The sequence below is a fragment of the Micromonospora cremea genome (genome assembly GCF_900143515.1).
GTDB lineage: Bacteria > Actinomycetota > Actinomycetes > Mycobacteriales > Micromonosporaceae > Micromonospora > Micromonospora cremea.
Window position 1 is genome coordinate 3356389 of sequence record NZ_FSQT01000002.1, and the last position, 57051, is coordinate 3413439.

Genomic DNA, 57051 nt, shown 5'->3' on the forward strand with positions numbered 1-57051 from the left:
ACCGACTACACCGGCTCGCCGGCGAACTCGGCGCAGACCCGGGCGGCCCTGGAAATGGCCGCCGCGCACGACCTGCCCGCCCTCGTGCACACCTGGGACACGACGCCGCTCGATCTGGCCCAGGCGGTCGCGGACATCCCCGGGGTGCGCGCCATCGCCGGCCACATGGGTGCGAACGGCTGGCGGCACGCCATCGAGGCTGCCAACGGGGTGGATCGGCTCTGGCTGGAGCCCTGCTTCTCGCACACCGAGGCAGGTCGCTTCGCCGCAGTGGCGGCGGCGGTGAACCCGCGCCGGCTACTCTTCGGCACCGACGCCACCCTGATCGATCCGGCCGCCGCGTACGGGGCGGTGCTCGCCGCCGACCTGCCGCCCGAACTGGCCGAGCGGGTCGCCTGGCGCAACGCCGCCGAACTGTTCCGGCTCGACCTGTCCTCCGACACGGTTCCACGAGTCGGCGGATGAGACAGCGGACCGCCGCCGGGGAGCGTCCGCGAGGCGCAGTCGAGCGTCCGCCCTGCAACGCCTCGCGGGCCGCCGGGGACTCACGGCAACGGCTGTGGCGGGCGTGGGCCCACGTACCGCGAGTCCGGCCGGATGATCTTCGAGTCCTCGGCCTGTTCCAGTACGTTCGCGCACCACCCGATGACCCGGCTGGTGGCGAAGGTCGGCGTGAACATCTCCCGGGGCAGCCCGCACAGGTGCATGACGACGCCCGCGTAGTACTCCACGTTGGTGTGCAGCTTTCGGCCGGGCTTCAGCTCCGCCAGCAGCGACAGCACCCGCTGCTCGACGGCCACGGCGAGGTCCACGAGCTGCCCGCCGAGGGATTGGGCGATCCCCTTGAGCATGCGGGAGCGCGGGTCTTCCGTCCGGTAGATCGGATGCCCGAACCCCATGATCCGCTCCCCGTTGAGGATGCGCGCGCGCAACCACGAGTCGGCCCGGTCGATGGAGCCGATGGCGTCGAGGGTGTCGAGGGCCCGGCTCGGAGCTCCGCCGTGCAGGGGGCCGGACAGCGCGCCGAGCGCGCCGCCGATGCAGGCGTGGATGTCCGCGCCGGTGGAGGCGATGACGCGGGCCGTGAAGGTCGACGCGTTGAAACCATGATCAACGGTCGCGATCAGGTAGCGCTCGACCGCCCGGGCGTGGAGCTCCGACGGCTCCGCACCGCTGATCATGTACAGGTAGTTCGCCGCGTGGGACAGGTCGTCGCGCGGCGCGATCGGCTCCAACCCCGCTCGCAGGCGGTACAACGCGGCCAGCAGGCTGGGCGTGAGGGCGCAGAGCGCCATGGCTTGCGCCCGCCGCTCGGCCGGCGGCGTGTCGTACAGCGCGCCGGCTCCGGCGGCGAGACCGGCGACGGCCAGCGCGGCGCGCAGCCCGCCCATCGGGTCCTGAGCAGTCGAGGCCGCGGCGATGCCAGGCAGCGCGGCGGCGACCGCGGGCGGGATGTGACGCAGCGGTGCGGCCTCCTCGTGCAGCGCCTTGGGCTCGGCGGGGAGGGAACCGTCGACGAGGAGCGCCCAGACGTCCTCGAGCGTCCGCCGTTCTGCCAGGTCGATGGCGGAGTACTGCCGGTAGTGGTAGAAGCCCTCGTCGCCGCGGACGTGGCCGATCGTGGTGTCGGTGACCACGACGCCGGCGAGTCCGCGCGGAACGGTGATGGTGTCAGCCATGCGGGCAGCGTCGCGCCGGCGGACCGGGCCGGTCAACATTGATCCAGTCAACGTGAGAGCATGGCCACATGTCGGGGGACCAACTGCTGACGACCGCCGAGGTGGCGCACCGCCTGCGCATCAAGCCGGAGACCATCTACGCGTACGTCAGCCGTGGGGTGCTCGACAGAGTCAAGGTTCCCGGCGAGCGGATCAGTCGCTTCCGTCTGGCCGACGTGGAGCGGCTGGCCTCCCGTACACAGGCGACCCGGCCGGAACGTGATGTCGCCCCGGCGATGCGCACCGCCACCACCCTGATCGCGTACGGGCGGTTGCACTACCGGGGGCTGGACGCCGCCAAGCTCGCGCCGGTGACCCCGTTCGAGGAGGTCGCGAACTGGCTCTGGACGGGCGAGCGGCGCCGGGACGCCTTCGTGGCGTCCGCGGAAACCCGGGATCGGGCCGGGCAGGCCGGCGACCACCTGCCCGCCCAGGCCCGGCCCTTCGACCGGCTGCCGGTGATCGTGGCCGTCGCGGCCGCGACGGACCCGCTGCGCTTCGACCTGGCGCCGGCCACCGTCACGGCTCTCGCGCCCGCGCTGCTGTCCACCATGGTCGATGCTCTGCCCCTCGTGGGCGGGACACCGCCGGACGACGGTCTGGCAACCCGCCTGTGGTCCCGGTTGACCGGCACGCCGGCGTCCGCGGACGGCGTCCGGGCGCTCAACGCCGCACTCGTCCTGCTCGCCGACCATGACCTGGCCGCGTCGACCATCGCGGTACGCGTTGCGGCATCGACCCGCGCGAACCCCTACGCGGCGGTGCTCGCCGGTCTCGGTGCGCTGGACGGGCCGATGCACGGAGCGGTCGGCAGCAGCGTCTACCGGTTCATCGAGGCCGCGCTGCGCGACGGGGCGTCGGCCGCGATCGCCGAATGGCTGCGGACCGGCGGCCTGCCCGGCTTCGGGCACTCGTTGTATCCGGAGGGCGACCCGCGCGGGGCGGCCCTGCTCGATCTCGTCGCGCGGTTGCCGGTCGGGGGCGACCTGCGGCGAACCGTCGACGACCTGGTCACCACGGCGGCCCGGCGAGGCGCCCTGCCCAACGTCGACTTCGCCGTCGCCGCGTTGGCGCACGTGACTGGCATGGGGCCGGGCGCCGCGGAGGTGATCTTCGCAGTCGCCCGGACGGCGGGCTGGATCGCGCACGTCATCGAGGAGTACGCCCAGCCGAACAACCGGTTCCGGTGGAGCAGCGGCTACACCGGGCCAACCCCCGCGCCGGCGTGAACTCCGACTCACGGCGCGGGGCCACGGCAGCTGGACGCGACGGCCCCCGTCGCGGGCCGGGCGTAGCGACGGGACGACAAGGTCGATCCACTCTTCCGGCTGCGAACTACTTCCCGGGCAGCGGGAAGCGGGCGAGGTCCATGCCGAGCATTTCCCAGGTCGACCTGCCGTGCGGGGTGAAGTTGAAGGCCGGGTTGTTGTACCAGCCGCGTGGCACGTTGTCGTACAGGGTGGTCACCTCGCCGTCGGGGACGGTCGGCAGCTCGCAGATGTCGTTGGTCCAGTGCACCCAGGAGAAGACCCGGCCGTCAATCCCGTTGAACTGGCCGTATCCGCCGAGGCCACCCTCCATGACGATGGTGCGGGTGCTCAGGTCGTAGGCGAACCAGGCCCCGCGCGGGCGGCGGCCCATGGCGTAGAGCAGGTTGCCGACCACGTGCAGGCTCTCGTACGACTGCCAGTCCGGCTTGATCTTGATGTACGACGCGGCGCGGCTGCCCTACGCGGCCAACGTCGAGGCGGCCCGCCGGGTCGCCGACTGGGCCCACGAGCGGGGACTCTGGCTCGAGGCGGAGCTGGGCTGGATCGGCGGTAAGGACGGCGAGGCGCCGTTGGACGCCCACACGCCGGGCTCCCGCACGGATCCGGACCAGGCGGCGGCGTACGTGGCGGCGACGCGGGTGGACGCGCTGGCCGTGGCGGTCGGCAGCAGGCACGCCATGACCACCCGGACGGCAACCCTCGACCACGCGCTGATCGCCAAGCTGCGGGACGCCGTCGCCGTGCCGCTGGTGCTGCACGGCTCATCAGGGGTGCCGGACGAGGAACTCGTGCGAGCGGCGGCCGGTGGAATCGCCAAGATCAACATTGGTTACGGCGCTGAACGTCGCGTTCACCTCCGCGATCCGCGCCCGCCTCGCCGACGATCGCGCCGTCACCGACCCACGCGCGTACCTGTCCGTCGGCAGGGCCGCGATGACGGAGGCCGTCGAGCACTTCCTCCGGCTTCTCGCATCGTCGCGCGGCTGACCTGGTGCAAGGCTGGTCCTCGGGAAGATCCAGGATGACGCCGGCCGTCGCGACATCGACCTCACCGTCGTACTCGTCGCGGGCCGCCGCCCGGGCGGCGGAATGGTCCGTACCCGGCCGCAGGTGCGTCAGGAGCAGGCGTCGCGCACCGGCCGCCGCAGCCTGCTGACCGGCGTCGCGCGCGCTCGACTGGAAGCCCTTCGAGTCCTCCGGCACCTCGTCCAGGTAGGTCGCCTCGGCCACGAGCAGGTCGGCACCGCGTGCCAGATCGACGACGTCCGAACTTGGGCCGCTGTCCCCGGTGTACGCGATCACCTGGCCGCCCGCAGCCAGCCGCACGCCGGCGTTCGGCACCCAGTGCGATAACAGCCGGGTCTGGGCGCGGAACGGGCCGATGGTGAGGTCGCTGCCGGCGGTGAACTCGTGCAGCACGTAGGCGGCGTCCAGCATGCCGGGACGGTCCAGCGCCAGCACCGCGTCCAGCGCACCCGGCAGCGCGTACACGGGTAGCGGTGGGGGACGGTCGTCGCGCAGCGTACGCGCCCGCAGCAGGGGATTGAGATCGGCGCAGTGATCGGGATGGCCGTGGCTGACGAACACCGCGTCGACCTGGTCAGCTCTGACGTGTTCCAGCAGCCGCGGCATCGTCGCGTAGCCGACGTCGACGAGCAGCCGGAAGTCGTCATGTTCCACGAGGTAGCCGCTGCACGCCTGGCCCGCCTCCGGCCAGACACCACATCCGCCGAGAACGGTGAGCCGCATCGTGAAGACTATACCGACCAGCCTGTCACAGCCGAACCACTTTGTGTCACTGCTCCCTATCTGACGCGCCGCCTGAACGTAGATGCCGTTTTGCGCGGCGTAAGAACCCCTGGGGATCCCTAAGAAGTAGGGAGTCGGGACAGGTTGATCATGCTCAGCCGGTGCCGGACGGCCAGGTTTGGGCAGGCCAGGCACCTGACACCACACGGGGCGAGGGTTCGTCCGGTGGCTCGTTTCGGGAACACCCCCAAACGAGCCCCCATCGCCGTACCCAATCGAGCCCCGGAACGAGCGCGGACGAAAGGGCCACGGTTGCCGCGTGATGATGGCCGTTTCATCGCCGTGCCGGCCGACCGCCGCATCGGTGCCCGCGGTCGCGTTCAGCGTCGTCTGGCAGCCGCAGGCCGAGCCACCGGCCACGCGGGTGGAGCCGAACGAAGCGCGGGACACCCGCCCGGTCCCGTTCGGACCGGCCGCCCACCCGGTTCCTGGTGCCAGCGCAACTCTTCCCCGGGTACGAGGCGGTCGTCGTCCTCGCCACCGCCGCCCACGCACTTGGACCGGCCGGTCAACGCCCGACCCGATCCGGCCGGCCCGCGGTCGAACCCGGTGGCCATAAGCCGGCTCGCGCCGGTACTCGGTCGGCTCGACCCCCGGCAGCCGACGATGGTCCGGCACGTTTGCCTGACGATGGTCGCGAAGGTTCTGGCTTCCGGGCGGAGGCCACGCCGGGCCGGCCTGACGTTGGTCCCCGACGAGGACGTCACCTCTACGCCGCAGACGTCCGCGAACGCGCGCCTCGACCCGCAGCACCTGGCCGCCTGCTGGCGGATCCTCGAGGCCTGAGCCGGCGTACGGCGAGGATCGTCACCAGCGCGGCGGCAAGCGGGAGGTGCAACAGACTGGAGGTCGTCATGACCGCTGGTCAAATTCGACGAAGACCGCGAATGGTATGTGCCGGGACGCGGGGTCGAGGACATTGTCGAATCGGTGCCTGCCGGGATGCTCGAGGACAGTGACACGGCACCTGTAATCCTCCGTAACCGCGCGTGGCATATTCGGCCGTCGGCGTGGGTAGAAGGACGTCACTGCGCCGGGGCGGGTAGGGGCGATCTGTCTGGCTCCACGGGCCGACCGGGCCCCCTCGTCCGCTGGCGGTGCGATGTAGCCCGGTCTACCGCGCAGAGGGAGGGCGGCCGATCATGCTGTTCCAAGGTGGATTCATTCGTCGACGGCGGGCACCGGCTGGAGGATCGCCTGCCCGCCCGCTCGCCGGCCGGAGCTGGCGACCTGCCGGAGTGCCCAGCTATTGCGAGCGGCACCATCGTGTCGTCCGCCGGGTGCGGTGACCGTCATGCCCGCCCCGCCCGCGCCCCGGACCGCGCCCTCCGTCCTGGCGGTACCCCCGACGTACCTGCAGTACCTGCAGGTCAGGCTGCTGGAGGCCGAGGCCAGCCTGACCGCGATGACCGAGAAGTACGAGCGGACGAAGGCTCGCTTCGACCGCTGCTACGCACGCCGCGGCATCACTCCGCAGACCGACATCGTCAATTACATCAATGCGAAATCGATGAACCCCGAGCTGAAGTTCTGGTATTCCAAGGTCGAGCATTTCCAGCGGGAGGTGACCGCCTACGGGGCGGTGCTGACCGGGCTTGATGCCGCGCGACGGATGCTGGGTGACGACGGTCACCGGGCACCCGAGTACGGGCGGGCACGCAACAGCCGGCGCGTGCTGAATCGCGCCAGCTGACGGCCGACGGGCGGCACCACTGCGCTGATCGACCCCCAGGCCGGGTATCGGTCGGCAGACTGCAGGGGTGAAAGCTCCGCGCGCGATCAGGTGGACGCCGTGGCGGTTCGTAACCGTGTTCGGCGTGGTCAGCCTGCTGTCGGACGTGGTGTACGAGGGTGCCCGGTCGGTCATTGGCCCGTACCTGGCCACCCTCGGCGCATCGGCGACCCTCGTCGGGCTGGTCACCGGCGTGGGGGAGGGGTTCGCCTTGGCCGGGCGGCTGGGCACCGGGCCCCTCGCCGACCGTACCCGGGCCTACTGGCCCCTCGTACTGCTTGGCTACGCCGTGACCATGGTCGCCGTGCCCGCTCTAGGGTTGACCACCGCGCTGTGGCTGGCTGCGGCGCTGTTCATCGCGGAGCGTGCCGGCAAGGCGATCCGCGGTCCGGCGAGGGACGTGATGCTCTCGCACATCTCCATCTGGTTCACCCCGTCCCGCCTGGGCGTCGGGTCCAGCCAGATGTCGTACGAGGCGTTGTGGATGGCGCCGCTGACGTACCGGTAGTTGATGCTGCTGGTGGCGCTGCTGATCTGGCTCACCTGGATCGGTAGGTTCGTGCCGGGGGAGCAGTTGGTGTAGTGGCAACCGAAGAACACCGAGGGGTACGCCGTCGGCGCGCCGTTGGTGGGGTTGCTGCCGTTCTGGGTGGGTGATCTCGAAGCCGGTGTCGGTGACGTTGATGCACTGCTTGGCGCTGGTGCCCCAGCGGTTGTTCTGCACACCACGTACCGGCTCTGGATGACGGTCGAGCCGTACTGCTCGCAGATCTGGGTGTCGGCGGAGGCGTTGCCGCCGAGTGCCACGGCGACGATCGAGCCGCCGAGCAGCAGGCCGGCGGCGACCAATGCCCGAAGTGGACGTTTCATGACGCTCCTTGACCGCGGCGCGTGCCGGGCGCCGGACGGGTCGGGGCGAATGCGGGAGCGCTCCCACGCTCACCGACACATTTACATGTCTGAAACTGACGCGCAACCGTACGCGTCAAACTGATGAAATGTGAGGATTGCCACGCCCGCGCCGGACGGCCGTCGGCGGACGTCCAGCTAACCGGCGCGGGCCGCCCAACGATCGTCTCCGGGCGGGCCGATCGGGCCCTGGTGTGCGCCGATAGCGCCGAGTAGCGTGTTGCCTCCAACGCGTGCCGTATCCCCTCCGGAGGCGTACACCACCATGGGTGGCTCCCCCCTGCGCATCCTCGTCGTCGGCGCGGGCATTGCCGGCCTGGCCGTGGCCCGGGCGCTGCGCCTGGCGGGCTTCCGGCCGGACGTCACGGACAAGCTGCCACCGGGCGAGTCCACCGAGACGGGCCTCTACCTGCCGGGCAACGCCGCCCGCGCGCTGCACCGACTGGGCCTGCACGACCCGGTCCGCCCGCTCGGGCAGGTGATCCACCGGCAGCGCTTCTTCGACGCCGCGGGCGCACCGCTCTGCGAGGTCGACCTCGACGCCCTCTGGGCCGGCGTCGGCGAATGCCGGGCCCTGCCCCGGGCGGATCTGCACCGGGTGCTGCTCAGCGGAGCCGGCGGCGCCGTCCGCCACGGCGCCGAGGTCCGCACCCTGGACCTGCTCCCGCGCGGGGTCGGAGTCACCTTCACCGACGGCACCAGCACCGAGTACGACCTGGTCATCGGTGCCGACGGGCCGCGATCCTCGGTCCGCACCCTGGCCTCCCTCGGCGGGCCGCCCCGCCCGGTCGGGCAGGTGGTCTACCGGGCCGTGCTCCGCGATGGCCCTCCGGTCACCGAGTGGACCGCCCTGCTCGGTCAGCGCTCCGGGATGCTGCTGGTGCCGATCGGCGCCAATCGGCTGCACTGCTACGCCGACGAGGCCGGCACCGACCCGCCCGCCGACCCACTGGCCCGGCTGCGCGACCTCTTCGCCGACTACCGCGGCCCGGTGCCCGAGGTGCTGGCGGCGCTCGACCGGGTGCACGTCGGGATCACCGACGAGGTGGAACTGGGCCGCTGGCACCGGGGGCGGGTGCTGCTGGTCGGCGACGCCGCGCACGCCACCGCGCCGACGCTGTCCCAGGGTGCGGCGATGGCGCTGGAAGACGCCGTGGTGCTGGCCGAGTCGCTGCGCGCCGCCGGCAGCGTGGAGGCGGCGCTGGTGGCGTACGAGAGCCGCCGCCGCCCGCGTACCCGATGGGTGCGGGACCGGACCCGGGACCGCAACCGGACCCGCGACGTGCCGCCGGCGCTGCGCGACCCGCTGCTGCGCGGTCGAGGCGGCCGGATCTTCGGGGAGCACTACCGGCTGCTGGTCGGCCCGCTGTAGATCGTGTCCCGCCACCCCACGCGGCGCTGCGACCTGCCGGGGACTATCCTCCTTGCGGATGACGGCCCGCAGATAACCAGCGTGTGCCGAGCGGGACAACCGAGAACCGGAGGCCACTCGTGACCACCGTCGCACCCAAGCCGGTCGTGACCCGGCCCTGGCCGGTCCGGGAGCCGGTCAAGGGGTCGGCCATCGCGCGGCTGCTGCGTACCACGGACGCGAAGCAGATCGGGATCATGTACATGGTCACCGCGTTCGCGTTCTTCATGATCGGTGGCCTGATGGCCCTGATCATGCGGGCTGAGCTGGCCCGACCCGGGCTGCAGTTCCTGTCGCCCGAGCAGTACAACCAGCTGTTCACGATGCACGGCACGATCATGCTGCTGTTCTTCGCGACGCCGATCGTGTTCGCCTTCGCGAACTACATCGTGCCGATCCAGATCGGCGCGCCCGACGTCTCCTTCCCGCGGCTGAACAGCTTCGCCTACTGGCTGTACCTGTTCGGCGGCACGATGGCGACCGCCGGTTTCATCACCCCGGGTGGCGCCGCCGACTTCGGCTGGTTCGCGTACGCGCCGCTGAGCAGCGTCGAGCACTCGCCCGGCATCGGCGCCAACATGTGGATCATGGGTCTGGCCATCTCCGGCCTGGGCACCATCCTCGGCGCGGTGAACATGATCACCACGGTGCTCACCCTGCGTGCGCCCGGCATGACCATGTTCCGGATGCCGATCTTCACGTGGAACATCCTGGTCACCAGCCTGCTGGTGATCCTGGTCTTCCCGCTGCTGGCCGCCGCGCTCTTCGCGCTCGCCGCGGACCGCATGCTCGGTTCCCACGTGTACGACCCGGCGACCGGTGGGCCGATGCTCTGGCAGCACCTGTTCTGGTTCTTCGGGCACCCCGAGGTCTACATCGTCGCGCTGCCGTTCTTCGGCATCATCAGCGAGGTCATTCCGGTCTTCTCCCGCAAGCCGATCTTCGGCTACAAGGGTCTGATCGCCGCGACCGTCGCGATCGCCGCGCTCTCGATGAGCGTCTGGGCGCACCACATGTTCGCCACCGGCCAGGTGCTGCTGCCGTTCTTCAGCTTCCTGAGCTACCTGATCGCCGTGCCCACCGGCATGAAGTTCTTCAACTGGATCGGCACCATGTGGCGGGGCCAGATCAGCTTCGAGACGCCCATGCTCTGGGCGGTCGGCTTCCTGGTCACGTTCCTCTTCGGTGGTCTCACCGGTGTGCTGCTGGCCAGCCCGCCGATCGACTTCCACGTGTCGGACTCGTACTTCGTGGTGGCGCACTTCCACTACGTGCTCTTCGGCACCATCGTGTTCGCAGTCTTCTCGGGCATCTACTTCTGGTTCCCGAAGATGTTCGGCCGGATGCTCGACGAGCGCCTGGGCAAGGTGCACTTCTGGCTCACCATGATCGGCTTCCACACCACGTTCCTGGTGCAGCACTGGCTGGGCAACGAGGGCATGCCGCGCCGGTACGCCGACTACCTGCCCAGCGATGGCTTCACCACGCTGAACATGATCTCCACGATCGGCGCGTTCATCACCGGTATCTCGACGCTGCCGTTCATCTACAACTGCTGGAAGTCGTACAAGACCGGCCCGGTGGTCGAGGTGAACGACCCCTGGGGTCACGGCAACTCGTTGGAGTGGGCGACGAGCAGCCCGCCGCCGCTGCGCAACTTCGACCGGATGCCCCGGATCCGCTCCGAGCGGCCGGCGTTCGACGCGAAGTTCCCGGAGCTGGCCGCCGGCGGCCAGAGCCTGGCCGGCCCGCCGGAGGGTGGCTCCAAGCCGCTCACCAGCGAGTCGGACGGCGGGGCCAGCTACCGCGAGGACATCGCCAGCGACGTCGACCGGAACTGACAACCAGCTCCGCAGCTGTACGACGGGCGCCGCCACCGGGACCACCGGAAGCGGCGCCCGTCGCCATGCCCGGCCCGGCGCCGCCCGGGTCCGGCCCGACCCGATGGCCACTCGTCCCGGCTCGGCCCGCCATGGCTCGGCTCGGCCCGCCACTCCCCGGCCCGTTACCGCCCGGCCGGGCCCGCCACGGTCGGCCCACCCGCTCGCCCCACCGTTCGCCCCACCGCTCGGCCCGCCACCGCTCGGCCTGGCACGGTTCGCCCCACCGCTCGGCCCACCCGTCCGGCCCGCCACGGCTCGCAACACCGCGCGGCCCGTCAACGGCCGGCCCGGCCTGTCACCGCCCGGCCCGGCCCGACCCGGCCTGACGGCCCGCCGGGCCACCTGTTCCTGATCAGCGTTATACCTGCGAGTCATAGTTATGACTCACAGGTATAACCCTCTTCCGGCACATGCTGGCGGGCAGCGGCATCGGCGGCATGACGATCGCCGTCGTCTGGGCGCGGACCACCACGAACAGGCTCGGCCCGACGCTGGCTGGGCGCGGCCCGCACCGACTAAGCGCGTGCAGGCCGGGAAGCCTCGTGCCGGCCTGGGCCGGACAGGCTCTTCCCGGCCAGGCCGGAGAGGTGCGTTTCCGCTCAGGCTGGGGGCTCTTCCCGCTCAGGCTGGGGGCTCTTCCCGCTCAGGCTGGGGGCTCTTCCCGCTCAGGCTGGGGGCTCTTCCCGCCCAGGCCAGGGGCTTCTCACGACCAGGCCGGGAGGCAGGTTCCCGGCCAGGCGGTGACGTGCCGGCCTCAGCGGGCGGCGGGGGCGAGGTCGGTCTCGACGGGCGGCGGCAGGGCGGCCGCGTCCGCGTTGCGGCGGCGACGTAGCTCGATCGGGAGCACCACCAGGGTCACCAACGCGCCCAGCGCACCGGTCACCACGAAGCCCCAGAGCGGGGCGCTGGCGTCGATCACCGCACCCGCGAGCGGTGCGCCGACCGCGATGCCGACGGTGACGGCGGATCCGTGCAGGCCCATCGCCTCACCGCGTACCTCGGCCGGTGCCAGGCGGCTGACCGCGTCGGACGAGGCCGCGATGGTCGGCGCGCAGAGCGCCCCGGCCGGGATCAGCGCCAGGCAGAGCAGCCACCAGTGCGAGCCGCCCAGCCCGACCGGGATGGTGCAGAGGCCGAGCGCCGCGGTCAGCGCCAGCGGTGAGAGCGAGCGGTGCACGGCACCGTAGGCGAAGCCACCGACCAGCGAGGCGACCGCCCAGGCGGCCAGCACCGCCCCGGTCCACCCGACCTCACCGCTCTCCCGCAGCACGGCGACCACCGCCACGTCGGTCCCGCCGAGCACGAGGGTGGCGGCGGCGCTGACGGCCAGCACGGCGAGCAGGCGCGGGGTCAGCCACTCGCGGCGGGGCACCCGGCGCCGCGGGCCGGTGGGCTCCGCGGCGCCGCGGATCGGCGGATTGAGCAGCCACAGGGCGATGCCGGCGGCAACGATCCCGGCGCCGACCAGGTAGAGGGTGGTCCGCGCGGAGATCGCGGTGACCAGGGCCACGGCCAGCGCGGGGCCGATCATGAAGGACAGCTCCACCGACATGGAGTCCAGCGCGTACGCCGGGCGGCGACGGTCCTCCGGGACCAGCGCGGCGATGGACTGCCGGACCACCGAGAAGATCGGCAGGGCCAGCGAGCCGGCGACGAAGGCGGCCGGTAGCAGCAGCGGGTACGGCAGCGAGGGCGCGGTGGCCCAGAACACCGCCTCGGCGATCCCGGTGAGCACCAGGACCGGGCGCAGGCCACGCCGGTCCACCAGCCGGCCGAGCAACGGGCCGCCGATCGCCGCGCCCACGGTGATGGCCGCGCCGACCAGGCCGGCCGCCCCGTAGCCCCGATCCAGGTCGAGCACCACGTGGAAGGTCAGCGTCACCCCGGTCGCGGTGAGCGGAATCCGGGCGAGGACGGCTACCAGCAGCAGCGACCGCAGGCCGGGCAGAGCGAGCGCTTCCCGGTAAGGCTTCATGTTCACGTGGGTCCGTACCTCCGGCGACATCCTCGACCGGTGGCGGGCCGATGACCAACGATTTACCTCGTCATGCGGCCCTGATCACAGGTTGACCGTTCAGGGTCACCCCCGCGCTGTCCATCGCCCGCAGCGCCACGTCGGTGGTGTCCGGAGCGACCGCCGCCGTCAGATCGAGCAGCACGGTGGTGGCGAAACCCTCCCGGGCGGCGTCCAGCGCGGTCGCCCGGACGCAGTGGTCGGTGGCGATGCCGACCAGGTCGACCCGGTCCACGTCGTGCCGGCGCAGCCAGTCGGCCAGGCACTCGCCGTCGTCGGCGTGCCCCTCGAACCCGGAGTACGCCGCCGCGTGCTCGCCTTTGTGGAAGATCGCCTCGACGCGCTCGGTGGCCAGGTCGGGGTGGAACTCCGAGCCGCTGGTGCCGACCACGCAGTGCCGGGGCCAGGACTCCACGAAGTCCGGCGGATCGCCGAAGTGCGCGCCCGGGTCGATGTGGTAGTCCTTGGTCGCGACCACGTGCGTCCACCGGTCCGGCTCGGCGGCGAGCAGCCGGGAGATGCCGGCGGCCACCCCCGCCCCGCCCCCGACGGCCAGCGAGCCGCCCTCGCAGAAGTCGTTCTGCACGTCCACGATGATCAGCGCGTTGCGCACTGGGCGCTCCTCTCGTCACGGCCGGGACCCGTGTGGCGGGGCCCGGATGGTCTCAGTCGGCGGGTACGACGGTGACCGGCACGGCCGGGTCGCCGGCGGAGAGCTTCAGCCCCTCCCAGGGGATGGAGATCAGGCACTCCCGCAGGTGCTCCCGCGACTCGTCGAGGGTGGGCCGCGCCACCGGTTCGCCGTGGACCACGAACGAGCGCTGGAGCAACCGGTCGTTGGGCTGCCGGTCCGGCACGCCCTGCGGGCAGATGACCTCCTCGGTGGCGGTGCCGGTCGGCTTGTGCCGGCGGACCGCCACCTTCCGGCCGCCGATGGTCGCCTTCTGCTCGGAGCGCTTCACCACCGGCCGTCCGTCGACCTCGACGAGCTTGTAGACCAGCCCGACGGTGGGCGCTCCGGAGCCGGTGACCACCGCCGTGCCCGCGCCGTACATGTCCACCGGCTCGGCGGCCAGCGCGGCGATCGAGTACTCGTCCAGGTCGCCCGAGACGATGATCTTGGTTTCGGTGGCGCCCAGTGAATCCAGCAGGTCCCGGGACTGCTGGGCGATCACCGCCAGGTCGCCCGAGTCGATCCGCACCGCCCGCAGCTCGGGCCCGGCCATCGCTATCGCGTTGCGAATGCCCTGGGTGATGTCGTACGTGTCGACCAGGAGCGTCGTGTCCTTGCCCAGCGTGGCCACCTGCGAGGCGAACGCGGCCCGTTCGTCGTCGTGCAGCAGCGTGAACGCGTGTGCCGCTGTGCCCGCCGTCGGGATGCCGTAGCGCGCACCGGCGGCGAGGTTGGAGGTGAACTGGAAACCGGCCAGGTACGCGGCCCGCGCCGCGGCCACCGCGGCCTCCTCGTGCGCCCGGCGCGATCCCATCTCGATCAGCGTCCGGCCGCGTGCCGCGGTCACCATCCGGGCCGCCGCGGCGGCAACCGCGCTGTCATGGTTGAGCACCGAGAGCGCCAGCGTCTCCAGCACCACGCACTCGGCGAAGCCGCCGGAGACGGTGAGGATAGGCGAACTGGGGAAGAACAGCTCACCCTCGGCGTACCCGTCGACGTCGCCGGTGAAGCGGTAGTCGGCGAGCCAGGCCGCTGTCGCGTCGTCGGCCACCCCGGTCTGGCGCAGGAAGTCGATCTCCGCCGGGTCGAACCGGAAGTCGCGGATCAGCTCGATCAGCCGGGCCGTGCCGGCGACCACGCCGTACCGGCGCCCGGTTGGCAGCCGGCGGCTGAACACCTCGAAGACGCAGCGGCGGTCGACGGTGCCGTCCCTGAGGGCCGCGCTGACCATGGTCAGCTCGTAGTGGTCGGTCAGCAGCGCGGGGCGGAGGGTGCTCACCGCCCCAGCCTAAGGTTCAGCTCGCGTCGCCGCCCTCGTGGCCCGGGATCGATCGCAGCGCCGCCCACAGCTCGGCCCTGCCGGTCACGCCGAGCTTGGTGTAGATCCGCTGGAGATGGTTCTCCACGGTCCGTGCGGAGAGGTAGAGCCGCTCGGCGATGGCCCGGCTGGTCGCGCCGTGCGCGGCGAGCCGGGCCACCTGCCACTCCCGCTCGGTCAGCACCGGCGCCCCGGCCTGCAGCGCCGGCGTGCGGATCAGGTCGCAGCGGCTGAGCAGCCCGGCAAGGCGCTCCCGGGCGTCGCCGGCCGCCGCCGAGTGCTGCCGGCGCAGCCGGTGCAGGGCCTGGGCGGTGGCCTCGGCGGCGTACACGTGCAGCTCCAGCGCGACGTAGTCGTCGGCGACCGCGAGCAGATCCGCGGCGGCGTCGGTCACCGCGGCCCGGGCGTGCCGGGCCAGCAGTGGCGGGAGCACGCCGTCGACCTGTTCGGAGAGCTCGGCGAGGCGCTGCGCGACGGTGCGCCGGCTGCCGTCGGAGCAGGTGGGCCCGACCGGCGCGCCGGCCTGATCCAGCCGGACCAGGTCGTGCAGGACGTGCACCTCGTGCCCGGCGAAGCCGTCCGCGCGCAGCCGGTCCACCAGGTCGTTGAGCTGTTTGATCGCGCCCGGCAGGTCGCCCGTCGCGGCGAGCACCGCGCCGCGGGCCTGCTCCAGCCACGGGTAGAGCACCGCCATGCCCGGTGCGTGGGTGCGGTCCGCCTCGGCCATCGCCTCGGTGGCCTGCGCCGCGTCGCCGCGCAGCGCCGCCGCCTGCGCCCGCTCGGCCTGGGCCAGACCGGCGTAGACCCGACTGGTGGCCAGCACCGCGCAGGCGCCCAGCGACGTCCGCATCGCCGCGTCGCTCTGCCCGCGCAGTCGGGCCGCGTACGCCTGGACGATGGCCAGGTATCCGGTGCCGAGCCGGAAGTCCCCCGCACCCGCGAGGTCGGCGAACTCGTCGGCCACGATCGCGTCGATGCCGGCCAGGTCACCGGTGAGCATGAGCCGGGTGCCCCGGGCCAACTCCAGGGCCAGTTGCAGGTACGGCATGTCGGTCCGCCAGCTGGCCGCCGCGGAGTGCACCTGGGCGATGGCCGTACCGCTGCGGCTCAGCTGGCCCTTTGCGGCCTGGACGTACGCGATGGTGCTGCGGGCCAGCTCGCGGGCGGCGACACTGGCCGCCGGCCGGTCCAGCACCCGCTGGCTGAGCCGCACGGCGGTGCTCGTGTCCAGCCGGTGCAGTCGCATGATCGCCTCGAAGGCGTGCACCCGGGCCCGGTCGGCGGAATCGCCGAGGTGCTCGACACGGGACGCGATCTCCTCCACGGTGGACTCCCGGCTCAGCCCCCAGTAGCTGACCATCCCCCGCACGGTCAGCCACCGGCAGAGTCGCCGCTCGTCGCCGGGGTCGGGGCTCACCGCGTCCAGGACCTCGATCGCCTCGTCCGGTCGGTCGGCGAACATCAGGATGGTGGCCAGCAGCTCGGCTGCGTCCGAGCCGCCGTCGGCGTTTAGCGCGGCGCGGGCGAGCCGGGTCGCCAGCGGCACGTCGTAGCGGGTGAACGCCTGCACCGCGGCGTCCAGAAGCAGGGCCGGGTCCTGCGCGGTGCCCGAGTCGAGCCGCCACACCGCCACCCGCAACAGGTCGTCGCGGCGGCGCTTGCCGACCCGCTCGAGCAGCTCCGCGAGGCTCGCCTGGAGTCGCCGGGTGCGACTGACCGGGCAGCGGCGGCGCATCACCTCGCCGTAGAGCGGGTGGGCCAGCCGGACGTTGGTCCGCCGGTCGTGCTGCACCACGCTGATCAGCCCACGTTCTTCGGCGATCTCCACGTCGGCCGGGTCGGCGGCCTGGTTGAGCAGGTGCAGGCCCAGGGGCTCGCCGAAGGCGACCAGCTCGACGACCGCGCGGACGCCGTCGGTGAGCTGCCCGACGCGGGTGTCGATCAGGTCGGTCAGGTTGGGCGCCAGCTCGAGCCGCCCGGTCCACTTCCAGATGCCGTAGGTGCGCTTGAGCTCCGCGCTGCCGTTGGCGGCGTGCACCAGCTCGCGCAGCAGCAGCGGGTTGCCGGCCGACAGCCGGCCGAGGCGGTCGGCGGAGCCGGCGTCGACCGGGCCGCCCAGGATCGTCGCCAGCAGCCCGGCGGTCTCCGCCGGTGGCATCGGGGTCAGCTCGACGTGTTCGACCAGGTCGTCGGTCCAGAGTGCGCGGATCGGCAGCGGGATCTGCTCGCCGTCGCGCAGGGTGCCGACCACGGTGGCGTTCTCCGCGCGGGCGACCAGGTGCACCAGCGCCGCGGAGGGCGGGTCGAGCAGGTGCGCGTCGTCGATGGCGAGCACGATCCGCCGGCCGGCGGCCTGCTGTTGCAGCACGCCCAGCGCCCAGCGGAGGATGCCGGCGGGAGAGAGGCCCTGGGGCTGCTCGGCGGGGAGGACCTGCACCAGCCCGCCGAACGGCAGCGCGGCCGTGGTGGCACTGGCCGCGATGGTCCAGATCGCGTACCGGTCGGTGGGCAGCGTGCTCACGCCCTCGCGCAGCAGCCGGCTCTTGCCGATGCCCGCGCTGCCGCTGAAGAAGAGCCCTCGGCCGGCCTCCCCGGTCACTGCCGCCAGCAGGCGGTTGAGCTCATCGGTTCGGCCGACGAACTGCCATCGACTCATCCCGGCAGCATATCCATCGAAATCTGTCCGCGTCCGCACCGTCACGCAGCGAAGTTGAGTAATCTCGGGATTATCGGTGAGTATTTGACGTGTTCCGCCCGGGCACCGGGCCGCCCGTAGTCTTCCGGCATCCGGGTACCGTCACCGGAGTTTCCACGCGACCGGACGCCCGGTCGCCCGTAATGGGAGGCCACCCGATGAAGCAGGGCCCTCTCCCCTCGGTCGATTCGCCGGGCGACATGGCCGGCCCAGCTGACCTGCCGCGCTGCGGCCCGCTACCCACCCGGATCGGGGTGATCGGCCCCGCTCCGGAGGAGCCGCTCGGCGTGGTCGCCGTCGGCCCCGCCGGTGCCGAGCGTCGCGGGGTGCTCGCCACCCTGCTCGGGCTCGACCCGGTCATGCTCACCGTGCCGGCGGGCAGCTGGCTGGTGGTTCGACACGCCAAGGCGCCCACCCGGGCGGCGTACGTGCCGGGCTATCGCCAACCGCACTCCTACGGCGCGGACCGGGACGCCGCCGGCCCGGCGCTGGCCCGCCCGCCCCGGCGGGTTGAGCTGAGCGTGCCCGAGCCTTTGCTGCGGCACTTCACCCTGGTCGACACGCCGGACACCGGCGCGCTCGGCGTCGCCGGCGGCCGGGTGGTGCTCGACGCGGTCGGCCGGGCCGGCGCGCTGCTCTTCGTGATCGCGGCCGATCAGGCGTTCACCGCCGCGGAGCTGAACCTGCTCGCCGAGGTGGCCCCGGCCCCGGTGAAGGTCGTCTTCGCGGTCACCCCCGGCGCGGCGGGCTGGGCCCCGCTGCCCGATGGCGCGGCGACGACGGAGGACGCGGGGGCGTCCGTCCCGCCGGCACACGCCGTGCCGGGGAAGGTGGACCCGGTCGCGGTGACTGTGGCGGCGCACCGGGCGGCGCTGCTGGCGGCCGTGCCCTCGCTGGCCGGAGCGCGGTGGTTCCCGGTCGACGACGCCGAGTCCGCCGCCGACCTGCGCCGGGCGCTGGTGGGTTGGGCGGCGCACGAGGGGTTGCAGCGGGCCAGTGCCGATCCGCCGGTGCTGCCGGGCCAGCACGACCGGGTGTCCGTGGTGTCCGACCCGGGGGACTGGTCCGAGCAGCTCGACCGGCAGACCCGCTCCTGTGCTCAGCGGATCCGCCAGCACCTCGCGCTGGAGTTGGCGAACGCCCACCTGCGGGTGGTGCAGGAGATCGTCTTCGGGGTCGGCTGCGCCGGCCTGCCGGAGTTGCTGGACCGGGAGATGGCGGCGTTGTCGCTGTTGGCCACCGCGCAGTGCGACCACGCGGTGCGGGGCGTCGTGGCGGACGCCGCGGCCCGGGTGCTCGGGGCGCCACCGGCCGAGGGCGTGCGCCGCCGGATCGCCACCGCCGTGCAGTACGGCCTGGCCGATCACCGGCCCGGCCGCGACCTGGACCGGGTGCTGCTGATCACCAGCACGGCCGGGGTGGCCTCGCTGACCGGTCCGGAGGCGATCGACGCGCTCGACGGCTACCCGAGGGCGTTCCGCGACGAGGTGCTTCCGCCGGTCGCGGTGGCGCTCTCCGGCGGATGTTGGCAGCAGTGGCGTACACCCGGCAATGACGACCACAACGCCGCCCGGGCCTGGTCCCAGCGGGCGTTGCGGGAGGTTGAGCTGGGGCTGTCCCGGGAGATCTCCCGACGCTTCGAGGTGATCCGCCTCTCGCTGGGCGCGGTGCTCTCCGATGCAGTCGATCACGGCATCCTGCTCGCCTGACGGCGTGGCTGCGCCCTGCTCCGGCCCCGTGCGGCACCTCGCGTCCGCCGGCCTCGGGGGCGAGGCCGGGGACGCCGGGTTGGGTGATCCTCGCCGGGCCGGCGTTCCGGTTCCTCGGTTCCGGGAAACCGGTGGCACGATGGGGGGCATGGCGGCTCCGCAGGTTGCACCGGTCGAGACGCCGGACACTCACGAGGTGCCGGCGTCCGAGCGGCAGTGGGTGACGATCGTGTGGGACGACCCGGTCAACCTGATGACGTACGTGACGTGGGTCTTCCAGAAGCTTTTCGGCTACAGCCGGGAGAGGGCCGAGCAGCTCATGCTGGACGTGCACCACAAGGGCCGCGCCGTGGTCTCCACCGGTGCCCGGGAGCGGATGGAGCACGACGCGTCGCAGCTGCACGCGTACGGGCTGTGGGCGACGGTGGATCGCTCGTGAGCGCGAGGAGTGGGCCGGTTTTGCGAGCCGCGCAGGCGCGAACAGGGTGGGCATCGTGAGCATGTTCCGTCGCCAGGCCGGCCGCTACGTCGCCACCTTCGCCGTCGATGAGGTGCGCGTGCTGCGCAAGGTCGCCTCCGAGGTGGTCGGTCTGCTCACCGACGGCTTCGACCACACCGACCCGGTCGTCGGCCGGCTCTTCCCGGCGGTCTACCCCGAGGACGCGGCCGGCTCCGCCGAGTTCCGCCGCTACACCGAGGGTGACCTGAAGACCGCGAAGATCGATCAGGCGGGGGCCATCCTGGCTGCTCTGCCCGACGAGGCGGGCGGCGAGGTGCGGCTGGACGCCGAGGCGGCCGAGGCGTGGCTGCGGGCGCTGAACGACGCCCGGCTGGCGATGGGCGTCCGGCTGGAGATCAAGGACGGCACGGACCTGGGTGAGGAGCTGGACGACGCGGTCGCCGAGGACCCGGCCTCCAGCCGGGTGTTCCAGCTGTCGGTCTACGCGTACCTCGGATATCTACAGGAGTCGCTGCTCAACGCCTTGATCGATTAGGCGTGACCGGCACCACTTCAGGCCGGTACCCGGCAGGCGTTAGGCTGGTGGACGTGCTGAGCATCGACCGGTCGATCATCGACGCGATCGTCGCCCACGCGCGCCGGGACCACCCAGACGAGGCGTGCGGCGTGGTCGCCGGTCCCGTCGGCAGCCACACCCCGACCCGGCACATCCCGATGGACAACGCCGCGCGGTCGATGACGTTCTACGAGTTCGACTCGATGGAGCAGCTGCGGGTGTGGCGGGAGATGGACGACCGGGACGAGGAGCCCGTGGTCATCTACCACTCGCACACCGCCACCGAGGCGTACCCGTCGCGGACGGACATCTCCTTCGCCGGTGAGCCCGGCGCGCACTACCTGCTCGTCTCGACCCGCGAGCCCGACTCCGAGGAGATCCGGTCGTTCCGGATCGTCGACGGCGTGGTGACCGAGGAGCCGGTTCGGATCGTGGAGGCCGGGGTCGACCCGCACGCCGTCCAGTCCTACATGTTCGGGCAGAGCCCGGCGACGGTCGACTACGAGTGTTCCGGCCGCTGACCCGTCAGCGTCCGCACCCGTTTCCGTCCCGTCACCCTGGCACACCCGAATGAGGAGCACGACATCATGGCCATCGAGGTTCGCATCCCCACCATCCTGCGCAGCTACACCGGCGGCGCCAAGGTCGTCGAAGGTTCCGGCGACACCCTGAGCGACCTGCTCGCCGACCTGGACTCCCGGCACGCCGGGCTGCGGGGCCGGCTGGTCACCGAGGCCGGCGCGCTGCACCGATTCGTCAACGTCTACGTCAACGACGAGGACGTCCGCTTCCTCGGCGCGCTGGACGCCAAGCTCTCCGACGGCGACAGCATCACCATCCTGCCGGCCGTGGCCGGCGGCGCGTTCGGCTTCGCCGCGGCAGCGGCGATCAGCCAGCACAGTGCCGCTTCGGTCCGCGCGACGGCGGTAGCGCGCGACAGCCGTCGCGGTGCCGTCGCCGCCCGCTGAGGGCGGCCGTCATGGCGCGGTACGACAGCCTGCTCGACGCCTGCGGGGGCACGCCGCTGGTCGGCCTGCCCCGGCTCTCCCCGACGGTGCCCGAGGGCGCCCCGCCAGTGCGGCTCTGGGCCAAGCTGGAGGACCGGAACCCGACCGGCAGCATCAAGGACCGGGCGGCGCTGTTCATGGTCCGCGCGGCGGAGGAGGCCGGCCGGCTCCGGACGGGTGACACCATCCTGGAGCCGACCAGTGGCAACACCGGCATCTCGCTGGCCATGGTGGCGAAGCTGCGCGGCTACCGGCTGGTCTGCGTGATGCCCGAGAACGTCTCCACCGAGCGGATCCAGCTGCTCCGGATGTACGGCGCCGAGATCATCTTCTCGCCGGCGGCGGGTGGCTCCAATCAGGCCGTCGCCACCGCCAAGCAGATCGCCGTCGAGCACCCCGACTGGGTGATGCTCTACCAGTACGGCAACGAGGCCAACGCCCGGGCGCACTACGAGACGACCGGGCCGGAGCTGCTGCACGACCTGCCCACCATCACGCACTTCGTGGCCGGGCTGGGCACCACCGGCACCCTGATGGGCACTGGGCGCTACCTGCGGGAGAAGGCCGACGGCATCCAGGTGGTGGCCGCCGAGCCGCGCTACGGCGAGGTGGTCTACGGCCTGCGCAACATCGACGAGGGGTACGTGCCGGAGCTGTACGACGCCTCGGTGCTCTCCCGGCGCTTCTCGGTCGGCACGCGGGACGCGGTGCTGCGCACCCGGCAGCTCGTCGACGTGGAGGGCATCTTCGCCGGCCTCTCCACCGGCGCCATCCTGCACGCCGCCCTCGCCGTGGCGCACGAGGCGGTCCGCGACGGCCGCCGCGCCGACGTGGCCTTCGTGGTGTGCGACGGCGGCTGGAAGTACCTGTCCACCGGCGTGTACGGCGGCACACTGACCGACGCCGAGGACGCCCTGGAGGGCCAGCTCTGGGCCTGACCAGACATGGTCTGCGCGTACGGGCCGTCGATGCGCACGTCGACGGCCCGTACGCTGCCCGCGGCGCCGTGAGCGGGTGTCACGTTCGTGACAAGTTCCATTGGATGATTCTTGCTGCCGCTTACCCCGGCGTAGGCTGCGCAGCGTGGCGTACGCGTCGGTAGAGATCATGGCCGAGACGACGGCCGGCGCTGATGCTACTGACAGTGACAGCGAGACGACCCGATGCGACTGACGGTCCTGGGTTGCGCTGGCAGCTTTCCCGGCCCCGAGTCGCCGTGTTCGGCCTACCTCGTCGAGGCCGACGGGTTCCGGCTCCTGGTCGACTTCGGCTCGGGTTCGCTGTCCAGCCTCCAGCGGTACGCGGGGCTGCACGCGCCGGACGCGATCCTCCTGACCCACCTGCACTGTGACCACATCCTCGACGCCGTGTCGTACGTGGTGGTCCGCCGGTACGCCCCGGACGGCCCCTACCCGGCGCTGCCGGTGTACGCGCCCTCCGGCGCCCCGGACCGGCTCAGCGCCGCCTACGGCGACGACGGCACCGTGGAGGACGTCTACCAGTTCTACGCACTCCAACCGGGCACCTTCCCGATCGGCCCGTTCACGGTCACCGTCGACCGGGTCAACCACCCCGTCGAGACGTACGGCGTGCGGCTGGAGCACGGCGGCCGGTCGCTCTGCTACTCCTCGGACACCGCGCCCTGCGACGCGCTGCTGCGGCTGGCCCAGAACGCCGACGTCTTCCTCTGTGAGGCCAGCTACCTGGACGGCGTGGACAACCCACCGGACCTGCACCTCACCGGCCGGGAGGCCGGTGAGGCGGCGACCAAGGCCGTGGTGGGCCGGTTGCTGCTCACCCACCTGGTGGCCGCCTGGGGCAGCGAGGCGCACACGCTGGAGTCGGCCGCCGCCGCGTACACCGGACCGCTCGAGGTGGTCCGGGCCGGCGCCAGCTACGACGTCTGACCCACCTCCTCCCGGTCGACCGGGACGGTCAGGGGTTGGCCGGCCGGCGTCCTCCGGTGCACGACGCGGAATCCGCTCGGGGCACCCCGGGGCGGGTGCGGCACCGCACCGCATAGGGTGCAGGCATGGCGCGACCTGACGGGCGAGGGCCCAATCAACTTCGACCGGTGACCCTGACCCGAGGCTGGAGCACCCATCCGGAGGGCTCGGTGCTCGTCGAGTTCGGCGGCACCCGGGTGCTCTGCACGGCAAGCGTCACCGAGGGGGTGCCCCGCTGGCGCAAGGGCTCCGGGCTCGGCTGGGTGACCGCCGAGTACGCGATGCTGCCCCGGGCCACCAACACCCGCTCGGACCGGGAGAGCGTCAAGGGTCGGGTCGGTGGCCGGACCCACGAGATCTCCCGGCTGATCGGCCGCAGCCTGCGCGCCTGCATCGACCTGAAGGCGCTCGGCGAGAACTCCGTGGTGCTCGACTGCGACGTGCTCCAGGCCGACGGCGGCACCCGGACCGCCGCGATCACCGGCGCGTACGTGGCGCTGCACGACGCGGTGGGCTGGCTGGCCGCCCGCAAGGCGTTGGCCGGGAAGCCGGAGAACGTGATGCACCGTTCGGTGGCCGCGGTCAGCGTGGGGATCATCGCCGGTGAGGCGCGGCTCGACCTCTGCTACGAGGAGGACGTGGCCGCCGAGGTGGACATGAACGTGGTCTGCACGGGTGCTGGCGACTTCGTCGAGGTGCAGGGCACCGGTGAGGCGGGCGTGTTCGCCCGGGATCAGCTCGACACTCTGCTCGACCTGGCCGTCGCCGGCTGCGCGGAGCTGGCCGAAGCCCAGCGGAAGGCACTGTCATGAACAAGGTCCTGCTCGCCACACGCAACCGTAAGAAGCTGGTCGAACTTCAGCGGATCCTGGACGGCGCGCTCGGCGCGCACCGGATCGCCCTGCTGGGGCTGGACGACGTCGAGCAGTACCCGGAACTGCCGGAGACCGGCCTGACCTTCGGCGAGAACGCGTTGATCAAGGCACGGGAGGGGTGCCGGCGTACCGGCTTGCCGACCATCGCCGACGACTCCGGGCTCGCGGTGGACGCGCTCAACGGGATGCCAGGGGTGTTCAGCGCCCGATGGTCCGGGCAGCACGGCGACGACCGGGCCAACTTCCAGCTGGTGCTGGACCAGATCGCTGACGTGCCCGACGAGCAACGGGCCGCCTCGTTCGTCTGCACGGTGGCGCTGGTGCTGCCCGAAGGCAAGGAGCACCTGGTCGACGGCCGGCAGTCGGGGCAGGTACTGCGGGCCCCGCGCGGCGACGGTGGGTTCGGCTACGACCCGATCTTCCTGGGTGACGGGCAGGACCGCACCAACGCCGAGCTGACCCCGGCGGAGAAGGACGCGGTCAGCCATCGCGGCAAGGCCCTGCGTGAGATGGCCAAGCTGATCGCCAAGGTGCTGCCGCCCACCGCCGCCTGAGACCAGGGCAGTCCGGTCGGCACCCATGGGTAGCCAGGCGATCGGACGATGGCATGTACTGAGTCCGGGAGTCCGGGCATCCGGATCGGCAGGTTGTCGGGGAGACGGGATGGCGTGGGCCGGTAGGCGCGGCGTGATGGCGGCACTGATGGGTCTTGCCCTGCTGGCCGCCAGCGGTGGTCTCCTGGCCTTCTCGACCAAGACGCCGGAGGGTGAGGCGGCTGGCGCGTGGGTGGTGGAGCCCATCCCGCCGGCGCCACCGCTGACCGAGTCGCGCGATGCGGACAGCGGTTTCGCCCACCCTGGCGTGCTGGTGCGCAGCGAGCAGTTGAACTTTGTGAGCCGCAAGGTCAGGGCTGGTGAGGAGCCCTGGCGTTCGGCGTGGCTCGCCATGCAGCGCAGCCAGTACGCCGAGCTGTCCTGGCGCCCCCGACCGGTGTCCACCGTGGACTGCGGTTTCTACTCGCAGCCGGACAGCGGGTGCACCGCGGAGGCCGAGGACGCGGTCGCCGCGTACACCCAGGCATTGATGTGGTGCTTCACGCGTGACCGCAGGTACGCGGAGAAGGCCATCGGCATCCTGGACGCGTGGTCGGGCGTTCTCAAGGAGCACACCAATGCCAACGCGCCGCTGCAGGCGGGCTGGGCCGGGGCGACGTTCGCGCGAGCCGCGGAACTGATCAAGCACACCTACACCGGCTGGCATCCTGATCGGTTGGCCCGTACGGAGCGGATGTTCCGCACCGTCTATCTACCGACGGTGCTCGCCGGCACGAACGGCTCCAGGGCGGGGAACTGGGAGCTGATCATGCTCGACGCGGCGGTGGGCATCTCGGTCTTCCTCGACGATCGCGCCTCGTTCCTCAAGGCCATCGAGCAGTGGCGGTTGCGGCTGCGGGCGTACGTCTATCTGAGTGGCGACGGCCCCCAGCCGTACGCGCCACCCGGCGATGTCCTCACGAAGTCGCAGCTCGTCGAGTACTGGGGTGGGCAGAACCCGCTCGTGGACGGGCTCGCTCAGGAGACCTGCCGCGACTTTCTGCACACCGGCTGGGGCCTCGCAGCGGCGGCGCACGTCGCCGAGACCGCGTGGATCCAGGGGCGGGATCTCTACGCCGAGGCGCGCGAGCGGCTCACCCGTGCGCTGGAGTTCCACACCGGCTTCGAGCTGGGTAAGCCGGTGCCGCCGTGGCTGTGCGGCGGTCGGCTCGTCACCGGGTTGGCGCCGTCACCCGAGATCGCCTTCAACCACTACGCCACGAGGATGGGGCTCGACCTGCCGAACACCAGGCGGGTGGTGGAGGCCGATCGGCCCGCGGGGCCGGCCGCCTACTTCTTCGCCTGGGAGACGCTGACGCACGCCGGAAACCCGAACTGACCGCACGGCGGCTCTCCCGCCACCGCGACCAGCTCGGACCGCCGGACCCTCTCGACGAGCCTGACCTGCGCCCAATGGCCGGACGCACCCCGTGGCCGGTCGCAACCAGCGGCGTCTAGGCTACGCAGCTGCGAGCCACATCCCGCTCGGCGGCCGCCGTGCCGGCCAAGCCCGATCCAAAGGACCAGGACGTATGGTCGAGTTGGCCCCCCTCGCCAGTTCGCCGGAGGTGACCGCCGCGGGTGAGACACGCGCGGAAGCACGCCGTCCAGCTGCCCTGACGGATCGATTCGCGCGCTGGTCGGTGCCGGTCTTACCTGCCCTTGCCGCGTTCCTCATCGCGCTCTACGGCCTCGAACGCCGCCAGCTCTGGCGCGACGAGATCGCCACGTGGGCGGCGTCGACGAAGTCCATGGAGGCGCTGCGGGGCCTGGTGGAGGTGACCGACGCGGTCATCGCTCCCTACTACCTCCTGATGCATGGCTGGATCGCCGTGTTCGGCGAATCGGAGGCGTCCCTGCGGATGCCGTCCATCATCGCGGTGGCGCTCGCCGCCGCGCTGACCGCGGTCGTCGGCCGGAAGCTGTTCGACCCGATGACCGGCCTGTTCGCCGGTCTGCTCGTCGCCGTGCTGCCGACCGTCTCCCGGTACGCCCAGGAGGCGCGCCCCTACGCTCTCGCCACCGCCGCGGTGGCGTTGGCGACCCTGCTGGTGCTGCGCGCGGCGGAGCGGCCGACGTGGCTGCGGTGGCTCGCGTACGCCGTGGTGGTGGCCGTGGCCGGGTTGCTGCACATGGTCGCTCTGCTGCTGTTGCCGGCCCACATGGTGTACGTGCTGAGCCTTCGTCGCAAGAAGGTGATCCTGCGCTGGTTCCTGGCGGCGGTCGCGGCTGTCATCCCCGTCGTTCCCCTCGCCTGGATCGGGTCCGAGCAGGCCAAGCAGGTGTCGTGGATTCCAGAGGCCACCTGGGACAGCACCAACAACGAGATCGTGCGGGTGACGGGCAGTGTCTCGGTCAGCGCGCTGATCATCGGGCTGGCCGTCCTCGGCGCCGTGACGCTGGGACGTCGTGGCGCTCTGCTCGGCACGTGGGCGGTCGCGCCGTTCTACGTACTGCTGCTCATCTCACCGGTGGCGGCGCTGCTCATCCACCGGTACGTGCTGTTCACCCTGCCGGCGTGGTGCCTGCTGGCCGTCGCGACCGTGACCCGGAACGTCCAACCGGCAGCCGGTACGGCGACCTCGTCGTCGTGGAGGCGGGTCGTCCTGCCCGCGATGCTGGTCGTGCTCTGTGCCGCCTTCGCGCTGCCGATGCACGCGACGAACCGCGGCATCGTCGTGCCAGGCGAACCTGACCTGCGGGGCGCGGTCGCGGTCCTCGCGGCGGAGGCCAGCGCTGGCGACGCGGTCGGAATCCATGCCGGGTACGCCAGTCGACTGCAGGACGGTGTGAACTACTACCTCCGCCGGGCCGACGGGCCGGGGCTGAACGTGGTCTTCACAGCCTGGCCCGGCGGTGTCCCAACGTATGGGCGGACCTGCCGGAACGGCGAATGCCTCCGCTCGGCCGAGCGGCTGTGGCTGGTCGGCGCGCCGACCGACGCCGATCAGCGCGCCGGCATGAATCCGTCGCTGAAACAGCAGCTGGCCGGGTTCGAGCAGGTCCGAGTGGTCCGGCTCACCGGGGTCACCGTGTCGCTGTGGCAGACCACGGAACGGGCCTGAGCAGGGCATTCAGGCGCACCGTGACCGGTGTCCACTGTGTCCGGCGGTCGCTCGTCCGGAGCTGACCCACCCCGCCGGTGCACCGAGGTGCCCGGATGGAGGAGAGGCGTCATGGCCGTATACCCTCGCCGTCGCCGCTAGTGCATGGCGGTGTGGCGGGCACGCGCGCCACCTTTACCCCTACCGCCGCGGTGAGGCACAGTGAGCGACTCGAAGCAGACGTCTCGTGGGCTGCTACGGCCGGAGATCCAAGCGCTGCGGGCGCTTGCTGTGCTCCTGGTGCTGCTGTTCCATTTCTGGCCGCACCGGATCCCGGGCGGATACGTCGGCGTCGACGTCTTCTTCGTGATCAGCGGCTTCCTCATCACCGCGCACCTCGTGCGGGAGGTGCAGCAGTCCGGCTCGGTCCGCCTCCGGGCCTTCTGGGCCCGCCGGATCCGGCGCCTGTTGCCAGCTTCGCTGCTCGTCCTCGTGGCCACCGCGGTGGCCGTCTTCATCTGGGTGCCGCAGCTCTACTGGCCGCAGATACTCCGGGAGATCGCGGCGGCGACCATCTACGTCGAGAACTGGCAACTGGCGCACGACGCCGTGGACTACCTCGCCGCGGAGAACGTCCGGTCGCCGGTGCAGCACTACTGGTCGCTCTCGGCGGAGGAGCAGTTCTACCTGGTCTGGCCCCTGTTGATCGTGCTCGCGGTGGTGATCGCCGGCCGGCTCCAGCGGACGAACCCGATGGGCGCGGTCCGGGTCACGCTCGCCCTGGTCGTCGCGGCCTCCTTCGCCTACTCCGTCTACGAGACGTCCGCGAACAGCGCCGCCGCCTACTTCGTCACGCCCACCCGGGCGTGGGAGTTCGGGGCCGGCGCGATGCTCGCGACCCTGCCGGGGCTCGGCCGCTCGGCCGGGGAACGTACCCGGGCGGCGGTCTCCTGGCTGGGACTGCTCCTGATCGGCGTGGCCGCCTTCGTTCTCCATTCCGGGACCCCCTTCCCGGGCTACGCCGCGGCGCTGCCGGTCCTCGGCACGCTCGCCGCCATCTGGGCCGGCGCGCCCGGCCCGCGCTGGTCTCCGCTCGGGCCGATGGCCTGGGCGCCGGTGCAGAAGTTCGGCGACTGGTCGTACTCCGTCTACCTCTGGCACTGGCCGCCCATCGTGATCTTCCAGTTGGCGACCGGCGACAGGATGACCTGGCCGGTGAAGCTCCTCGTCATCGCCGGCGTGGTGGCGTTGGCGGCGCTGACCAAGCGCCTCGTCGAGGACCCGGTGCGGTTCGGCGTGTTCACCGGTGGGCGCCGGTTGTGGCCGCAGTACGCGGCCGCGGCGATGTCGATGGCACTGGTCCTGTCCGTCGTCGTCGCCGGAAACCGACTGCTCGAACAGAGCAGCCAGGCGAACACCTCGCGCCTTGAGCAGTTGTTGGCGGCGGGTACGCCGTGCCTCGGGGCCGGTGCCAGGGTCGAGCCGCAACGCTGCGAAGACAGTGCCCTCGGCCGCGAGTTGTTTCCCGAGATGTCGATGCTCACCAAGGACACGGGCTCCGCGTACCGGTGCTACGACCAGGAACCGGGCTCCACGCTCACGCCGTGTCATATCGGGTCGCAGCGGTCCGACGCGACCCGGGTCGCACTCGTCGGAGATTCGCACGCGGCGATGCTCATCCCGGCGATCGAGGGTCAGCTCGACGCTCGGAACTGGGCGGTCGACACCTACGTCGCCCGTGGGTGCATCTGGGCGAAGGTGGACGCCGCGGACCAGTCCGACCGGTGCTACGCGCGACGGCACGCGATGATGCAGCGACTTGGCGACGGCCCGAAGTACGACCTCGTCATCCTGAGTGGGAGGCGCAGCGCGAGCGGCGACCCCCGGGCGGCCGCCGGCCAGATCCGCAGGTACGTCGAGGCGTGGCGTCCGGTGCTGGAGCGGGGAACCAGGATCGTCGTGGTGGTGGACAACCCAGGGCTCGGCACGGCTGACCTCGGCTGTCTCGTCGACGACGCGGCGAACGGCGGGGATCCGACGCGGTGCGCCGTCGACCGGCAGGCCGCGCTCGGCACCCGGGACGCCCTCGAGGAGGCGGCGAAGCGGACCGACGGCAAGGTGCAGATGGTCGACCTCACCGACCTGTTCTGCACCGAGACCCGCTGTCCGCTGGTGATCGGCAACGTCATCGTCTACCGCGACGCGCACCACATAACGGCGACCTACGCGCGCACCCTGGGATCCCACCTCGTCGAGCGCGTCGCGGCGCGCCTCGGGCTGTAACGCCGAGCCGGCGACCCGCAGACGTGAAAGCTCACCGCGGAATGCCCCGAACAGTCCATTGCGGTCACCCCCGGCTCGTTGCTCCGGCGCCGTCGCGAAAAGTGGGCGAAAGAGGGAAATTCGCCCCACTGCCGGGGCGGTCGTCGGTCGATTCGCCGTCGACCCAGGCAACCTCTATCGGATATGACGCTCGCGTATAGTGCCCCGAGGGATAGCGCTGAGAGGATCATGAAATGGACATAATGCCGCGAAAGGCGGCGGCTGCCCCGACTGTGGGCAGTGGTCGGCCACTCGGGCGTTATCCGTGGGCCGCCGCCCAGATCATGGCCGTACTCGCCCTGGTAATGATCGGCGTGAAATCATTCTTCGACATCTTCGGCGAAAAGGTCGCGGCCGACACCGTGGACGCCGGCATGGTGGCGACGGTGATTGGCGCCCTCTTCATGGTGGGCTCTTTTGTCGCCGCCGTCGTCGCGGCGAGGCGTTTCCCGACGGATCTGGCACCGGCAATCATCGCGCTGCTGGTCCTCGGCCTGTTCTCTGTCATCGGCATGCTGGCGATATCCACGCGGGAGGACTTCCTCCACATCTTCACCACGGCCAACGTGCGCGCCATCTTCGGGCCCCACGTCGCGCCGAAGAGCGGGGTGATCACGCAGGGCGCCCAGCTCGCGGTCGGGTTCGCTCCGATCGCGTTGTTGGCGGTCATGTTCCTCAAGCCGGACTGGTTCTCCGTCGAACGGCTGCGTTGGGTGCTGCTGCTCGTGGTCCTCGGCGCCGTCGCGCACTCCGTGATCGCCTGGCTGCAGGTCGCCGGCGTCGTCCCGTACACCTACTTCTTCAACCTCATGAGCGGCAAGGTCGGGCGGGCATCGGGGGGCTACTTCCATCCGGCGTCCCTCGGTCGGCTCCTGATTTTCGCGGTCTTCATCCTCTACGCGGCCGGTAACCGGCTACGACTCAGCCCGGTGGCCCGTTACGCCGTCGTCGCATTCCTGGCCGCCACCGCGGTCGTCAGCACACACCGGATAACCATCCTCTGTGTGGCGTTGGTGATCGTCGCGTTCGAGCTGCGCCGGCTCCCCGAGCTCCTCCGGCAGATTTCCGACCTGCCGTTCCGCACCGCCGTCTGGGGGGCGGGCGTCCTCGTCGTCCTGGTGGTCCTGGCGGCGATCCGGTGGGGTGCCCATCTGCTGGACCGTGCGCTCTTTCTCGTCACGCAGATCGGTTCGCTCAACCCGACGAACGACGAGTTCCTGCACGGTCGCGGGCAGATCTGGTTCCGCGTGGCCGAGGTGTGGCAGGACGCGTCCTGGGATATCTGGCTCGTCGGGCTCGGCTACGAGCCGTGGAACACCCATGCCGATCCGTTGCGGGTCTTCGTGGTGTGGGGATTGCTGGGTCTCATCCTCATGGCCATTATCTTTGTCAATTTGTGGCGGGTGACGAAGCGGGCCATCGCGGTCGAGGCGAGGTGGATGCTGACCATCCTCTACGCCCTCACGATCGTTTCCGCCCTGACGCAGAAGCCGACCTCCTATTCGTACTTCATGTGGATGTTCTTCCTGTCCCTCATCCTTCTCGTCAGGTTCTTTCCCCTTTCGAGCGCGCCGGTCCTCGCGCCGACCGATGCTGGTGGTGATCACAAATGAGCGCCCCCCTGTTCATTTCGTGGAAGCGTTATCAGCGTCGATCCGACGTGCTGGCCGAGGCGTTGGGCGCCGAGGTGGCGTGGCGCCCGTCCAAGTCGACGCCGAAGATCCTCCGTCCCTTCGACTACGTCGCCCACACGTGGAACGATCTCAAACTGCTCCGCTCGCGCCGGCCATCGTTCGTGGTCGCGCAGGCACAGCCCCACCTGTCCGCGCTGGCGCCCTACCTCAGCCGGGTTCCGTACATCGTCGACGCGCACAACGGGCAGTTCCAGTCGTGGTGGGGCAGGGTTCCCAGCACCGCGTCGATCCTGCGTGGGGCGCAACTGGTCCTGACCCACACCGACGAGGCCGACGCGATCGCCCGGGCGGAGTTCCCGGGCCTGCGCACGCTCGTCGTGCACGATCCACTTCGGGAGATCCCGCCGGCGGCACCACGTGGCTGGGTGTTCGTCGTGGCCACCGTCGCCCCGGACGAGCCGATGGACGTCCTCATCGACGCGATCGAGGCCATGCCCGACGTCACCTTCGCGACCACCGCGCCACTGCACCGGTTGCCGCCGCCGCTTCGTGAGCGCGCGGAACGCCTGCCCAACTTCACCACCCTGGGCTTCCTCGACCTCCCCGACTACGAGGCGGCCGTCGCCGCCGCGCGCGCGGTCGTCGTGCTGACCGACCGGGACGCCACGCAGCCCAGTGGCGCGTGCGAGGCGCTGAGCGCGGGTCGGCCGCTGGTCCTGTCCCGCACCCGGACCACCGAGGCCCTGTTCGGGAGCTTCGCCACGCTCGTCGCGAACCAGAGCGATGCCCTGGTCGCCGGCCTCCGTAAGGCCATCGGCGAGGACCTGGCCGCGGCCGGGCGGATCGCGGCGGCCCGCGAGGCGTGGATGAGTCGTACCGAAGCCGAGCTGGAGATGTTGCGATTGCACGTGCCGACCAGAGCGACCGCGTGACGGTCGGACGATGACCGGAGTCGAGGTGCCGACCGACACGGCGACAGCCAGCCGGTCCGGCAGCGGCATGGCGCGCCGCCTCCGCCAGCTGGGCCTGCTAGGGATCAGTCAGGCCGGCGTCACGGTGATCGCGTTCCTCACCCAGGTGCTGCTCGCCCGTAGCCTGCCCAAGGCCGACTTCGGTGCCTTCATGTCGGTGATGTCCCTGGTCACGCTGGCCGGGCCACTGGCCATCTTCGGGGTCGCCGAGTTCTGGCTGCAACGGTTCGGACGCGAGGGGTCCCGGGCGTTCCGCTGGGTGCGGCCATCCATCGCGCTGGTCGCCGTCACGTCCGGCCTGCTGGTCGTCGCGCTCGTCGGTTGGGGGCTGCTCGACCGGCATGATGCCGGCACCGGCGACCTGCGGATCGGGCTCGCCCCGATCATCCTGTCGCTTGTCGCCATGGCGCTGTCCGGGTCGGCCCTCCAGTTGCAGGGCGCCTACGGGCGGCTCGCGGCGCTGCAACTGGCGCCGCAGGTCGGTCGACTCCTCGTGGCCGTTCTGACCCTGTCCTTCGGGCTGTCGGCACTCATGGTGGCGCTGGGCTACGCGCTCGTGGCCGCCGTCATGGTGGCCATGAGCGTCCTGATGATCGCGCCGTTCTGGTACGGGCGAGCCACGCTGGAGGGCCACCCGCCGGTGCCCCGTCGCCCGACGCGGCCGCCCCGGGCGCGCCACCTCGTCGCCGCCACCTGGCTGTTCCTGCTGGGCAGCCTGTTCTACCAGCTCGGCATGCAGCTCGGCGTCGTCGTCTCCGCCGAGTTTCTGAGCTCGGAGTCCGCCGCGGTGCTCGCCGTGCCGATGACGCTGTTGACCGCGATCTACCTTCTGCCGCGCATCGTCTACCAGCAGTACTTCCTGGCGAAGCTGCACCGGTGGTCCCGCTCCAACCGCAACGCGGTCCTCATCGCGTACCGCGCCGGCACGGTCGGGATGATCGGCCTCGGGTTGCTCCTCGGCGCGGTCGTCGCGCTGGTCGGCCGTTACGCCATTCCCCTGATCTTCGGCGCGGAGTACCGGACCTCCGTCCCGGTGATGGCCATCCTCGCGCTGGCGATCCCACTGCGCTTCGGCGCGGCCAGTGTCGAGTCGCTGCTGATGAGCGGCGGCCTGGTGCGGCAGAAGGTGCTGTATCAGGGGCTGGGATCGCTCGCCTACCTGGCCGCGCTGGCCACCGCCATCCCGCTGTTCGGTGTCGCTGGCGCCGCGTGGGCGACGGTGCTGTCCGAGGCGATCGTTCTCGTCCTGTTCTGGTCTCGAGCGAAGCGCGACGTCGTCGCGGGCGCCGACCTGCCCTCCTGGGCGGAGATCCGACGGACGGTCATCAGGAGCTGACCCCGTCACGACGGGTGACCCGGCAGGCCCCGACGCCGGTCGTCGGGGCCCGCCGATGGTCAGGCCAGCGGACCGATCTCGCGTTCGATGGCGGTACGCAGGTCGCGGTCGGACACCGTGCGGCGGGCCGCCTCCATCGCCGGAGCGAGGAAGATGTCCGGACCGGGCTCGCCGGCGAACGCCTGTACCGCCTCGACCGCGGCCCGGCCGGCCGGCGACGGCACCAGCGGCGCGCGCAGCTGGAGGCCGCGCACGGCGGCCAGTAGCTCGACCGCGAGCACGCTGGACAGGTTGTCCAGCACGGTGCGCAGCTTCTTGGCCGCTGCCCAGCCCATCGAGACGTGGTCCTCCTGCATGCCGCTGGTGGGCAGGGAGTCGACCGAGGCGGGCGCGGCCAGCCGGCGGTTCTCCGCGACGATCCCGGCCGCCGTGTACTGGGCGATCATCAGCCCGGAGTTGACCCCGGCGTCGGGGGAGAGGAACGCCGGCAGCTCCCGGGACCGGTTGACGTCCAGTAGCCGGTCCACCCGCCGCTCGGCGATCGCGCCCACCTCTGCGGCGGCGATGGCCAGGAAGTCCGCGGCGAAGCCGAGCGGAGCCCCGTGGAAGTTCCCGGTCGACTCGACCCGGCCATCGGGCAGCACCACCGGGTTGTCCACCACCGAGACCAGCTCGCGGTCCGCCACCGTCCGCGCGAACTCCAGCGTATCCCGGGCAGCCCCGGCCACCTGCGGCGCGCAGCGCATCGAGTACGCGTCCTGCACGGCGTGCGCCAGGTCGTCCCGGTGCGAGTCCATCACCCGGGAGTCCTGGAGCAGCCGGTGGATGTTCGCTGCCGAGGCCGCCTGCCCGGGGTGCGGGCGGATGGCGTGCAGCTCGGGCAGGAACGGCCGCTCGGAGCCGAGCATCGCCTCGATGCCCAGAGCGGCGGTGACGTCGGCCATGGTGAACAGGTGCGCGGCGTCGTGGATGGCCATCAGAAGCATGCCGAGCATGCCGTCGGTGCCGTTGATCAGCGCCAGCCCCTCCTTGGCGGCAAGCTCGATCGGCTTGAGCCCGGCGCCGGTCAGCACGTCGGCCGCGTCCTGCCGCTCGCCGGTCGGGCCGAGCACCCAGCCCTCGCCGAGCAGCACGAGCGCGCAGTGCGCCAGCGGCGCCAGGTCGCCCGAGGCCCCCAGCGAGCCGTGCTCCGGCACCCACGGGGTGATGTCGTGGTTGAGCAGGTCGAGCAGCGCCTCGGCGACCAGCGGGCGGACACCGGAGTGGCCGAGCGCGAGCGAGCGGACCCGCAGCAGCATCATCGCCCGGACCACCTCGCGCGGCATCGGGGCGCCCACCCCGGCGGCGTGCGAGCGGATCAGCGCGTGCTGGAGTTCGGCCCGGCGCTCGGGGGCGACGAACGTGTTGGCGAGCGCCCCGAACCCGGTGGAGACCCCGTAGACGGGGCGGCCGGACGACTCGATGCCGTCCACGATGGCCCGGCTGGTCGCCATCGCGTCGATGGTGGCCGGGTCGAGGACGACCTTGGCGGTGCCGCGGGCCACCGCGAGCACGTCGGCGGGGGAGACCCCGGTGGGCTGAATGGTCACGGTCGTCATTTCGGAACTCCGTTGAGCAGAACCTGGCGGATCAGTGGAACACCGGGCCGGTAGGCCAGGTGCAGGTACGACGGCGCTTCCAGGACGACCAGGTCGGCCCGGGCGCCGGGGGTGAGCACGCCGATGTCGTCGCGGCGCAGCGCCCGCGCGCCGCCCAGCGTCGCGGCCCGGACCGCCTCCGCCGGGGTCATCCGCATCTCGCGGACCGCGAGGGCCACGCAGAACGGCATCGACGAGGTGTACGACGAGCCGGGGTTGCAGTCGGTGGCGAGCGCGACGGTGACGCCGGCGTCGAGCAGGCGGCGGGCGTCCGGGTACGGCGAGCGGGTGGAGAACTCGGCGCCGGGCAGCAGGGTCGCCACCGTGCGGGTCCCCGACCCGTCGGAGTGGGCGGTGCCGGCCAGCGCGGCCACGTCGGCATCGCTGAGGTGGGTGCAGTGGTCGACGCTGGCCGCGTCCAGCTCGACGCCGAGCAGCACCCCGGGGCCGGGGCCGAGCTGGTTGGCGTGCAGCCGCACGCCCAGCCCGGCGGCCTGCCCGCAGGCCAGGATGGCCCGGGCGTGGTCGACGTCGAAGGCGCCCCGCTCGCAGAATACGTCGATCCACTTCGCGTGCGGTGCGGCGGCGGCCAGCATCGGCCCGCAGACCAGCCCGACGTAGTCGTCGGGGCGATCGGCGTACTCGGCGGGCACCACGTGCGCGCCGAGGAAGGTGGTCTCGGCGCTGGTCTCGGCGGCGATCCGCAGGGAGCGGGCCTCGTCGGCGACGGTCAGCCCGTACCCGCTCTTGATTTCCATGGTGGTGGTGCCCTGCCGCAGCGCTTCCCCGCGCAGCCGGCGCACGGTGGTGCGCAGCTCGTCGTCGGAAGCGGCCCGGGTCGCGCCGACCGTGGTCCGGATGCCGCCCCCGGTGTACGGCTGGCCGGCCATCCGGGCGGCGAACTCGGCGGCCCGGTCACCGGCGAAGACCAGGTGTGCGTGACTGTCCACGAAGCCGGGCAGCACGGCGGCCCCACCGGCGTCGACCCGCCGGTCGGCGGCGGGCGCGTACGCCGCCGGCCCGACCCAGGCCACCCGGCCCTCCTCGATGAGTACGGCCGCGTTGCGTCGGATGCCCAGCGGGCCCTCGCCGGCGCCGTTGGTGACCAGCTCCCCGATGTTGTCCACCAGCAGGCTGCTCATGCCGGAGTCACCGCCTCGATCGAGGCCGACAGTTCGGCCGGCACGTCCACGGTCAGGTGTCGGCCCTCGGCCACCACCACCCGGCCGTCCACCACGACCTGCGCGACGTCCGCCGCTCCGGCCGCGAAGAACGCGCCCACCGGCGGCACCCCCGCGGTGCGGGCGCTGTCCAGCCGTACCGTGACCAGGTCGGCCCGGGCGCCGCGAGCGATCCGCCCGGCGTCGGCCCAGCCCAGCGCGGCGTGCCCGGCGGAGGTGGCGGCGATCAGCAGCTCGGCCGGGGTGAAGTGGCCGCGGCGGCGGGTGCGCAACCGCTCGTCCAGCTCCACCGCCCGGGCCTCCTCGAAGAGGTCGATCACCGCGTGGCTGTCGCTGCCCAGGCTCAGCCGGATCCCCGCGTCGGCCATCCGCCGGGCCGGGACGATCCCGTCGGCGAGGTCCCGTTCGGTGGTCGGGCAGAGGCACACCCCGGTCCGGCTCTCCGCGAGCAGCGCCAGGTCACCGCCGGTCGGGTGGGTAGCGTGTACGGCGGTGGTGTCCGGGCCGAGCACGCCGTGCTCGGCGAGCAGCGCGGTCGGTGTACGCCCGTGCACGGCCCGGCACTCGTCGTTCTCGGCGGGCTGCTCGGAGAGGTGCACGTGCAGCGGCGCCCGCCGGTCCCGCGCCCAGTCGGCCACCGTGCCGAGCTGGTCGGCGGGGACCGCCCGCACCGAGTGCACGGCCGCGCCGACCCGGGCGTGCCCGTCCGTCGGCTGGAACGCCGACGCCCGCTTTGCCCACCGGGCCGCGTCGCCGTCACCGAAGCGCCGCTGCGGTCCGGCCAGGGCCTGACCGTCCACGCCGGCGGTCAGGTAGCAGGTGTCCAGCAGGGTGAGCCGGATCCCGGCGTGCGCGGCGGCCTCGACCAGCGCCGCGCCCATCGCGTTCGGGTCGTCGTACGCGCCGCCGTCGGGCCGGTGGTGCAGGTAGTGGAACTCGCCGACGCAGGTGATCCCGGCCAGCGCCATCTCGGCGTAGACCGCCCGGGCCAGGGCGAGGTAGGTGTCCGGGTCCAGGCGGTCCGCGACGGCGTACATCCGGTCCCGCCAGCTCCAGAAGTCGCCCCGACCGCCGTGGGTACGCCCGCGCAGCGCCCGGTGGAACGCGTGCGAGTGCACATTCGACAGGCCGGGCAGGGTCAGCCCGGGCAGCGGCACGGCGTCGGCGAACACCTCGACCCCGGCGGGCGGCCGGCTCCCGGCGGTCAGCGGCGTCACGCCGGTGATCCGCTCCCCGTCGGTCTCGATCAGCACGTCCGGCGTGGGCTCGGCGTACTCGGGCAGCCAGGCGTACTCGGCGAGCCAGCGGGTCGGGGTCACGGGCATGTCAGCTCCTCCAGGACCCGCGCCAGCGCCCGTACGCCGGCGGCGCAGTCGGCGTCAGTGGCCGCCTCGGCGGGGGAGTGCGACACCCCGGTCGGGTTGCGCACGAAGAGCATCGCGGTGGGCAGGTGCGCGGCCAGCACACCGGCGTCGTGCCCCGCGCCCGTCGGCAGCACCGGCGCCCCGAGCAGCGTGGCCAGCCGGCCGGCCAGCCCGCCGTCGAAGGCGACCAGCGGGGTCACCGACTCCTCGGTCACCGTCACCGCCGTACCGTCGCGGCGGGCCCGCTCGGCGAGCTTGCCCCGCACCGCGTCGACCAGCCCGGCCAACGTCTCCGGGTCGGCGGCCCGGGCGTCCAGCCAGCCGGTCACCTTCGACGGGATGGCGTTGGTGGCGTTCGGCTCGACGGCGACCCGACCCACGGTGGCGTGCGCGCCGCGCAGCCGGGCCTCCTTGTTGGCCGCCAGCACGGTGAACGCGTAGGTGAGCATCGGGTCGCGGCGGTCCGCCATCCGGGTCGTACCCGCGTGGTTGCCCTCGCCGACGACGTCGAAGCGCCACCGGCCGTGCGGCCAGATCGCGCTGGCCACCGCGACCGGCTCGTCGGTCTCGACCAGCGCGCGGCCCTGCTCCACGTGCAGCTCCACGAAGGCGCCGAACCGGCCCAGCAGGTCCGGGCGGGCGCCCGCCGGTTGATCGCCGAGCGCCTCGGCGAAGCTCACCCCGGCCGCGTCGCGCAGCCCGGCCGCGCGTTCGGCCGGCAGCGCCCCGCTGAGCAGCCGCGACCCCAGGCACGGTACGCCGAAGCGGGCACCCTCCTCCTCGACGAACGCGGCCAGCACCAGCGGCCGGCTCGGTGTCACGCCGGCGGCCCGCAGCTCGTCCACGGCGAGGAACGCGCTGACGATGCCGAGCGGCCCGTCGTACGCCCCGCCGTGCGGCACCGAGTCGAAGTGGCTGCCGGTCAGCACCGCGTCCCCGGCCTCCGGGTCGCCCCAGTGGGCGAACAGGTTGCCGTTGCCGTCCTCGGTGACCGGCAGGCCGCGCCGGTCAGCCTGGGACCGGAACCAGGTCCGCAGCTCCAACTCGGGCTCGGTCAACGCGTAGCGCAGGTAGCCGCCGCTGCCGGCGTCCCGCCCGACCGGCGCGATCTCGTCCCACAGCTCCCGAAACCTGGTGGGAAGGGACCCTTCTACAACAAAATCCGATAACAAGGGGCCATTCCTCACTGCTCGGTCATCGGGACGCGGACGCCAGTGCGGTCGGCGACCTCGCGGGCGATGTCGTAGCCGGCGTCGACGTGCCGGATCACGCCCATCGCCGGGTCGTTGGTGAGCACCCGTTCGATCTTCTGCCCGGCCAGCGCGGTGCCGTCGGCCACGCAGACCTGCCCGGCGTGGATCGACCGGCCGATGCCCACCCCGCCGCCGTGGTGGATGGACACCCAGGAGGCGCCGCTGGCCGTGTTGACCAGCGCGTTGAGCAGCGGCCAGTCGGCGATCGCGTCGGAACCGTCGGCCATCGCCTCGGTCTCCCGGTACGGGCTGGCCACGCTGCCGGCGTCCAGGTGGTCCCGGCCGATGACGACCGGGGCGGAGAGCTCTCCGGAGGCGACCATCTCGTTGAACCGCACGCCCGCCTTGTCCCGTTCGCCGTAACCGAGCCAGCAGATCCGGGCCGGCAGGCCCTGGAAGGCGACCCGCTCGCCGGCCAGCCGGATCCACCGGGCCAGCGACTCGTTCTCCGGGAACAACTCCAGGATGGCCCGATCGGTGGCGGCGATGTCCTTCGGGTCGCCGGAGAGCGCCGCCCACCGGAACGGGCCCTTGCCCTCGGAGAACAGCGGCCGGATGTACGCCGGCACGAAGCCGGGAAAGTCGAAGGCGCGCTGGTAGCCGGCGAGCTGCGCCTCGCCGCGGATCGAGTTGCCGTAGTCGAAGACCTCCGCGCCCGCGTCGAGGAAGCCGACCATCGCCGCCACGTGCCGGGCCATCGATGCGCGGGCCCGGTCGGTGAACTCGGCCGGCTTCGCCGCCGCGTAGTCCCGGGCGTCGGCCAGCTCCACCCCCACCGGCAGGTACGACAGCGGGTCGTGCGCGCTGGTCTGGTCGGTCACGATGTCGATCTCCACGCCCCGCACCAGCAGCTCGGGGAAGACCACCGCCGCGTTGCCGACCACGCCGACGGAGAGCGCGCGCCGGTCCCGCTTCGCGGCGAGCACCCGCTGCACCGCGTCGTCCAGCGAGTCGGCCACCTCGTCCAGGTAGCGGTCGTGCACCCGGCGGTCGAGGCGGGTCCGGTCCACGTCCACGATCAGGCAGACACCGCCGTTCATGGTGACGGCGAGCGGCTGGGCGCCGCCCATCCCGCCGCAGCCGGCGGTCAGCGTCAGCGTGCCCGCGAGGGTGTCCCCGAACCGCTTCGCGGCGACCGCGGCGAACGTCTCGTAGGTGCCCTGGAGGATGCCCTGGGTGCCGATGTAGATCCACGAGCCGGCGGTCATCTGCCCGTACATCGTCAGACCGAGCTGCTCCAGCCGGCGGAACTCCGGCCAGGTCGCCCAGTCGCCGACCAGGTTGGAGTTGGCCAGCAGCACCCGGGGCGCCCACTCGTGGGTGCGCAGCACGCCGACCGGGCGGCCGGACTGCACCAGCATCGTCTCGTCCTCGCGCAGGTCGGTCAGCGTGCGGACCAGCGCGTGGTACGACGGCCAGTCCCGCGCCGCCTTGCCGGTGCCGCCGTAGACGACCAGGTCGTCGGGGCGTTCGGCCACCTCGGGGTCGAGGTTGTTCATGAGCATCCGCAGGGCGGCCTCCTGCGGCCACCCGCGGGCGGTGAGCTCGCTACCCCGTGCGGCACGGACGTGCTGGGTCATCTCGGGTCTCCTCCGGTCATCATGCGAGGAACAGCTGACGGCGGGCCGCGGAGGCTTCGAACGCCTCCAGCCGGCGCTGGGTGTCGGCCGGCGCGGCGTCGCAGATCGCCTGCAACAGCACCATGGCCAGGGTCATCGGGGCGGTGTGCAGGTCGAAGACGAGCTGGGCGCCGACCGCGGCGGGCAGCACCACGTCGGCGTGTTCGGTGGCCGGGCTGACCGGCGAGTCGGTGATCGCCACCACGGTCAACCCGGCGGCCCGCGCGTCGCGCAGCGCGTCCAGGGTCTCCCGGGGGTAGCGGGGCAGCACGAAGGCCAGGACCGCCGAGGCGCCGGCCTCGGCAGCCTGCTCCAGACGGTCGGCGAGCAGGCTGCCACCGTCGTCGAGCACCCGCACGTCCGGGTGCACCTTGGCGGCGAAGTAGGCGAAGTACGCGGCCAACGGCGCGGCGGCGCGCAGGCCGACCACCGGTAACGGGCGGCTGGTGGCGAGCAGCCGACCGGTCTCGGCGATCCGGTCCCGGTCGGCGAGCTGACCGGCGAGCCGGTCCAGGTTGCCCATCTCGGCGCGGACCGCCTGCTGGAGTTCGTTGCCGGCGTCCGCCGGTCCGCCGGTAGCGGCGGTGGTGAGGTCGCGCAACCGGCGGCGCAGCGCCGGGTAACCGTCGTGGCCGAGCGCGACGGCGAAGCGGGTGACCGACGGCTGGCTGACCCCGGCCAGCTCGGCCACCTCGGCCGCGGACAGGTACGCCACGGCGGGGGCGTGCTGCACCAGGCAGTGCGCGATCCGACGCTGGGTCGGGGTGAGCCGCACCCCGTGGAACAGGTCGAGCACCCGCTCGGTGGGCACGGCGACAGCTCCTTCATTCACACCGAGACTCTATGCATGAAAACTTTCAGAGGGCAACCGTTCCCGTCCGCCGTACGTTCCACCGACCTGTCGGTGGACCGACCGGTGGGCGACCGGGCGAGCGTCCCCTCTGTAGGATCCGCAGGGCGGTCGAGCAGAGGAGTGCGCATGCAGTCGGTTGGCCCGTACCGGTTCACCCACATGTTGGGCACCTGCCCTGTGGGAAAGGCCTGGGCTGCCATCGACGAGCAGGGCCGGTTCGTGACGGTGGCGGTGCTGGACGCCGTGGCCGCGAGCACGCCGGGGTGGCGCGAAGCCTTCGCCGGGACTGCCAACGCCATGTCGCAGAGGCCGGGCGGCCAGGCCTTCGCGTACGCCGACTTCTTCGCCGCCGAGCCGTGGGCGGCCTACCCGGCGGAGGCCGGCCAGGGCGCCGAGAAGTTGTTCCGCGCGCTGGGGCAGGAGTACCACCCGGTGCCGACGGAGAAGGGCGGTTCGACCGAGGAGAACGGCTCGGCGGCGCCGGTCACCGGGGTGCCGCGGCAGGTCTCCGGGCCGCCGCAGTCGGTGTCCGGCCCTCCGCAGCAGGTCTCCGCGCCGCCGCAGCCGGTGTCCGGCGCCCCGCAGCCCGTCTCCGGCGCCCCGCTGCCGACATCCGGAGCGCCGTTCGCGCCGTGGGCGCTGCATGCCGGCGGGCTGCCGACCGTGCCGCCCGCGCCGACGCCACCGCCCGCCGCCGACGCGCCCCAGTCGCCCGCGCCGGCGTCCGCCGCTCCGGCGGATCCGCCGCCCTACGACCCGTTCAACGCTTCGGTGCGGCGCATCAAGCCGTCGGAGCCGCCGCCGCGGCGTACCGGGCTCTGGGCGGGGCTGGCCGCGCTCGTGCTGGTGGCGGCCGTGGGCAGTGGGGTGGCCATCTGGGCGATCGCCGGCAAGGACCAGCCCGATCCGTACTCTCCGCCGACCGCCATCGCCACGGCGTCTCCCGGTGACGCCGCGGCCGAGCCGGGGCTGAAGCCGTGGGCGCAGGCCACCCTGTACAGCCCGGAGGAGCGCGCCCTCGCGGTCGCCGCGCCGTCGCTGGTCTTCATCGAGGCGGTCTTCACCGGATACGTCCGGGACACCAGGACGAACGCCCTGGTGCACCCCCAGCCCGTCTCCTTCATCCGTCGGTGCAGCGGCTTCGTGGTGACTCCTGACGGCCACGCCGTCACCAACGGGTCCTGCGTCAAGCCGACGGAGGACCACGCCCGTTGGCTGGCCGTCGACGCGCTGGCCAGGATGCTCGTGCAAGAGAAGAAGCTTCCCGCCGGGCAGATCTCCACCTACATCGCGGCCAACCTCGCCAAGGTGCGGTTCACCGGCGTGGAGCCGGGCACCGAGCCGACCAGTGCGGTGTACGGCCAGCTCAACACCGCCACGGGCAACGTGACGAAGGAGCCGGCCATCCCGGCCGAGGTCGTTCGGAGCCTGCCCGAGGACAGCGGCAACACCGCACTGGTCAAGCTCGCCCAGGGCGGTCTGCCCGCAGTGGAACTCAACGCGTCCGCCAGCCTCGCGGTGGACGCCTCGGTCCGCATCCTCGCCTTCACGACCACCGACGTCGTCTTCCGCAACGCCACCTACCGGCCCCAGTCGAAGCTGGTGACGATCACCGGCACAAGCGAGCGCGGTCCCGTCTCGATCTACCTCGTCAACGAGGACCTCGGCACGGTGTCCCACGGGGGTATCGCCCTCGATTCCGCCGGCCGGGTCGCCGGCCTGATCTACCAGGATCAGGCGCGACCGGACCGTGCCAACCGGGCGGTGCTGCCGGCGTCGACGATCGCCGCGCTGCTGGCCGAGGCCGGCGTCGGCAACGCACTCGGCGACTCCGACAAGCTCTACCGCAGCGGGCTCGACGCGTACTTCGGCGGCGACTCGTCGGGCGCCATCACCCAGCTGGACAAGGCAGCCGCCGCGTCATCCGCCAACGTGCTCGCGCAGGCCTACCGGCAGAACGCCGCCGAGCGTCAGCGATTGGAGAGCGCGTCGCGGGCGCAGTCGGACACCCTCGTCCTCGTGCTGGTCGGCTCCGCGGCCGTGTTGCTGATCGCCCTTATCATCCTGGTCGTGATGCTCGTCCGTCGTCGCCACCGCTGAGTGGCCGGTGAGTGGCCGGTGAGTGGACAATTTCGCCGGATCGGACACATAGGAATATAACCGCCGATGATCGTCTCGGCGTTCGCCCTCATTGGTCATTCACCCGCAGTGAAAAATCCGTGCCGCCCCAAAAGATCAGATGTTCGGTCGAACTCGAATCCACCGGACGGCGCGCCGTGGCCGTGGCGGCGTGTTCAAGCGCGCAGATCCGGGCGATGACCAGCGAATCCCTTGCTGGGCCAGCGATTTCCGCTCGACGTCGCGGCGCCTGATAGGTGATGGTGTGCCGGTGCGGCCATGGCTATACTCCGTCTTGTTGTGCGATGGATCTTCATTGTCGTCGATCGAGGGAACGATCCAGCGGACGCGTCGCTGAAAATCGCTGCGAATGGTGGCTTTCATGGGGGTGGCGAAGGTGGGCGTGTCGGATCGGTGTGTCATGTGGACTGGCGGGGCTGGTCTGCTGAGCGGTCCAGGTAGTCCGGGCGGGCTGCGAAACGGCGTCCGTCCGTGACGAATCGCCCCGCAGCCTCGCCCCCCTCCCTGCATGACTCCGCCGGCAGCACTCTCCCTTCCGGACACGGGCCCCCGCTGCCGGTGATCGACGGGCCCACGATGCCGTCCGCCGGCGCCTCGACCCTCCCGCTCACGCGGGCGGCGGACCCGGTGACTCCAGCGATCTCGGTCTGCATCGCTGTCCGCGACCGGCCCGAGCTCCTGGTGAAGTCCATCCAGAGCGTGCTCGCCGGCAGCTTCGGCGATTTCGAGCTCATCGTGGTCGACGACGGTTCGGCCGTGCCCGTTCGGGACCGGTTGGCCGAGGCGGGCCTGCTTGCCGACCGGCGGATCCGCCTCGTCCGGCAACAGCCGACGGGGATCAGCGCCGCGCGCAACGCTGCCCTGCGCATTGCCGGGGGCAGGTTCATCACCGTGCTCGACTCGGACGACGAGTTGGCCCCCGACGGTCTGGCCCGGATGCAGGACTTCGTTGCTGGGACGGGCGCGCGCTGGGTCTACACCGACTACGAGGAGATCGTTGGCGATTCGGCGAAGGTGATCAGGCTCCCCGCCTACCCGGATCCGCGTCGGATGCTCCGGTCCGTGCTGACCCGGCCCCGGTTGCCCTTCAAGCATTCCGGCATGACCATCGACCGTCAGTTGCTGCTACAGCTCGGCGGGTACGACGAGCAGATGTCCATCAAGGTGGATGTCGAGCTGGTCCTGCGTGCCCTCAGCAACGGGGTGCACCTGCAGCGACTCGACGAGCCGATCGTTCGATTCCACCGGCACAGCGGCAGCATCAGCCGGCGGCGCCTCGCCGGCCTCGTCGCCTGGCGCAAGATGATCAAAATGTACAGCCGTCCACGTGTTCCGGGGCTCGCCCTGTGTATCGTGGCGGTGCGTGCGGTGAGTGAGATCGGTAAATGGCTGGTCACCGCCGCCGGGCGGTGATCCGTGCTTGAACGGGACGGGCCACAGGGCCGCACCGCCGAGAGTATGGACCGCCTCTGCCGTCGACGCACGATGGCTCGACGCCGTGCGAGCGACACCGCGAAGAGGCGGTTCACGGCGCGCTGATCCCGGAGCTGCGGGCGTGCTGCGATGCCCCGAGGGACTGATCGGGCCAACGCAGGAGCGCCCGAACCGCCACTAGGCAGGACGCCTTCTGACGCATAGGGTGCACGTCGCGATCTCCCGACGGGGGCGATGTGGGAAAGGAAGGTCGTGTCCGCGCACACGCAGTTCCTCACGGCTGTCACGTCACAGCAGACACCGAGGTTCGACCCTGACCTGGGGGTGATCACGCCCCCGTCCAACGGCATGGCCCGGTCGGTGTTCGCGCGTCCGGTCGCCCCGCGGGCCAACTGGCGCCGGCGCTACGTGGCCTGGTTGGTTCTGCTCGACGCCCTCGTCGCCCTGGCCGCCAGCCGGACGGTCGTCGCCCTGCTGGACGAGGCCGACGCCGGCTTCTGGGACCAGCGGGTGCTCGGGAACGTCAGCTCCTTCACCCTCGTGGCGAACATCGGCGTCCCCCTGGGTTGGCTGCTCCTGCTGGTGGCCGCCGGGGCGTACGACCAGCGTGCGCTCGGGCTGGGCACCGAGGAGCTCAAGCGGGTGGCCCGGGCCAACCTCGCGATGGCCGCCACGGTCTCGTTCCTGGCGCTCGGCTTCAAGAAGGACCTGTCCCGGGCGACGGTCGCCGCCATCATCATCTGCCTGCTGCTCTACACCCTGGTGGCTCGCTTCGCCGCTCGGGTGGTGCTGCGCCGGATCCGGCGCACCGGGCGGGCGTCGCAGAAGGTGCTGCTGGTCGGCCGGCTCTCCGACGCGCTCGCGCTGCACGAGGTGGTGACCCGCAACTACGGCGCCGGGCTGCACCCGATCGCCATCCACCTGCCCCACCACCCGCGGCCGGGTGAGCGGGTGAACGCCCCGGTGCCGGTCTACGTGGGCTGGGACCTGGTGCCGCTGGTCCAGCAGCTCGGCGCGGACACCATCGCGGTCTGCGGCCCCGCCAGCCTGGAGTCGTACGAGCTGCGCAAGCTCGCCTGGCAGTTGGAGGGCACCGGCCTGAACCTGGTGGTCGTCCCCCAGGTCACCGACGTCACCGGCCCGCGTATCCACGTCCGGCCGATCGAGGGCCTTCCGCTGCTCAACGTGGACGAGCCCACCATCTCCGGCCTGTCGCTGCTGGCCAAGACGGTGCTCGACCGGTTCACCGCGCTGGTCGGGCTGGTGTTGCTGAGCCCGGTGCTGCTCGGGATCGCGATGGCCATCAAGGCCAGCGGCCCGGGGCCGGTGATGTTCCGGCAGACCCGGATCGGCCACGAGGGCCGGGCGTTCAAGGTCTGGAAGTTCCGGACCATGTACATCGACGCCGAGGAGCGGCTGGCGGCGCTGCGGGACCGGAACGAGAGTGACGGCCTGCTCTTCAAGATCAAGGATGATCCGCGGGTCACCCCGATCGGCCGACACCTGCGGGCACTCTCCCTGGACGAGCTGCCCCAGCTGATCAACGTGCTGCGTGGGCAGATGTCGCTGGTCGGCCCGCGCCCGCTGCCCACCGAGGACGACGACTACCGCGGCGACGTACGCCGGCGGCTGCTGGTGCGGCCGGGCATCACCGGTCTCTGGCAGATCTCCGGCCGCTCCGACCTGACCTGGGACGACGCGGTCCGGCTGGACCTGCACTACGTGGACAACTGGTCGCTGGTGTACGACCTCGCCATCCTGTGGAAGACGGCCAGCGTCGTGCTGGCCCGGCGGGGCGCGTACTGATCCCGGAACCCTGAACGCCGACGGGCGGTGGCCTTCCGGCCACCGCCCGTCGACGTTCGTGATGTCGCCGCCCGCCGCGGTCCCCGGGGACAGCGCCTTGGCGGGAGAGGGAACCTACGGCTTCTTGGCGCCGGCGATGATGTCCGGGACCGCGTCCTGGCGCACCGCGTCGTAGAACGACTTGACCCGGTTCGTGTCGGCCAGGACGACACTCTCCGAACCGATCCGGCCGGTGCCCTTGGTGGGGCTGGTGACGAAGGTCAGGTTGCTGCCCCGGACGCCGCGCATCTGGTTGGCCGTCTCCAGCAGGGACAGCTCCTTGTCCACCGAGACCGAGTTCGAGGTGGCCTTGAGGAACGAGTTCAGCTTGGCGGGGTTGGTGAGCAGGCCACCGGAGGAGGCCTTGTCGATGATCGCCTTGATCACCTGCTGCTGGTGCCGGATCCGGGCGAAGTCACCGTCCGCGAACTGCTTGCGCTGGCGTGAGTAGTCGAGCGCCGCCTCGCCGTCCATCCGCTGCATCCCCTTGTTGAAGGTGCGGAACGGCGCGTGGATCGAGGTGAACTGCTTCTCCGAGTTGACGTCGATGCCGCCCAGCGCGTCGATGATCTCCTTGAACCCGGCGAAGTCGATCAGCGCGACGTGGTCCACCCGTACCTTGGTGAACGACTCGACCGCCTGCACCATGAGCGGCACGCCACCCCAGGCGTACGCCGCATTGATCTTGGCGTCCCGGCCGCCGTTGTTGCCGTCCGCGGATCGGGGCACCGACACCCAAGTGTCCCGGGGAATCGAGATCAGTTGAGCGCTGGACCGGTCCTTCGGCAGGTGGGCGAGGATGATGGTGTCGGTCCGCGAGCCCGAGGTCTTCTCCGGGTCACGCGAGTCGCTACCCAGGATCATGATGTTCATCGCGCCCTCGACCATCGCCTGCGGGCGACCCTCCTCCGGCACGCCCTGGAACGCGTCCACGCGCTCGATGTCCCCCTCGACGGAGCGCAGGTAGAGGCCACCGGCGATCACCCCTCCGCCCCCCACCAGCGTCACCACCAGCAGGCTGATCAGGAGGATCCGCCGCCATCGGCGTCGTTGGGGTGGCTGCGGGCCGACCGGCTCGCCGTCGTCCACCCGCCGTGGCTGGCCGGCGGTCCCGGTCGAGTAGTACTCGCCGGGTTGCGCGGTCTCATTGTGACGTGGCATGTCGCGATGCTACTGACTCGGCTTTCGGGCCGAGTACCCTCGTCCGGTCGGAACCGTCCGCCGTCGGGTTGGTCCGTTGATCGAATTCAATGGCAACTTCCCCTGCCACAGGGCGCGTCGGCCTGATAAGAAGCTCCGGTGGACGCAATGAAGCTCCGACGGGCCATCGCCCGCACCCCGCTCGCGCCCGTGGCCGCCTTCCCGAAGCGGCTGGCCCGGGTCGCCCGGCATGACGCCAAGGTGCTGCGCACCTCGGCCCGCTGGCTGGTCACCTCCCGTGAGCACCACAACTACACCTACGACCTGACCAAACTCAGCCGCCACCACCTGGCCTGGTTCGTCAGTGTGATCTGCGACCGCCCGGTCAAGCAGGTCCGCGGCTGGTTCGACGAGGTCGAGTCCGACCAGCCGCTGCGGCAGCACATCGAGCGGGCCACCGCCGGCTCCGCCCGGCGAGGGCTGGCCGACCGGCAGGTCCGCTACGCCCGCCGGATCGGCTGGTACGCGATGGTGCGGGCCACCCGCCCCGCGCACGTGGTGGAAACCGGCGTCGACAAGGGCCTGGGCAGCTGCGTCCTGGCCGCGGCGCTGCTGCGCAACGCGCAGGACGGCCACCCGGGCCGGGTCACCTCGCTGGACATCAATCCCGAGGCCGGCTACCTGGCCCACACCGCCCCCTGGTCGGAAGTGGTCGACCTGGTGATCGGCGACTCGATCGCCTCGATCGGCGCCCTGGACCGCCCGGTCAACCTGTTCCTGCACGACAGCGACCACAGCCGGGCACACGAGAAGCGCGAGTTCGACGCGGTGGAGCCGAAGCTCGCCCCCGACGCGATCCTGCTCACCGACAACGTCACCAGCACCAACGTGCTCGCCGAACACGCCGAGCGCACCGGCCGGCGGTTCCTCGCCTACCGGGAGAGCCCCGCCAACCACTGGTACCCCGGCGACGGCATCGGCGTGGCATGGTAGGCCGGTGCGGCTGACCTCGATCCACACGTACCCCGTCAAGGGTTGCCACCGGCTCGACCACGACGACGCCCTCGTGCGGCCGTGGGGCCTCGCGGGCGACCGGCGCTGGATGGTGGTGGACGCCGACGGCGTCGGCGTCACCCAGCGCGAGACCACCCGGCTGGTCGGCCTGCGCCCCACGGTTCACCCCGGCGGCCTCTCGCTGCGCGCCGACGGGCAGCCCGACCTCGACGTGCCCGAGCCGGCCGGCGGGGGCCCCATCGCCGTGCGCACCTTCCGCAGCCGGAAGACTCCAATCCCCGCGCTACCCGCCGGGCCGGCAGCCGACGCCTGGCTCGGCGCGCTGCTCGGCCGGACGGTCCGACTGGTCTGGCTGGCTCGGCCGACCCGACACCTTGCCGCCGGAGATCGCGAGCACGACACCGGCGACCAGGTCAGCTTCGCGGACGCCTACCCATTGCTGCTGGCGAACGCCGCCTCCCTCGACGCCCTCAACGGCTGGCTCGCCGAGGCCGCAGAGGAGCCGGTGCCGATGGCCCGGTTCCGGCCCAACCTGGTAGTCGACGGCGCCCCTGCCTGGGCCGAGGACGACTGGGCCGGCCGGTCGCTGCGCATCGGCGACCTGCGCTTCCGTGCCGCCGGGCCGTGCGACCGCTGCGTGGTGACCACAACCGACCAGGAGACCGGGGTGCGCGCGAAGGAGCCGCTGCGCACGCTCGGCCAGTACCGCAACGTCCAACAGAAACTCCTCTTCGGGCTGCATCTGGTGCCCGTCGACAGTGGACCCGTGGCCGTCGGCGCCCCGGTCGTCCTCGAGGCCTGACCGGTCGCGGGCCCGCCCGGAGCTGGCCGCGCCGGCTGCCGGGCCGGATCGAGGTGACCGCGGGTCGGTTGCGGGAGCGCACCGGTCACCGTCCGTCGACACTGTCTTAGCTTCGGCTTAGCCGGCTTGTCCGGCCGACGGCGGTTCGGGCAGCATCGCGGCGTGACGGACGCAAGCGCTCCCGGCGGCGTCGACATCGACCTCGACCTGGACCGGGCTCCGGACGACCGGCCCACGCCCTCGTCCGGCCCAATCCCCTGGCTGGTCGCCACCGGCGTCACCATCCTCGCGGCGGCGCTCGGCCTCACCCTGGCGCTGCGCTCCGGCTCCACTCCCGCCTGCGCCGCCGGCCGCGTGCTCGCCGCGCCGCCCACCGGCACCGCCACGCACAGCGGCAAGGCGACCTTCTACGACTCGAACGGCACCGGCGGCAACTGCTCCAACCCGGCCGCCCCGGCCAACCGGCTCTACGTCGCGCTCGGTCCGACGGAGTACGCCGCCGGCGCCGCCTGCGGCGGGTTCCTCGACGTGAGCGGCCCCAAGGGCAGCATCCGCGTCCTGATCATGGACCAGTGCCCGGAATGCGCGCCGGGGCATCTCGACCTGTCCCGCGAGGCGTTCGCCCGGATCGCCGACCCGGTCCAGGGCCTCGTCCCGATCACCTACCGCGCGGTGGTCAACCCGCCACTACCCGGCCCGCTCACCTTCCGGATCAAGGAGGGCGCGTCACAGTTCTGGTTCGCCGTCCGGGTGGGCAACCACGGCAACCCGCTGCGCGCCGTCGAGGTCCGGCAGGACGACAGCGACCCGTGGCAGTCGGCCGCCCGGCAGGACTACAACTACTGGCTGATCCCGTCCGGCGCCGGCGCCGGCCCGTACACGATCCGGGTGAGCGACGTGTACGGGAACCGGGTCACCGTCGCCGGCATCCGGATGGCGCCCGGCCAGGTCCAGACCAGCGCGGTCCGCATGTACGGGCGCGGCGCGGTGGCCGCCACCGCGCGTCCGTCCGCGTCGGCCCGGCCGTCCACCAACCGACCAGCGGGTACGCCGACGCAGGCCCGCCGCCCGGCCGAGGTGGCGAAGGCGAGTGCGCCCGCCACGGCGGTGGCCAACCCGCCAGCCACCCGGCCGGCCGGGGCCACGGCCCGCTGGTGCGCGAGCTGACCGCTCAGTCGGTCGGCGGCAGGTCGAGCCACATCAGGACCTCGTCCCGGTCGTCACCGGGCGCCACCCGCAGCGCGCCCGGCAGGCGACCGATCTCCCGGTACCCCAGCCGGCGGTAGAACCCGTCCAACCCCAGCCCGTCCCGCACCGTCACGTGCAGCGCCTCGTAGCCCAGCTCCCGGCCCAGCCGGGCGGCCTCGCGCATCAGCGCCGAGCCGTAGCCGCTGCCCTGGGTGTCCGGATGGACCATCACGCGCTTCAGCACACACCAGTGCGCCTTGAGCGGAAACCGGTTGTCGGAGAAGATCAGCACAGCCACCAGCCGGTCGCCGGCGTACCCGACCAGCAGCCGGTCCGGTCCGTCGGCGATGCCGGCGAAGGTCGGGTCGGCGGTGGCGCGGACGTCGGCCGCGGTGACCGGAGGCACGAAACCGACCGCGCCGCCGGCGTTGCTGACGTCCACCCAGAGGGCGACGATCTCGGCGCGCAGCTGTGGGGTGAGGTCGGGATCGAGGACGAGGCGCAAACTCACGCCCGCCATCCTGACCGCTCGGGCACCCGGTCGGCCCGAGGTGTGATCGATCCGACCGACAGCGCAGGCCGGGGACTCACGTGCGACTCAATTGTGCGGGAGAGGGGATTCGAACCCCCACGTCCAATAGGACAATAGGACCTAAACCTACCGCGGCTGCCGTTACGCCACTCCCGCCAACTTGCTGATTCTAGAGTGTCGGGCCGCCGGGGTGCACAGGCCGGCCGACCGGAGTATCGCCGACACGGCGTAACCGCCGAGGGCGCACTCGCCCGCGGTCATGTCCGCCAAGCCCTGCGCAACCCGGTGCGCTCCCCACTCGGGATGGGCAAGAGCGAAGCCGATCACGAGGTCTGTGAAACGCTGCTGCAGCGCACGGGTGCGAGAGCGCGAGGGAGGATCTATAGTCCCGGTTGCCCTCAATCGCCCGACCAGGGTACTGACGTGACGCCGCGAGCACTTGATAAGCCGAGCAGCCTCAACCGCCGTAACCGCGCCTTTCTCGACCTGACGAAGCAGCGTGTAGATGTCATCGTCTGCGAGTGCTGTCGGAGATCGCTCAGCGTCGGTGGCGGGTTGGCTGCCGCTTGCTCGGCCGTTGACCGCGTCGGCACGCGGTTTCCGGCCCGCGTAGGTGTTCGTCTGGCTGTGGCAGTTAGGGCACAGCAATCGCAGGTTGGGCGGACGGTTGTCAAGGAAGTCCCCGTTGATGTGATCAACATGTAGGACTAGTGATTTCCCTTGCCAGACCGTACCCACGCCGCCGGCCTCGCACTCGGCCGGTAAGCCGAGGAACAGGAGCGCCCGCTTCAGCCTGGTGCCGGGAGTGCGCCGAGCGTTCCGGGGCAGTTTGATGAGCACCTGATGCGCGGGGACGCGCGGCGCCGAACTGCCTCGGTTGTGGGCGCTGCCAGTGAAATGAGAGGTGTCAATCCCGAACTTCTTGAGCTGCCGACTGATGTGCGCGTGGGAGCCGCCGCTGACGCGGATGCCGAGCAGCCGCATCACCTCGGTGATGTTGCGAGCGGCGGCGGCCGCCGCGGCCAACGCCTCGGGCGTGTACTTGTACCGGACCACCCGCAGATGGTGACGGTCCGGTACGACAGTCAGTCCAGGCCGAGGTCGCGGCGGAGCTTGGCGACGTGCCCGGTGGCCTTGACGTTGTAGAGCGCCCGTTCGATCTTGCCGTCGGCGTCGATGACGAAGGTCGAGCGGATCACACCGGTCACGGTCTTCCCGTACAGCTGCTTCTCGCCGTACGCGCCGTACGCAATCAGCACCGCCTTGTCCACGTCTGACACCAGCGGGAAGGTGATCGCGTCGCGGTCGCGGAACTTCGCGAGCTTCTCGGGCTTGTCCGGGGAGATGCCGACCACCTCGTAGCCGGCGGCCTGGAGGGAGGCGAGCGAGTCACGGAAGTCGCAGGCCTGCTTGGTGCAGCCAGGGGTCATCGCCGCCGGGTAGGCGTAGAGGACCACCTTGCGGCCTCGCAGGTCGGCCAGGGCGAGCTGGTCACCGGTGTCGGTGGGGAGGGTGAACTCGGGTGCGGGGTCACCGGGGGAGAGGCGGTCGGGCGCGGTCATGGCCCGACGATACCGCCGGGCCGGCCGGTGCCGCCGCAGGCGACGCGCCGAGCGGTCGCGGCCGCTGGTCGGCGGCGTCCCGGTCCGGGATGGTGATCAAGAACATGCGTTGTTGCCAAGGTATGGCAACAGCAGTGATTGGGAAATAGGCTGACTTCCGCCGGCCCCGGACGGGTCCGCTGACGCGTGGGAGGTCGCGTGGAAACACTGGCGATGCACATCTCGAACGGGATCATCGATGGTCCCGTCGCAGCGGTCTTCGCGGCGTTCGCCCTCGCGGCGCTCACCGGCTGCGTCCTGCGCGGCCGGCGCGACCTGGACGACCGCCTGGCCCCGATGGCCGGCCTGGTGGCCGCGTTCATCTTCGCCGTCCAGATGCTCAACTTTCCGATCTTCACGGCCGGGGTGAGTGGGCACCTGCTCGGTGGCGCGCTCGCCGCGATGCTGGTCGGCCCGTGGGTCGGCGCGCTCTGTGTGTCGGTGGTGCTGGTCGTGCAGGCGCTGGTCTTCGGCGACGGGGGCGTGGCGATGCTCGGCCTCAACATCACCAACATGGCGCTGCTCGGCACTGCGGCGGCGTACGTGCTGATCGCGGTGCTGCTGCGGGTGCTGCCCCGCACGCCCGCCGGCCTGGCGGTCACCGGGTTCGTCGCCGCGATGCTCAGCGTGGTGGTCGCGTCCCAGGGCTTCGTCCTGCAGTACTGGCTGGGCGGCACCACCGACCTGGGCGGCAACCTGGCCGGCCTGGCCGGCACGATGGCCGGTGTCCACCTGCTGATCGGCATCGGCGAGGGCCTGATCACCGCCACCACCGTGGTCACCGTGGCGAAGGTGCGCCCCGATCTCGTCTACGCGTTGCGCGGGTTGCGTCCCGCCGCCGTGCCCACCGTTCCTGCCGTCGGAGGTGTCCGATGAAGAACCGCTCCTGGGCCTTCCTGGCCGGTGGCCTGCTGGTCGCCCTGCTGCTGGCGGGGGTGGTGAGCAACTACGCCTCGTCCCACCCGGACGGGTTGGACTCGTCGCTGCTGAAGGGGTGCACCGTCGACGCCGATGACAACATCGTCGGCGGAAGCTGCCCGGCGCAGCAGGCCCGGGAGCACGAGTTGGGGGACAGCCCGCTCGCCGACTACGGGGTGCGGGGCGTGGAGAACGGCTTCCTCTCCACCGGCCTCTCCGGGGTGCTCGGCGTGCTGCTCACCTTCGCGGTCGGCGCGGGTGGCTTCTGGCTGTTGCGCCGCCGTGGTGCCACGTCGACCCCGGGTGCCACGTCCGTCGAGGGCGAGACGCCGACCGAGGGTGACGCGGCGACGTCCCGCGCCCGCGCGGCGCGCTGAGCAGAGGGGTACGCGGATGGGTGCCGGTCACGGGCACGTGCTGTACCGCGAGTCCGACTCGCCGGTGCACCGGCTCCCGCCCGAGGTCAAGATCGTGGCGATGGTGGTCTTCACGGTCGCCGTGGTGGCCACCCCACGGGCCGCGTTCTGGGCCTTCGGCGCGTACGCCCTGCTGGTGGCGGCGGTGGCGGCGCTGGCCCGGGTGGGGCCGCGGTGGCTGCTCAGCCGGGCGCTGATCGAGTTGCCGTTCGTGCTGTTCGCCGTCGCGCTGCCGTTCCTCGGTGCCGGCGAGCGGGTCGACGTGCTGGGCCTGCGGCTGTCCGAGGACGGGCTGCACGGCGCGTGGAACATCGTGGCCAAGGGCACCCTGGGTGTCCTCGCTTCGCTGCTGCTCGCCGCGACCACCACCACCCGGGACCTGATCGTCGGGCTGGACCGGTTGCACTGCCCGCAGGTGCTCACCCAGATCGCCACGTTCATGCTGCGCTACCTCGACGTGCTGGTCGGCGAGGCACGGCGGATGCGGGTGGCCCGGATCTCGCGGGGTGACGATCCGCGTTTCCTGTGGCAGCTGCGGGGTTTCGCCGCCGGGATCGGGGCGCTGTTCCTGCGGGCCTTTGAACGCGGCGAGCGGGTCTACCTGGCGATGCTGTCCCGGGGCTACTCGGGGCGGATGCCCGAGGTGTGGCAGGGCGACGGCGCGGCGACCGCCGGTCAGTGGCTGGTGGCGGCGACCGTGCCGGTGGTGGCGGCCTCCATCGCCGCCACCGCCGTCGTGCTGACATGATCGGTGTCGTGCAGACCGCTGTCTCGCTGGACGTTCGTGGCGTTCGGTACGCGTACCCGGACGGGCATGTCGCCCTGCACGGGGTGGACCTGAGCGTGCCGCGCGGGGACCGGGTGGCGCTGCTGGGGCCCAATGGGGCCGGTAAGACCACGTTGGTGCTGCACCTCAACGGCATCCTCACTCCGACCGAGGGCAGCGTGAGCGTCGGCGGTCTGACCGTGACGCCGGACCGGGCCACCCTGTCCGAGGTGCGCCGCCGCGTCGGCATCGTCTTTCAGGACCCGGACGACCAGCTCTTCCTGCCCACCGTGGCGGAGGACGTCGCGTTCGGGCCGGCCAACCTGGGCCTGCGCGGGGCGGAGCTGGCCGCCCGGGTGGACGAGGCGCTCGCCGCGGTGGGGATGAGCGAGCACCGGGACCGGGCGCCGCAGCACCTCTCCTTCGGGCAGCGCCGCCGGGTGGCGGTGGCCACCGTGCTCGCCATGCACCCGGAGATCCTGGTGCTGGACGAGCCGTCGTCGAACCTGGACCCGGCGGCACGGCGTGAGCTGGCCGAGATCCTGCGTGAGCTGCCGGTGACGCTGTTGATGGTGACCCACGACCTGCCGTACGCGGCGGAGCTGTGCCAGCGCTCGGTGATCCTGGACGGTGGCCGGATCGTCGCCGACGCCCCCACCCTGGACCTGCTGGCCGACTCCACGCTCCTGGCCCGCCACCGCCTGGAACTCCCATACGGCTTCGCCCCGCGCCCCTGACCGGCGGCGGTCAGGTCCGGGCGGGGGCGGAGGTTCGGGAGGCGGCGTGCAGGCGCAGGACGCCAGCGGCGGTCGCGCCGGCGCCGGTGATCAGCACCAGAGCCACCATGACCCGGGCGATCTCGGCCGGCCAGGGCACCGGGGCGACGGACCGGGCGAACACCGCGGCGTTGGCCACCCCGGCGAAGAGCGCCAGGCAGGCCCCGGCCAGCGCCACCGCGAAGTCGGCGGCCGGGCGGCGGGCCAGCGCGTAGCAACCGGCGGCGATCGCGCCGAGGCCGGTGAGCAGCGACCAGACCTGTCCGGACAGCAGCCCGACCAGCACCCCGCCCACGCCGTGGGCGCCGGCGTCCAGTTCCCGGCCCACCGGGTAGAGCACGGCGACGGCACCGCCGGCGACCAGCAGCACGCCCAACGCGGACAGCGCCCGGGCGCCGGGCGGCGCGGCGGCGGCGAGCAGGCCGAGCGCGCCCACCGCGAGCAGTCCCACGATGGTCACCGCCCACCAGGTGTACGCGTCCGGCGGCGGCAGCCAGTCCAGCGTGCCGCGGATCTGCGCCGGTTCGGCGCCGTCGCGCAGCGGGATCGTCCAGTCCCGGACGCGGTGCTCGCGGTCCGGCGCGGCGCGTACCGCGTCCGGCGGCGTCGACTCCCGCCACAGCGCGCGCTGGTCGTGCCAGCGCACCGTGGTCCCGTCGGCGATCCGCCGCCAGGAGGGGGTGGCCG

The 57051-nt window shown here is 71.9% G+C and carries 51 protein-coding genes, 1 tRNA gene and 2 pseudogenes (2 of these 54 cut by a window edge); 33 read left to right on the plus strand and 21 right to left on the minus strand.

Features of this window, described 5'->3' with window-relative positions; all coding sequences use genetic code 11:
• A protein-coding gene (locus tag BUS84_RS29225; protein WP_074317386.1) for an amidohydrolase family protein crosses the window boundary here: on the plus strand, positions 1 to 465 show its 3' portion. Its footprint begins 294 nt before the window's first position; the window shows 465 of its 759 coding nt (coding positions 295-759); its start codon lies off the left edge, out of view; the stop codon is at positions 463 to 465.
• Positions 466 to 545: 80 nt separating this feature from the next.
• Here the strand turns inward: BUS84_RS29225 and BUS84_RS29230 are convergent, their stop codons facing one another.
• Positions 546 to 1679: a citrate synthase gene (locus tag BUS84_RS29230; RefSeq protein WP_074319199.1), complete on the minus strand. Its 1134-nt coding sequence runs from the start codon at positions 1677 to 1679 to the stop codon at positions 546 to 548.
• A 68-nt stretch (positions 1680 to 1747) separates the two neighbouring features.
• On the opposite strand from BUS84_RS29230, the gene BUS84_RS29235 reads away from it, so the two are divergent.
• Positions 1748 to 2947: a citrate synthase gene (locus BUS84_RS29235; protein ID WP_074317388.1), complete on the plus strand. Its 1200-nt coding sequence runs from the start codon at positions 1748 to 1750 to the stop codon at positions 2945 to 2947.
• A gap of 106 nt (positions 2948 to 3053) precedes the next feature.
• On the opposite strand, the gene BUS84_RS29240 is transcribed toward BUS84_RS29235, so the two are convergent.
• Positions 3054 to 3383, minus strand: a complete 330-nt coding sequence (locus BUS84_RS29240) for a hypothetical protein (protein ID WP_074317390.1) — start codon at positions 3381 to 3383, stop codon at positions 3054 to 3056.
• Positions 3384 to 3423: 40 nt separating this feature from the next.
• Between BUS84_RS29240 and BUS84_RS40290 the strand changes: the two are divergent.
• Positions 3424 to 3759 (plus strand): annotated as a pseudogene (locus BUS84_RS40290) (class II fructose-bisphosphate aldolase); the annotation flags it as partial.
• A 49-nt stretch (positions 3760 to 3808) separates the two neighbouring features.
• Here the strand turns inward: BUS84_RS40290 and BUS84_RS40295 are convergent.
• Entirely contained in the window at positions 3809 to 5188 is a 1380-nt protein-coding gene (locus BUS84_RS40295) for an MBL fold metallo-hydrolase (RefSeq protein WP_244298765.1), read from the minus strand.
• Positions 5189 to 5428: 240 nt separating this feature from the next.
• Here BUS84_RS40295 and BUS84_RS38400 point away from each other — a divergent pair, with 240 nt between their 5' ends.
• From BUS84_RS38400 to BUS84_RS38745, 3 genes are all read left to right on the plus strand, one after another.
• A complete protein-coding gene (locus tag BUS84_RS38400) occupies positions 5429 to 5584 on the plus strand; it encodes a hypothetical protein (protein ID WP_159451083.1) in 156 nt (51 codons plus the stop codon).
• A gap of 499 nt (positions 5585 to 6083) precedes the next feature.
• Positions 6084 to 6491: a hypothetical protein gene (locus tag BUS84_RS29260; RefSeq protein WP_074317395.1), complete on the plus strand. Its 408-nt coding sequence runs from the start codon at positions 6084 to 6086 to the stop codon at positions 6489 to 6491.
• Positions 6492 to 6558: 67 nt separating this feature from the next.
• Positions 6559 to 7038: an MFS transporter gene (locus BUS84_RS38745; RefSeq protein WP_167627062.1), complete on the plus strand. Its 480-nt coding sequence runs from the start codon at positions 6559 to 6561 to the stop codon at positions 7036 to 7038.
• Here BUS84_RS38745 and BUS84_RS29265 read toward each other — a convergent pair.
• Positions 6945 to 7400, minus strand: a pseudogene (locus BUS84_RS29265) (GH12 family glycosyl hydrolase domain-containing protein); the annotation flags it as partial. The gene BUS84_RS38745 and the pseudogene BUS84_RS29265 overlap by 94 nt on opposite strands.
• A gap of 304 nt (positions 7401 to 7704) precedes the next feature.
• Here BUS84_RS29265 and BUS84_RS29270 point away from each other — a divergent pair.
• The gene (locus tag BUS84_RS29270) at positions 7705 to 8811 is read left to right on the plus strand and encodes an FAD-dependent monooxygenase (RefSeq protein WP_074317397.1); all 1107 of its coding nucleotides are present in this window, start codon (positions 7705 to 7707) and stop codon (positions 8809 to 8811) included.
• Positions 8812 to 8930: 119 nt separating this feature from the next.
• Positions 8931 to 10691, plus strand: coding sequence for an aa3-type cytochrome oxidase subunit I (ctaD, locus tag BUS84_RS29275; protein ID WP_074317399.1), 1761 nt, complete (start codon positions 8931 to 8933; stop codon positions 10689 to 10691).
• Positions 10692 to 11487: 796 nt separating this feature from the next.
• Here the strand turns inward: ctaD and BUS84_RS29280 are convergent.
• Genes BUS84_RS29280 through BUS84_RS29295 form a run of 4 tightly spaced genes read right to left on the minus strand, consistent with a single transcriptional unit; the run spans position 11488 to position 17394 of the window.
• Entirely contained in the window at positions 11488 to 12738 is a 1251-nt protein-coding gene (locus BUS84_RS29280) for an MFS transporter (protein WP_074317400.1), read from the minus strand.
• Positions 12739 to 12778: 40 nt separating this feature from the next.
• Positions 12779 to 13360, minus strand: coding sequence for an isochorismatase family protein (locus tag BUS84_RS29285; protein ID WP_074317402.1), 582 nt, complete (start codon positions 13358 to 13360; stop codon positions 12779 to 12781).
• A gap of 52 nt (positions 13361 to 13412) precedes the next feature.
• Positions 13413 to 14699, minus strand: coding sequence for a nicotinate phosphoribosyltransferase (locus tag BUS84_RS29290; RefSeq protein ID WP_074317403.1), 1287 nt, complete (start codon positions 14697 to 14699; stop codon positions 13413 to 13415).
• 16 nt (positions 14700 to 14715) lie between these two features.
• Positions 14716 to 17394: a LuxR C-terminal-related transcriptional regulator gene (locus BUS84_RS29295; protein WP_074317404.1), complete on the minus strand. Its 2679-nt coding sequence runs from the start codon at positions 17392 to 17394 to the stop codon at positions 14716 to 14718.
• A gap of 197 nt (positions 17395 to 17591) precedes the next feature.
• On the opposite strand from BUS84_RS29295, the gene BUS84_RS29300 reads away from it, so the two are divergent.
• The 15 genes from BUS84_RS29300 to BUS84_RS29370 all read left to right on the plus strand — a co-directional run bounded on the left by BUS84_RS29300 (position 17592) and on the right by BUS84_RS29370 (position 33886).
• A complete protein-coding gene (locus BUS84_RS29300) occupies positions 17592 to 19142 on the plus strand; it encodes a hypothetical protein (protein WP_074317406.1) in 1551 nt (516 codons plus the stop codon).
• Positions 19143 to 19290: 148 nt separating this feature from the next.
• Complete coding sequence (gene clpS / locus BUS84_RS29305) at positions 19291 to 19581, plus strand: ATP-dependent Clp protease adapter ClpS (RefSeq protein WP_074319200.1); 291 nt, start codon at positions 19291 to 19293, stop codon at positions 19579 to 19581.
• 61 nt (positions 19582 to 19642) lie between these two features.
• The gene (locus BUS84_RS29310; protein ID WP_172899170.1) at positions 19643 to 20137 is read left to right on the plus strand and encodes a DUF2017 domain-containing protein; all 495 of its coding nucleotides are present in this window, start codon (positions 19643 to 19645) and stop codon (positions 20135 to 20137) included.
• A 53-nt stretch (positions 20138 to 20190) separates the two neighbouring features.
• Entirely contained in the window at positions 20191 to 20679 is a 489-nt protein-coding gene (locus tag BUS84_RS29315; RefSeq protein WP_074319202.1) for a M67 family metallopeptidase, read from the plus strand.
• Positions 20680 to 20745: 66 nt separating this feature from the next.
• Complete coding sequence (locus tag BUS84_RS29320) at positions 20746 to 21126, plus strand: MoaD/ThiS family protein (protein WP_074317408.1); 381 nt, start codon at positions 20746 to 20748, stop codon at positions 21124 to 21126.
• Positions 21127 to 21137: 11 nt separating this feature from the next.
• Positions 21138 to 22103 carry a PLP-dependent cysteine synthase family protein gene (locus tag BUS84_RS29325; protein WP_074317410.1) on the plus strand — a complete coding sequence of 322 codons (966 nt, stop codon included), beginning with the start codon at positions 21138 to 21140 and terminating at the stop codon, positions 22101 to 22103.
• A 225-nt stretch (positions 22104 to 22328) separates the two neighbouring features.
• Positions 22329 to 23072, plus strand: a complete 744-nt coding sequence (locus tag BUS84_RS29330) for an MBL fold metallo-hydrolase (RefSeq protein WP_074317413.1) — start codon at positions 22329 to 22331, stop codon at positions 23070 to 23072.
• 125 nt (positions 23073 to 23197) lie between these two features.
• On the plus strand, positions 23198 to 23923 hold the full coding sequence (gene rph / locus BUS84_RS29335; protein ID WP_074317415.1) for a ribonuclease PH: 726 nt from the start codon (positions 23198 to 23200) through the stop codon (positions 23921 to 23923).
• Positions 23920 to 24540 (plus strand): RdgB/HAM1 family non-canonical purine NTP pyrophosphatase, encoded by a 621-nt coding sequence (rdgB, locus tag BUS84_RS29340; protein WP_074317417.1) that lies wholly within the window; start codon positions 23920 to 23922, stop codon positions 24538 to 24540. The genes rph and rdgB overlap by 4 nt, the downstream gene beginning before the upstream one ends.
• 136 nt (positions 24541 to 24676) lie before the next feature.
• Complete coding sequence (locus tag BUS84_RS29345) at positions 24677 to 25918, plus strand: alginate lyase family protein (protein WP_244298766.1); 1242 nt, start codon at positions 24677 to 24679, stop codon at positions 25916 to 25918.
• A 304-nt stretch (positions 25919 to 26222) separates the two neighbouring features.
• On the plus strand, positions 26223 to 27644 hold the full coding sequence (locus BUS84_RS29350; RefSeq protein ID WP_074317420.1) for a glycosyltransferase family 39 protein: 1422 nt from the start codon (positions 26223 to 26225) through the stop codon (positions 27642 to 27644).
• A 201-nt stretch (positions 27645 to 27845) separates the two neighbouring features.
• Positions 27846 to 29906 carry an acyltransferase family protein gene (locus tag BUS84_RS29355; protein ID WP_084757634.1) on the plus strand — a complete coding sequence of 687 codons (2061 nt, stop codon included), beginning with the start codon at positions 27846 to 27848 and terminating at the stop codon, positions 29904 to 29906.
• A gap of 233 nt (positions 29907 to 30139) precedes the next feature.
• Complete coding sequence (locus tag BUS84_RS29360) at positions 30140 to 31558, plus strand: hypothetical protein (protein ID WP_143728559.1); 1419 nt, start codon at positions 30140 to 30142, stop codon at positions 31556 to 31558.
• Complete coding sequence (locus BUS84_RS29365) at positions 31555 to 32511, plus strand: glycosyltransferase (protein ID WP_143728560.1); 957 nt, start codon at positions 31555 to 31557, stop codon at positions 32509 to 32511. The genes BUS84_RS29360 and BUS84_RS29365 overlap by 4 nt, the downstream gene beginning before the upstream one ends.
• Before the next feature lie 10 nt (positions 32512 to 32521).
• Complete coding sequence (locus BUS84_RS29370; protein ID WP_074317426.1) at positions 32522 to 33886, plus strand: lipopolysaccharide biosynthesis protein; 1365 nt, start codon at positions 32522 to 32524, stop codon at positions 33884 to 33886.
• 59 nt (positions 33887 to 33945) lie between these two features.
• Here the strand turns inward: BUS84_RS29370 and hutH are convergent, their stop codons facing one another.
• Genes hutH through BUS84_RS29400 form a run of 6 tightly spaced genes read right to left on the minus strand, consistent with a single transcriptional unit; the run spans position 33946 to position 41772 of the window.
• Positions 33946 to 35484 (minus strand): histidine ammonia-lyase, encoded by a 1539-nt coding sequence (gene hutH / locus BUS84_RS29375; protein ID WP_074317428.1) that lies wholly within the window; start codon positions 35482 to 35484, stop codon positions 33946 to 33948.
• Positions 35481 to 36665: an imidazolonepropionase gene (gene hutI / locus BUS84_RS29380; protein WP_074317430.1), complete on the minus strand. Its 1185-nt coding sequence runs from the start codon at positions 36663 to 36665 to the stop codon at positions 35481 to 35483. The genes hutH and hutI overlap by 4 nt, the downstream gene beginning before the upstream one ends.
• Complete coding sequence (locus tag BUS84_RS29385; protein WP_074317432.1) at positions 36662 to 38029, minus strand: formimidoylglutamate deiminase; 1368 nt, start codon at positions 38027 to 38029, stop codon at positions 36662 to 36664. The genes hutI and BUS84_RS29385 overlap by 4 nt, the downstream gene beginning before the upstream one ends.
• On the minus strand, positions 38020 to 39240 hold the full coding sequence (locus BUS84_RS29390; RefSeq protein ID WP_074317434.1) for an allantoate amidohydrolase: 1221 nt from the start codon (positions 39238 to 39240) through the stop codon (positions 38020 to 38022). Before BUS84_RS29390 ends, BUS84_RS29385 begins: the two co-directional genes overlap by 10 nt.
• Positions 39241 to 39251: 11 nt before the next feature.
• Complete coding sequence (hutU, locus tag BUS84_RS29395) at positions 39252 to 40901, minus strand: urocanate hydratase (RefSeq protein ID WP_074317436.1); 1650 nt, start codon at positions 40899 to 40901, stop codon at positions 39252 to 39254.
• A 19-nt stretch (positions 40902 to 40920) separates the two neighbouring features.
• Positions 40921 to 41772 carry a MurR/RpiR family transcriptional regulator gene (locus BUS84_RS29400; protein ID WP_074317438.1) on the minus strand — a complete coding sequence of 284 codons (852 nt, stop codon included), beginning with the start codon at positions 41770 to 41772 and terminating at the stop codon, positions 40921 to 40923.
• Positions 41773 to 41919: 147 nt separating this feature from the next.
• On the opposite strand from BUS84_RS29400, the gene BUS84_RS29405 reads away from it, so the two are divergent.
• Entirely contained in the window at positions 41920 to 43893 is a 1974-nt protein-coding gene (locus tag BUS84_RS29405; RefSeq protein WP_143728561.1) for a hypothetical protein, read from the plus strand.
• Between the two features lie 135 nt (positions 43894 to 44028).
• On the opposite strand, the gene BUS84_RS39160 is transcribed toward BUS84_RS29405, so the two are convergent.
• Entirely contained in the window at positions 44029 to 44295 is a 267-nt protein-coding gene (locus tag BUS84_RS39160; RefSeq protein WP_143728562.1) for a hypothetical protein, read from the minus strand.
• A 264-nt stretch (positions 44296 to 44559) separates the two neighbouring features.
• Between BUS84_RS39160 and BUS84_RS29410 the strand changes: the two genes are divergently transcribed.
• Positions 44560 to 45345 (plus strand): glycosyltransferase family 2 protein, encoded by a 786-nt coding sequence (locus tag BUS84_RS29410; RefSeq protein WP_159451085.1) that lies wholly within the window; start codon positions 44560 to 44562, stop codon positions 45343 to 45345.
• Positions 45346 to 45714: 369 nt separating this feature from the next.
• A complete protein-coding gene (locus tag BUS84_RS29415) occupies positions 45715 to 47172 on the plus strand; it encodes a sugar transferase (RefSeq protein ID WP_074319204.1) in 1458 nt (485 codons plus the stop codon).
• 114 nt (positions 47173 to 47286) lie between these two features.
• Here the strand turns inward: BUS84_RS29415 and BUS84_RS29420 are convergent, their stop codons facing one another.
• Positions 47287 to 48372, minus strand: coding sequence for an LCP family protein (locus BUS84_RS29420; RefSeq protein WP_084757636.1), 1086 nt, complete (start codon positions 48370 to 48372; stop codon positions 47287 to 47289).
• A gap of 147 nt (positions 48373 to 48519) precedes the next feature.
• Between BUS84_RS29420 and BUS84_RS29425 the strand changes: the two genes are divergently transcribed.
• From BUS84_RS29425 to BUS84_RS29435, 3 genes are all read left to right on the plus strand, one after another.
• Positions 48520 to 49344 carry a class I SAM-dependent methyltransferase gene (locus tag BUS84_RS29425; protein ID WP_244298911.1) on the plus strand — a complete coding sequence of 275 codons (825 nt, stop codon included), beginning with the start codon at positions 48520 to 48522 and terminating at the stop codon, positions 49342 to 49344.
• Positions 49345 to 49348: 4 nt separating this feature from the next.
• Positions 49349 to 50167, plus strand: coding sequence for an MOSC domain-containing protein (locus BUS84_RS29430; protein ID WP_074317446.1), 819 nt, complete (start codon positions 49349 to 49351; stop codon positions 50165 to 50167).
• A gap of 162 nt (positions 50168 to 50329) precedes the next feature.
• Positions 50330 to 51334: an expansin EXLX1 family cellulose-binding protein gene (locus BUS84_RS29435; protein ID WP_074317448.1), complete on the plus strand. Its 1005-nt coding sequence runs from the start codon at positions 50330 to 50332 to the stop codon at positions 51332 to 51334.
• A gap of 4 nt (positions 51335 to 51338) precedes the next feature.
• Here BUS84_RS29435 and BUS84_RS29440 read toward each other — a convergent pair whose 3' ends face one another.
• From BUS84_RS29440 to bcp, 4 genes are all read right to left on the minus strand, one after another.
• Positions 51339 to 51875, minus strand: a complete 537-nt coding sequence (locus BUS84_RS29440) for a GNAT family N-acetyltransferase (RefSeq protein WP_074317450.1) — start codon at positions 51873 to 51875, stop codon at positions 51339 to 51341.
• Between the two features lie 85 nt (positions 51876 to 51960).
• Positions 51961 to 52043: transfer RNA gene (locus BUS84_RS29445), tRNA-Leu, on the minus strand.
• Positions 52029 to 52943: an HNH endonuclease family protein gene (locus BUS84_RS38405; RefSeq protein WP_074317452.1), complete on the minus strand. Its 915-nt coding sequence runs from the start codon at positions 52941 to 52943 to the stop codon at positions 52029 to 52031. The genes BUS84_RS29445 and BUS84_RS38405 overlap by 15 nt, the downstream gene beginning before the upstream one ends.
• Positions 52944 to 52972: 29 nt before the next feature.
• Positions 52973 to 53449: a thioredoxin-dependent thiol peroxidase gene (gene bcp / locus BUS84_RS29455; protein WP_074317453.1), complete on the minus strand. Its 477-nt coding sequence runs from the start codon at positions 53447 to 53449 to the stop codon at positions 52973 to 52975.
• Positions 53450 to 53647: 198 nt separating this feature from the next.
• Here bcp and BUS84_RS29460 point away from each other — a divergent pair, with 198 nt between their 5' ends.
• From BUS84_RS29460 to BUS84_RS29475, 4 genes are read left to right on the plus strand one after another with little or no spacing between them, the layout of a single operon-like run.
• Positions 53648 to 54364 (plus strand): energy-coupling factor ABC transporter permease, encoded by a 717-nt coding sequence (locus BUS84_RS29460; RefSeq protein ID WP_074317455.1) that lies wholly within the window; start codon positions 53648 to 53650, stop codon positions 54362 to 54364.
• Entirely contained in the window at positions 54361 to 54783 is a 423-nt protein-coding gene (locus BUS84_RS29465) for a PDGLE domain-containing protein (protein ID WP_074317456.1), read from the plus strand. The genes BUS84_RS29460 and BUS84_RS29465 overlap by 4 nt, the downstream gene beginning before the upstream one ends.
• Before the next feature lie 16 nt (positions 54784 to 54799).
• Entirely contained in the window at positions 54800 to 55570 is a 771-nt protein-coding gene (gene cbiQ, locus BUS84_RS29470) for a cobalt ECF transporter T component CbiQ (RefSeq protein ID WP_074317458.1), read from the plus strand.
• On the plus strand, positions 55567 to 56325 hold the full coding sequence (locus tag BUS84_RS29475; RefSeq protein WP_074317460.1) for an energy-coupling factor ABC transporter ATP-binding protein: 759 nt from the start codon (positions 55567 to 55569) through the stop codon (positions 56323 to 56325). The genes cbiQ and BUS84_RS29475 overlap by 4 nt, the downstream gene beginning before the upstream one ends.
• A 10-nt stretch (positions 56326 to 56335) precedes the next feature.
• Here the strand turns inward: BUS84_RS29475 and BUS84_RS29480 are convergent, their stop codons facing one another.
• Positions 56336 to 57051: the 3' portion of a hypothetical protein gene (locus BUS84_RS29480; protein ID WP_074317462.1), read on the minus strand. Its footprint extends 361 nt past the window's final position; the window shows 716 of its 1077 coding nt (coding positions 362-1077); the start codon falls outside the window, past its right edge — the gene reads right to left on this strand; it ends in the stop codon at positions 56336 to 56338.

Bases quoted from the DNA above. Each gene is read 5' to 3' on its own strand.
- BUS84_RS29230 (WP_074319199.1), bottom strand. From the start codon at position 1,679: ATGGCTGACACCATCACCGTTCCGCGCGGACTCGCCGGCGTCGTGGTC.
- BUS84_RS29235 (WP_074317388.1), top strand. From the start codon at position 1,748: ATGTCGGGGGACCAACTGCTGACGACCGCCGAGGTGGCGCACCGCCTG.
- BUS84_RS38400 (WP_159451083.1), top strand. From the start codon at position 5,429: ATGGTCGCGAAGGTTCTGGCTTCCGGGCGGAGGCCACGCCGGGCCGGC.
- BUS84_RS29270 (WP_074317397.1), top strand. From the start codon at position 7,705: ATGGGTGGCTCCCCCCTGCGCATCCTCGTCGTCGGCGCGGGCATTGCC.
- BUS84_RS29280 (WP_074317400.1), bottom strand. From the start codon at position 12,738: ATGTCGCCGGAGGTACGGACCCACGTGAACATGAAGCCTTACCGGGAA.
- BUS84_RS29295 (WP_074317404.1), bottom strand. From the start codon at position 17,394: ATGAGTCGATGGCAGTTCGTCGGCCGAACCGATGAGCTCAACCGCCTG.
- BUS84_RS29300 (WP_074317406.1), top strand. From the start codon at position 17,592: ATGAAGCAGGGCCCTCTCCCCTCGGTCGATTCGCCGGGCGACATGGCC.
- clpS (WP_074319200.1), top strand. From the start codon at position 19,291: ATGGCGGCTCCGCAGGTTGCACCGGTCGAGACGCCGGACACTCACGAG.
- BUS84_RS29310 (WP_172899170.1), top strand. From the start codon at position 19,643: ATGTTCCGTCGCCAGGCCGGCCGCTACGTCGCCACCTTCGCCGTCGAT.
- BUS84_RS29320 (WP_074317408.1), top strand. From the start codon at position 20,746: ATGGCCATCGAGGTTCGCATCCCCACCATCCTGCGCAGCTACACCGGC.
- BUS84_RS29325 (WP_074317410.1), top strand. From the start codon at position 21,138: ATGGCGCGGTACGACAGCCTGCTCGACGCCTGCGGGGGCACGCCGCTG.
- BUS84_RS29330 (WP_074317413.1), top strand. From the start codon at position 22,329: ATGCGACTGACGGTCCTGGGTTGCGCTGGCAGCTTTCCCGGCCCCGAG.
- rph (WP_074317415.1), top strand. From the start codon at position 23,198: ATGGCGCGACCTGACGGGCGAGGGCCCAATCAACTTCGACCGGTGACC.
- rdgB (WP_074317417.1), top strand. From the start codon at position 23,920: ATGAACAAGGTCCTGCTCGCCACACGCAACCGTAAGAAGCTGGTCGAA.
- BUS84_RS29345 (WP_244298766.1), top strand. From the start codon at position 24,677: ATGGCGGCACTGATGGGTCTTGCCCTGCTGGCCGCCAGCGGTGGTCTC.
- BUS84_RS29360 (WP_143728559.1), top strand. From the start codon at position 30,140: ATGGACATAATGCCGCGAAAGGCGGCGGCTGCCCCGACTGTGGGCAGT.
- BUS84_RS29365 (WP_143728560.1), top strand. From the start codon at position 31,555: ATGAGCGCCCCCCTGTTCATTTCGTGGAAGCGTTATCAGCGTCGATCC.
- BUS84_RS29370 (WP_074317426.1), top strand. From the start codon at position 32,522: ATGACCGGAGTCGAGGTGCCGACCGACACGGCGACAGCCAGCCGGTCC.
- hutH (WP_074317428.1), bottom strand. From the start codon at position 35,484: ATGACGACCGTGACCATTCAGCCCACCGGGGTCTCCCCCGCCGACGTG.
- hutI (WP_074317430.1), bottom strand. From the start codon at position 36,665: ATGAGCAGCCTGCTGGTGGACAACATCGGGGAGCTGGTCACCAACGGC.
- BUS84_RS29385 (WP_074317432.1), bottom strand. From the start codon at position 38,029: ATGCCCGTGACCCCGACCCGCTGGCTCGCCGAGTACGCCTGGCTGCCC.
- hutU (WP_074317436.1), bottom strand. From the start codon at position 40,901: ATGACCCAGCACGTCCGTGCCGCACGGGGTAGCGAGCTCACCGCCCGC.
- BUS84_RS29405 (WP_143728561.1), top strand. From the start codon at position 41,920: ATGCAGTCGGTTGGCCCGTACCGGTTCACCCACATGTTGGGCACCTGC.
- BUS84_RS39160 (WP_143728562.1), bottom strand. From the start codon at position 44,295: ATGAAAGCCACCATTCGCAGCGATTTTCAGCGACGCGTCCGCTGGATC.
- BUS84_RS29415 (WP_074319204.1), top strand. From the start codon at position 45,715: ATGGCCCGGTCGGTGTTCGCGCGTCCGGTCGCCCCGCGGGCCAACTGG.
- BUS84_RS29420 (WP_084757636.1), bottom strand. From the start codon at position 48,372: ATGCCACGTCACAATGAGACCGCGCAACCCGGCGAGTACTACTCGACC.
- BUS84_RS29425 (WP_244298911.1), top strand. From the start codon at position 48,520: ATGAAGCTCCGACGGGCCATCGCCCGCACCCCGCTCGCGCCCGTGGCC.
- BUS84_RS29440 (WP_074317450.1), bottom strand. From the start codon at position 51,875: ATGGCGGGCGTGAGTTTGCGCCTCGTCCTCGATCCCGACCTCACCCCA.
- bcp (WP_074317453.1), bottom strand. From the start codon at position 53,449: ATGACCGCGCCCGACCGCCTCTCCCCCGGTGACCCCGCACCCGAGTTC.
- BUS84_RS29465 (WP_074317456.1), top strand. From the start codon at position 54,361: ATGAAGAACCGCTCCTGGGCCTTCCTGGCCGGTGGCCTGCTGGTCGCC.
- cbiQ (WP_074317458.1), top strand. From the start codon at position 54,800: ATGGGTGCCGGTCACGGGCACGTGCTGTACCGCGAGTCCGACTCGCCG.
- BUS84_RS29475 (WP_074317460.1), top strand. From the start codon at position 55,567: ATGATCGGTGTCGTGCAGACCGCTGTCTCGCTGGACGTTCGTGGCGTT.